General features: G+C 57.0%; 48 protein-coding genes (1 of these 48 only partly in view). 23 read left to right on the forward strand and 25 right to left on the reverse strand.

Features of this window, described 5'->3' with window-relative positions; genetic code table 11:
• Positions 1–71: 71 nt before the first annotated feature.
• From H4317_RS07165 to H4317_RS07185, 5 genes are all read right to left on the reverse strand, one after another.
• The gene (locus tag H4317_RS07165; protein ID WP_185889441.1) at positions 72–449 is read right to left on the reverse strand and encodes a DUF423 domain-containing protein; all 378 of its coding nucleotides are present in this window, start codon (positions 447–449) and stop codon (positions 72–74) included.
• Positions 450–490: 41 nt separating this feature from the next.
• Positions 491–1,174 (reverse strand): YggS family pyridoxal phosphate-dependent enzyme, encoded by a 684-nt coding sequence (locus H4317_RS07170; protein WP_185889442.1) that lies wholly within the window; start codon positions 1,172–1,174, stop codon positions 491–493.
• Between the two features lie 142 nt (positions 1,175–1,316).
• On the reverse strand, positions 1,317–2,366 hold the full coding sequence (locus H4317_RS07175; protein WP_185889443.1) for a vWA domain-containing protein: 1,050 nt from the start codon (positions 2,364–2,366) through the stop codon (positions 1,317–1,319).
• 62 nt (positions 2,367–2,428) lie between these two features.
• Positions 2,429–3,322 carry a hypothetical protein gene (locus H4317_RS07180; protein ID WP_185889444.1) on the reverse strand — a complete coding sequence of 298 codons (894 nt, stop codon included), beginning with the start codon at positions 3,320–3,322 and terminating at the stop codon, positions 2,429–2,431.
• A gap of 79 nt (positions 3,323–3,401) precedes the next feature.
• Complete coding sequence (locus H4317_RS07185; RefSeq protein ID WP_185889445.1) at positions 3,402–4,304, reverse strand: DUF58 domain-containing protein; 903 nt, start codon at positions 4,302–4,304, stop codon at positions 3,402–3,404.
• 68 nt (positions 4,305–4,372) lie between these two features.
• On the opposite strand from H4317_RS07185, the gene H4317_RS07190 reads away from it, so the two are divergent.
• The gene (locus H4317_RS07190; protein ID WP_185889446.1) at positions 4,373–4,744 is read left to right on the forward strand and encodes a DUF4296 domain-containing protein; all 372 of its coding nucleotides are present in this window, start codon (positions 4,373–4,375) and stop codon (positions 4,742–4,744) included.
• Between the two features lie 31 nt (positions 4,745–4,775).
• On the opposite strand, the gene H4317_RS07195 is transcribed toward H4317_RS07190, so the two are convergent.
• From H4317_RS07195 to egtB, 6 genes are all read right to left on the reverse strand, one after another.
• Positions 4,776–5,114 carry a tRNA-binding protein gene (locus H4317_RS07195; RefSeq protein ID WP_185889447.1) on the reverse strand — a complete coding sequence of 113 codons (339 nt, stop codon included), beginning with the start codon at positions 5,112–5,114 and terminating at the stop codon, positions 4,776–4,778.
• A 28-nt stretch (positions 5,115–5,142) separates the two neighbouring features.
• A complete protein-coding gene (locus tag H4317_RS07200; RefSeq protein ID WP_185889448.1) occupies positions 5,143–5,700 on the reverse strand; it encodes a DUF922 domain-containing protein in 558 nt (185 codons plus the stop codon).
• 92 nt (positions 5,701–5,792) lie between these two features.
• The gene (locus H4317_RS07205; protein ID WP_185889449.1) at positions 5,793–7,166 is read right to left on the reverse strand and encodes an MATE family efflux transporter; all 1,374 of its coding nucleotides are present in this window, start codon (positions 7,164–7,166) and stop codon (positions 5,793–5,795) included.
• 88 nt (positions 7,167–7,254) lie between these two features.
• Positions 7,255–8,337 (reverse strand): aminotransferase class I/II-fold pyridoxal phosphate-dependent enzyme, encoded by a 1,083-nt coding sequence (locus tag H4317_RS07210; RefSeq protein ID WP_185889450.1) that lies wholly within the window; start codon positions 8,335–8,337, stop codon positions 7,255–7,257.
• A gap of 2 nt (positions 8,338–8,339) precedes the next feature.
• The gene (gene egtD / locus H4317_RS07215; protein WP_185889451.1) at positions 8,340–9,371 is read right to left on the reverse strand and encodes an L-histidine N(alpha)-methyltransferase; all 1,032 of its coding nucleotides are present in this window, start codon (positions 9,369–9,371) and stop codon (positions 8,340–8,342) included.
• A gap of 68 nt (positions 9,372–9,439) precedes the next feature.
• Positions 9,440–10,765 carry an ergothioneine biosynthesis protein EgtB gene (egtB, locus tag H4317_RS07220; protein WP_185889452.1) on the reverse strand — a complete coding sequence of 442 codons (1,326 nt, stop codon included), beginning with the start codon at positions 10,763–10,765 and terminating at the stop codon, positions 9,440–9,442.
• Positions 10,766–11,023: 258 nt separating this feature from the next.
• On the opposite strand from egtB, the gene H4317_RS07225 reads away from it, so the two are divergent.
• From H4317_RS07225 to H4317_RS07255, 7 genes are all read left to right on the forward strand, one after another.
• Positions 11,024–11,272 carry a KGG domain-containing protein gene (locus H4317_RS07225; RefSeq protein WP_185889453.1) on the forward strand — a complete coding sequence of 83 codons (249 nt, stop codon included), beginning with the start codon at positions 11,024–11,026 and terminating at the stop codon, positions 11,270–11,272.
• A 142-nt stretch (positions 11,273–11,414) separates the two neighbouring features.
• The gene (locus tag H4317_RS07230; protein ID WP_185889454.1) at positions 11,415–12,503 is read left to right on the forward strand and encodes an o-succinylbenzoate synthase; all 1,089 of its coding nucleotides are present in this window, start codon (positions 11,415–11,417) and stop codon (positions 12,501–12,503) included.
• Between the two features lie 69 nt (positions 12,504–12,572).
• Entirely contained in the window at positions 12,573–13,868 is a 1,296-nt protein-coding gene (locus H4317_RS07235; protein WP_185889455.1) for an aspartyl protease family protein, read from the forward strand.
• A 113-nt stretch (positions 13,869–13,981) separates the two neighbouring features.
• A complete protein-coding gene (locus H4317_RS07240; protein WP_185889456.1) occupies positions 13,982–15,145 on the forward strand; it encodes a lysophospholipid acyltransferase family protein in 1,164 nt (387 codons plus the stop codon).
• A gap of 133 nt (positions 15,146–15,278) precedes the next feature.
• Positions 15,279–16,265: an alpha/beta hydrolase gene (locus tag H4317_RS07245; RefSeq protein ID WP_185889457.1), complete on the forward strand. Its 987-nt coding sequence runs from the start codon at positions 15,279–15,281 to the stop codon at positions 16,263–16,265.
• Between the two features lie 201 nt (positions 16,266–16,466).
• Positions 16,467–16,976: a phasin family protein gene (locus H4317_RS07250; protein ID WP_185889458.1), complete on the forward strand. Its 510-nt coding sequence runs from the start codon at positions 16,467–16,469 to the stop codon at positions 16,974–16,976.
• 187 nt (positions 16,977–17,163) lie between these two features.
• The gene (locus H4317_RS07255; RefSeq protein WP_185889459.1) at positions 17,164–18,852 is read left to right on the forward strand and encodes an ABC1 kinase family protein; all 1,689 of its coding nucleotides are present in this window, start codon (positions 17,164–17,166) and stop codon (positions 18,850–18,852) included.
• Positions 18,853–18,903: 51 nt separating this feature from the next.
• On the opposite strand, the gene H4317_RS07260 is transcribed toward H4317_RS07255, so the two are convergent.
• From H4317_RS07260 to hppD, 12 genes are all read right to left on the reverse strand, one after another.
• Positions 18,904–19,416, reverse strand: coding sequence for a hypothetical protein (locus H4317_RS07260; RefSeq protein WP_185889460.1), 513 nt, complete (start codon positions 19,414–19,416; stop codon positions 18,904–18,906).
• Positions 19,417–19,529: 113 nt separating this feature from the next.
• Positions 19,530–20,030: a helix-turn-helix domain-containing protein gene (locus H4317_RS07265; RefSeq protein ID WP_185889461.1), complete on the reverse strand. Its 501-nt coding sequence runs from the start codon at positions 20,028–20,030 to the stop codon at positions 19,530–19,532.
• Positions 20,031–20,131: 101 nt separating this feature from the next.
• Positions 20,132–20,995 (reverse strand): glycoside hydrolase family 16 protein, encoded by an 864-nt coding sequence (locus tag H4317_RS07270; protein WP_185889462.1) that lies wholly within the window; start codon positions 20,993–20,995, stop codon positions 20,132–20,134.
• Between the two features lie 77 nt (positions 20,996–21,072).
• Complete coding sequence (locus tag H4317_RS07275) at positions 21,073–21,957, reverse strand: glycoside hydrolase family 16 protein (protein WP_185889463.1); 885 nt, start codon at positions 21,955–21,957, stop codon at positions 21,073–21,075.
• Positions 21,958–22,006: 49 nt separating this feature from the next.
• Positions 22,007–23,266, reverse strand: coding sequence for a PKD domain-containing protein (locus H4317_RS07280; protein WP_185889464.1), 1,260 nt, complete (start codon positions 23,264–23,266; stop codon positions 22,007–22,009).
• A gap of 103 nt (positions 23,267–23,369) precedes the next feature.
• On the reverse strand, positions 23,370–24,860 hold the full coding sequence (locus tag H4317_RS07285; RefSeq protein WP_185889465.1) for a RagB/SusD family nutrient uptake outer membrane protein: 1,491 nt from the start codon (positions 24,858–24,860) through the stop codon (positions 23,370–23,372).
• Positions 24,861–24,883: 23 nt separating this feature from the next.
• Positions 24,884–28,051 (reverse strand): SusC/RagA family TonB-linked outer membrane protein, encoded by a 3,168-nt coding sequence (locus H4317_RS07290; protein ID WP_185889466.1) that lies wholly within the window; start codon positions 28,049–28,051, stop codon positions 24,884–24,886.
• A 563-nt stretch (positions 28,052–28,614) separates the two neighbouring features.
• Positions 28,615–30,690, reverse strand: a complete 2,076-nt coding sequence (locus H4317_RS07295; RefSeq protein ID WP_185889467.1) for a 7TM diverse intracellular signaling domain-containing protein — start codon at positions 30,688–30,690, stop codon at positions 28,615–28,617.
• A 40-nt stretch (positions 30,691–30,730) separates the two neighbouring features.
• Entirely contained in the window at positions 30,731–32,599 is a 1,869-nt protein-coding gene (locus H4317_RS07300; RefSeq protein ID WP_185889468.1) for a cellulase family glycosylhydrolase, read from the reverse strand.
• 403 nt (positions 32,600–33,002) lie between these two features.
• Positions 33,003–33,548, reverse strand: coding sequence for a hypothetical protein (locus tag H4317_RS07305; protein WP_185889469.1), 546 nt, complete (start codon positions 33,546–33,548; stop codon positions 33,003–33,005).
• Positions 33,549–33,628: 80 nt separating this feature from the next.
• Positions 33,629–35,365 (reverse strand): phospho-sugar mutase, encoded by a 1,737-nt coding sequence (locus H4317_RS07310; RefSeq protein WP_185889470.1) that lies wholly within the window; start codon positions 35,363–35,365, stop codon positions 33,629–33,631.
• 154 nt (positions 35,366–35,519) lie between these two features.
• Positions 35,520–36,653, reverse strand: a complete 1,134-nt coding sequence (gene hppD / locus H4317_RS07315; protein WP_185889471.1) for a 4-hydroxyphenylpyruvate dioxygenase — start codon at positions 36,651–36,653, stop codon at positions 35,520–35,522.
• Positions 36,654–36,892: 239 nt separating this feature from the next.
• Between hppD and H4317_RS07320 the strand changes: the two genes are divergently transcribed.
• The 3 genes from H4317_RS07320 (at position 36,893) to H4317_RS07330 (ending at position 38,581) form a co-directional block, all read left to right on the forward strand.
• A complete protein-coding gene (locus tag H4317_RS07320; protein WP_260625853.1) occupies positions 36,893–37,294 on the forward strand; it encodes a hypothetical protein in 402 nt (133 codons plus the stop codon).
• An 88-nt stretch (positions 37,295–37,382) separates the two neighbouring features.
• Complete coding sequence (locus tag H4317_RS07325) at positions 37,383–37,730, forward strand: DUF952 domain-containing protein (protein ID WP_185889472.1); 348 nt, start codon at positions 37,383–37,385, stop codon at positions 37,728–37,730.
• A 158-nt stretch (positions 37,731–37,888) separates the two neighbouring features.
• Entirely contained in the window at positions 37,889–38,581 is a 693-nt protein-coding gene (locus H4317_RS07330; RefSeq protein WP_185889473.1) for a hypothetical protein, read from the forward strand.
• A gap of 73 nt (positions 38,582–38,654) precedes the next feature.
• Here the strand turns inward: H4317_RS07330 and H4317_RS07335 are convergent, their stop codons facing one another.
• On the reverse strand, positions 38,655–40,553 hold the full coding sequence (locus H4317_RS07335; protein ID WP_185889474.1) for an ABC-F family ATP-binding cassette domain-containing protein: 1,899 nt from the start codon (positions 40,551–40,553) through the stop codon (positions 38,655–38,657).
• Positions 40,554–40,640: 87 nt separating this feature from the next.
• The gene (locus H4317_RS07340) at positions 40,641–40,874 is read right to left on the reverse strand and encodes a hypothetical protein (RefSeq protein ID WP_185889475.1); all 234 of its coding nucleotides are present in this window, start codon (positions 40,872–40,874) and stop codon (positions 40,641–40,643) included.
• A gap of 136 nt (positions 40,875–41,010) precedes the next feature.
• On the opposite strand from H4317_RS07340, the gene murI reads away from it, so the two are divergent.
• From murI to H4317_RS07400, 12 genes are all read left to right on the forward strand, one after another.
• Positions 41,011–41,832: a glutamate racemase gene (gene murI, locus H4317_RS07345; RefSeq protein WP_185889476.1), complete on the forward strand. Its 822-nt coding sequence runs from the start codon at positions 41,011–41,013 to the stop codon at positions 41,830–41,832.
• Between the two features lie 82 nt (positions 41,833–41,914).
• Complete coding sequence (locus tag H4317_RS07350) at positions 41,915–42,598, forward strand: Cj0371 family chemotaxis-regulating polar lipoprotein (protein WP_185889477.1); 684 nt, start codon at positions 41,915–41,917, stop codon at positions 42,596–42,598.
• Between the two features lie 91 nt (positions 42,599–42,689).
• Positions 42,690–43,865, forward strand: coding sequence for a glutathionylspermidine synthase family protein (locus H4317_RS07355; RefSeq protein ID WP_185889478.1), 1,176 nt, complete (start codon positions 42,690–42,692; stop codon positions 43,863–43,865).
• Positions 43,866–44,446: 581 nt separating this feature from the next.
• Positions 44,447–44,986 (forward strand): CsgE family curli-type amyloid fiber assembly protein, encoded by a 540-nt coding sequence (locus H4317_RS07360; protein WP_185889479.1) that lies wholly within the window; start codon positions 44,447–44,449, stop codon positions 44,984–44,986.
• A gap of 50 nt (positions 44,987–45,036) precedes the next feature.
• The gene (locus tag H4317_RS07365; RefSeq protein ID WP_185889480.1) at positions 45,037–45,462 is read left to right on the forward strand and encodes a curli production assembly/transport component CsgF; all 426 of its coding nucleotides are present in this window, start codon (positions 45,037–45,039) and stop codon (positions 45,460–45,462) included.
• Between the two features lie 57 nt (positions 45,463–45,519).
• Positions 45,520–46,908 carry a CsgG/HfaB family protein gene (locus tag H4317_RS07370; protein ID WP_185889481.1) on the forward strand — a complete coding sequence of 463 codons (1,389 nt, stop codon included), beginning with the start codon at positions 45,520–45,522 and terminating at the stop codon, positions 46,906–46,908.
• 240 nt (positions 46,909–47,148) lie between these two features.
• Positions 47,149–47,901 carry a hypothetical protein gene (locus H4317_RS07375; protein WP_185889482.1) on the forward strand — a complete coding sequence of 251 codons (753 nt, stop codon included), beginning with the start codon at positions 47,149–47,151 and terminating at the stop codon, positions 47,899–47,901.
• 128 nt (positions 47,902–48,029) lie between these two features.
• On the forward strand, positions 48,030–48,617 hold the full coding sequence (locus tag H4317_RS07380; RefSeq protein ID WP_185889483.1) for a hypothetical protein: 588 nt from the start codon (positions 48,030–48,032) through the stop codon (positions 48,615–48,617).
• Between the two features lie 233 nt (positions 48,618–48,850).
• Positions 48,851–49,180 carry a curli-like amyloid fiber formation chaperone CsgH gene (gene csgH / locus H4317_RS07385; protein ID WP_185889484.1) on the forward strand — a complete coding sequence of 110 codons (330 nt, stop codon included), beginning with the start codon at positions 48,851–48,853 and terminating at the stop codon, positions 49,178–49,180.
• 242 nt (positions 49,181–49,422) lie between these two features.
• The gene (locus H4317_RS07390; protein WP_185889485.1) at positions 49,423–50,874 is read left to right on the forward strand and encodes a carboxypeptidase regulatory-like domain-containing protein; all 1,452 of its coding nucleotides are present in this window, start codon (positions 49,423–49,425) and stop codon (positions 50,872–50,874) included.
• 618 nt (positions 50,875–51,492) lie between these two features.
• Positions 51,493–55,017, forward strand: coding sequence for a T9SS type A sorting domain-containing protein (locus tag H4317_RS07395; RefSeq protein ID WP_185889486.1), 3,525 nt, complete (start codon positions 51,493–51,495; stop codon positions 55,015–55,017).
• A 633-nt stretch (positions 55,018–55,650) separates the two neighbouring features.
• Positions 55,651–57,671, forward strand: the 5' end (the start) of a protein-coding gene (locus H4317_RS07400) for a T9SS type A sorting domain-containing protein (RefSeq protein ID WP_185889487.1). Its footprint extends 2,488 nt past the window's final position; only the first 2,021 of its 4,509 coding nucleotides appear in the window; its start codon is at positions 55,651–55,653; the stop codon falls past the right edge of the window.

Below are 57,671 nucleotides of genomic sequence, written 5' to 3' on the forward strand. Positions count from 1 at the left end.
CCGGCTTCTGAAAGCGAAAAGGCGACCCGTAGCATGCGGGTCGCCTTTTTCATGTTCGTTGCAGCGAAAAGCTAGAGCTGCCGGGCAGCCAGCAGCACGCTGATCCAACCGGCAATCAACAGAAGCCCACCGATAGGAGCTACAGCGCCCAGCTTGGTGATGCCCGTGAAGCAGAGTGTGTAGAGCGAGCCGCTGAACAACAGCACCCCGCCCAGCCATAGCCAAGCCGTGGTGCTGAGCAGGCGCAGCTCCGGCCGAACCTGTAGCAGTATTCCCACCGCCAGCAGTGCCAGAGCGTGGTAAAACTGGTAGCGTACAGCGGTTTCGAAGGTGTCGAAGCGGCCGGAAGCTTCCAGCATAGGCCGCAGCCCGTGCGCACCAAACGCGCCGATAGCCACGCCCAGGGCACCCAGCAGGGCCGCCAGTTGCAGAATGATTTTTGCAGTCATGGAATTGATTGGAGTTAAATCGGCTGGTTCGTTCCGGACTATTAAGAGGCCGATTGGTAGTTCCGGGCCCCAAAAATAGCACTGCCCACCCGGATAAGCGTGCTGCCTTCCTCAATAGCAAGCCGGTAGTCAGAACTCATGCCCATACTGATTTCGCAGAAGTCGGCAGCGTCAGAGAAGTACCGGGCTTTCAGGTGCTCGAAATGCCCGCGCAACTCACGAAATTCCTGGCGCAGTCGGGCTTCATCGGTGGTATTGGTGGCAATGCCCATTACGCCGGTAAGGCGCACGTGGCGTAAGTCCCGGAAAGCGCCGGACTGCAGTATTTCCTCCGCTTCGGGCAGCGAGAGGCCGGTCTTGGTTTCCTCGGCGGCAATATGGAACTGTAGCAGCCCCTTGATGATGCGGTTGTGCTTGGCAGCTTGCTTTTCTATTTCCAGCAGCAGCTTTAAGCTGTCCACACTCTGAATCGTGTGCACAAATGGTGCAATGTATTTCACTTTGTTGGTCTGCAGGTGCCCGATGAGGTGCCACTCAATATCTGCGGGTAGCTCCGGCTGCTTGGCCGCCATTTCCTGCACCTTGTTTTCGCCAAACAGCCGCGCACCGGCATCATAGGCTTCCTGCAGCTTCTCTACCGGATGCGTTTTCGTGACGGTAACGAGTCGGCAATTGGTGCCCTCAAGCTGCTGCTGAAAAAAACGAAGATTGTCAGAAATGGACATTGCGAAAGGAGAGAGAAGCGGATGATTTACCGTTGATGATTCAAGTGTTGGCGACTGATTTTAGCGGTTATTACCTGCCCATATTCCAGTGTTTACACAACTGGCAGAGGCAATCAACTACTACCGAATAAAAATCGACAGCTCAATCTTCCAAGGCATTGGTAAGGAACGTGTTCTTGAGGGCCAGCCACAGCAGCCACAGGCCCACGCTCCAGAACAGGTAAATGCGGTAATAGTCCTTGGTGTTGCGGAAGCGGGTCTGCTTGATTTCGGATTTCTCGTAGCGGTTGATGCGCTGGAAAATCTGGCGAAGGGCCGCATTGTCGGTAGCCCGGAAGAACTGGCCTTCGCCGGCTGCCGCAATCTGGCGCATGGTGGTTTCGTCGAGGCGGGTTTCTACGTAGCGCGTGCGGCCCAGTTCGTCGCGGCCGAACGGTACGGTGCCATCCTGTCCCAGCCCAATCGTGTAGATTTTGAGGCCGTAGGCGTGGGCTAAGCGCGCAGCCGTAAGCGGGTCGAGGCTGCCAGCTGTGTTTTCGCCATCGGAGAGAAGAATGCACACGCGGCTGCGGCTGCGGGAGCCACGCAGGCGGTTGGTGGCCACACCCAGCGCCGTGCCAATGGCCGTGCCGTCGTTGGGAATCATACCTAATTTCAGGCTTTCGATACTTTCCCGCAAAAGCTCATAATCGGTAGTAAGCGGGGCCAGCGAATAGGCGTCGCCGGCAAAGACCACAAGGCCCAGCCGGTCGCCCTGGCGGCCGTCCACAAACTCCTGAGCCACGCGCTTAGCGGCCTCCAGGCGGTTGGGGCGCAGGTCGCCTAGCTCCATCGAACCCGACACGTCCAATACCAACAGCACATCAATACCCTCACCGGTCTGTACCACCCGCTCATCGGTACGCTGGGGGCGGGCCAGGGCCACCACGGCAAAGGCCAAACTCAAGGCCAGCACCAGATCGGGCAAGAAGCGCAGCCAAGCACTCCAGTCGCGCCGCACCTCACCCTGCACAAAGGCTACCCCCAGTTTGCTTCGCCGCCGATACACCAGCAGCCAGCGCCCCAGAAACAGCAGCGGAATTCCCGCAATCAGCAGCAGCAGGCGCGGCTTTTCCCAGGCGTAGCTGGCCAGCGTGGCATAGCGCAGGCTATCCACGAGCGGGCCAAAAACCTGTTGCCAAAGTTGCTGCATGCAGAGAAAAAAGTAGGAGCGGGGTAAAAGTAGCCGATCTGGTGGTGCTTAGTGCGCCAAGCTCAATTCTCAAGCCGCTGCCGCACCAACTCGAAGCGCCGCTCGGCAAAGCTGCGGAGCAGGTCAAACGCCAAGTCGGTTTCCGTATCGTCTTCCGAAAACTGATTGCCATAAATCACCCGGTCAGCAAGGCGCAGAGCCAGTCGTACATCGGCATCGTTCTGGTAGTGAGCTACTATCTCGCGGGTAGTAAGGCTGCTGATGGTGTTGTTTTCTAAATTGGTGAGGTAGTTCTTCCAGAGCGTGATGGCGCGCTCCATGTTGGTGAGGGAACGGCTAAGCGTGAATCGCTCCACGTGGCGGGCATACTGGGCCAGAAAATAAACGTGGTTTTTGCGCACCTTATAAAGCTGATATCGTTGCCGCCAGCGCCGCCCGAACACCAACGCTGCGCCGCCCAGCACCAGCAGCAGCAGAGTTGCTCCGGCCAGCCAATATGGGTAGTTGAAGGCAGGCTTCACCGGCAGCAGCACCGTGTTTTGGCGCAACGTAGGCGTAGCACCGTCTGCTAGCTGCGGTACCGCCCGTTTCAGCGTCACGTTAGCTACGGTGCTAGGCACTAGCAGCGTGTCGCGGCCGCGCAGGATGGTAACGGGCAGCTGCAGGCGCTGCACCGAGTCCAGCGAGAAGGTGCGTAGCTGGTAAACGGTTCGGTCGAGACTGATGCCTTGCCGGGTACGGGTGGGTTGATACTTTTTGCCTACGTACTCGAAAGGAGCATAAGTGGCCGTCGAATCAGGAAAAATGACATTCAAACCCGGCTCGTGGCGGTAGCTCAGCTCATATTCAATGATTTCGCCGATACGGGTAGTAGGTCGCAGAAACCGGCCTTTGGGCGTTTCTGCATCCATCTGCGCACTAGCCAGGAAAGGCAGCAGCATTGCTGCAAGCACCATTCCCTGCCGTAGGAAGACCGAAATACGTCCGCTATACGGCTCGGTAAAGCACCATTTAAATCTGCTCTTCACCCCTTGGTTATCCACGGCCCGCGCGAAGGTTGCGCCGCCGAAACAGCCGGATAAGCTGCGGCACATAATCGGCGTCGGTGGCAATAGAAAGATACTCAGTGCGGTGGCGCCGGCAGATTTGGCCTATCTGGTCGCGGTTCTGCTCGTAAGTAGCGCGGTAGCGGACCCGGAATGCCGCCGAGGAAGTATTGGTCCAGAGGGTGCGGCCCGATTCCTGGTCGTAGAGCGGTACGATTCCCAGAGGCGGAAATTCCCGCTCACGCTGGTCCAACAGTTGAATAACAACTAAATCGTGCTTACGGGCCAGCATGGTCAGTTCCCGCTCGTAGCTGCTGTCAATAAAATCGGAGATAAGCAGCACAATACTGCGGCGCTTGAGCAGACCCAGCGCTTGTTTGATGCCAGCCGCCACTCCCGTCTGCTTGGATTTAGGCGTCAGCTCAAACAGCCGCTTGATGAGGGAGTAAGCGTGCCGAATGCCTTTGCCCGCAGCCAAATACATTTCCTTCTGGTCGGAGAAGGCTAGAATGCCCAGTTGTGCATCTTGGCGGGCCGCAGCCAATGCCAGAATGCCACATATTTCGCGGCCAATATCCAGCTTGCGGCGGCCAGCGGCCCCTACCTGTTGGGAGGCACTCACATCGAAGAGCAGCAACACTTGCTGTTCCCGCTCTTCCTTGTAGGTTTTGATAAAAGTGCCGTGGCCCTTGCTCGATACGGCCCAGTCAATGGCCCGCACCTCGTCGCCGTACTGGTACAGGCGCACATCGTCGAATTCGAGGCCAGTGCCCTTGAATACGGAATGGAAATTGCCCTGCAGTTGCGCGTCCACTGCCTTCAGCATCCGGATTTCTACCTGCCGAAGCTTACGCACGAGCTGTTGAAACGGAGTAGGCGTGGGCACGTTCATAGTGGCTAAACTACATGAATCACGGCAGTATTGCGGCCGGGACGAAACGGAACCCTTACTTTTGCATCGTGAAACCCCTGCTACCTCGTGCTTTCCCGTTGGTACTCAGTCTGCTGCTGAGTGGCTTGTTTTCTGGCTGCCAGACTTCCGAGGAAGTGGTGCCACCCCAGCCGCTTATGCCTCGGCAGCAACTTGTAAGCCTGCTCGCCGACCTGCACACGCTCGAAGCCCGCGTAGAAGCTGCCGGCCTGACGCCTGATTCAGCGCGGGCCCTGTACCTGCAGCAGCAGAAAGCAATTCTGTGGCGCCGTGAAGTCAGTGACTCATTATTTCAGCAGAGCTACCGCTACTACGCCAGCCACGGCAAGGACCTGGATGAGATTTACAGCGTGGTGATTGACACGCTGGCCATGCGGCAGGTGCAACTGGGCGCAAAATAAGAAGCCCGCGCCGGCGGAGGTGCGCAGCCGGTTATATCAACCGGCTGCCGTTGGGAACGGGGCCAGCCAACGCCGCCAGTACAATGTCGCCGTGCGCGTCGGCGGCCCCCGTCACCAGCACTTCCGACATGAATTTGCCGATTTGCTTGGGTGGAAAGTTGACTACGCACAGCACTTGCCGGCCCACCAGCTCGTGTGGCTGATAGTGGCGCGTAATCTGGGCGCTGGACCTCTTTGTGCCAATTTCGGGGCCTAAGTCGATGAGCAACTGATAGGCCGGGCGGCGGGCTTCCGGAAACTCACGGGCTTCCAGAATGGTGCCAACCCGTACATCAACCCGCTCAAAATCGACCCAGGTGATATGTGGCATATGTAGCGGCTAGGTGTGTGATGAACTACTATTTGGACGCAAACGACTGCAGCAGAGCCATACGCTGCTGCACCTGGGTTTCCCAGAACTTCTGCTTGGCTTCATTGAGGCCGTGGTTCGTTTCCTGGTCGTAGCGGCCTTCCTCGCGCTGCCATGCTGTGAAGGCTAGTTTGGTGAAGTTGTTGAACGCCGGATTCAGCTTCTGGCAATCGAACTTCACTGTGGTGAGTTTCTGGCGCAGCATCCGCGCATGCAGTTCCGTTATGTCGAAGTGCAGCTGCTCGTGGCGTAGTAGCGCTGGTGAAGCTCGCTTGGCGTCGCGCACCCACGATTCCTGTGGCAGAAAAACTGCCTTAACAGTAGAGCTAAACACAAAATCCGTGCAGCCTACTTGCACATCAATATTGCCGGCTGTGAGAGCCTCCAAGTGCTCAGACGGCATCGGTCGGCTCTTGAAATCGGCCCAAGCCAAGGGCCGGTTAGCCGACCACGTTATCATTTCGGGTTGGGGCTTGGGAGAAGTCTGGGAAGGCGCGGGCGTCTGAAATGACAGCAGCAGTGGCAGAAGAAAGGAGCAGAAAGCCATGTTCAAATATAGGTGAGCCGGCCAATAAAAAGCCCTGGCTTAGCATGTACACCAATTCCTAGCGGCTCGTTCCCCTCGCATGAGTGCTAGGTTCAGTGGGCTACCAGAGAAGCCGGGTGGTCCTGCGCAACCGGTACCATGCTATGCTGGCGGAAACGCCACAGCAGCAGGCCCGCTACCAGCGAAAGGCCCGTCAGCAGGCCCAGCCACACGCCCAGGCTTCCCATGTTCAGTGTAAAGCCCAGCCAGTACCCCAGCGGCAATGCTACCACCCAATAGGACAGCAGTGCCACCACCGAGGGCAGCTTTACATCTTCAAGGCCCCGCAGTGCGCCTAGCCCCACTACCTGCAGGCCATCGGAAATCTGGAAGGCCGCGGCCACCAGCAGCAGAGTGGCGGCCTGAGCTACCACGGCAGCATCGTGGTTATAGAAGTGCGGGATAAAGTGCCGGAAAGCAACCAGCAGCAGGCCCATGGAACTCATAAACAGGAACGTGAGCAGATACGCCGCGAAACCCGCCTGCCGTGCGCCATGCGCGTCGCCGAGACCTCGCATATTGCCTACCCGGATGGTAGCTGCCGCCGCAATACCGCTAGCCGCCATATATGTTACCGAGGCCACGTTTATGGCAATCTGATGCGCAGCCAGCGAGGTGGCTCCCAGCCAGCCAATCATGATGGCCGAAAAGCTGAACGCGCCCATTTCGAACATCATCTGTACCCCGATTGGTGCGCCCAACCCCAGAAGGCGGCGCAGGGTAGCCCCGTCAGGCCGAAGCCAGTGGGTAGCAGCTTCGCGGTAGGGGCGTAGTCGTGCTGCCCGCAACACATAGGTGCCCATGAGCAGTGCCATTAGCACGCGGGCAATGAGCGTGGCCCAAGCGGCTCCCATCATCCCCAGCTTCGGGGCGCCAAGGTGGCCGAAAATGAAGGCATAGCACAGCACGGCATTTACCACGTTGGCCAATACCGAAAGGTACATGGCTTGTCGGGTAAGGCCCAGCCCTTCAGCAAACTGCTTAAACCCTTGAAACACCATGAGCGGTAGCAGCGACAGAAACAGCACCCGAACCCAGGGCGCGGCCAGCGCTACTACTTCGGCGGGCTGATGCAGGTGGTTGAGCAGCGGCGCAATAAGCAGACCGGCTGCCGCCAGCACCAGGCCGGCTACCGTGCTCATCCAGACTCCCGCCACCAGCAGCCGGCCCAGTTGCGGCACGTCGCGCTTGCCATCGGCGGCAGCCACCAGCGGCGTAATTCCCATCGAGAGGCCCATGCCCAGCACCATTACTACCGTGCCCACGCTCACGCCCAGGCTCACGGCAGCCAGCGGTACCTTGCCGGTCTGGCCTACCATCACGGAGTCGCAAACGTTTACCAGCACGTGGCCCAGCTGGCTAAGCACAACCGGAAAAGCGAGCTGAATGGTGGGTTTGAGGTGGGGACGAAGGGCAGTGAAAGGCATAGCAATAGGGCAAAACGAGCCGCAAAGGTACGGCAGTTATGCCGGGAGCCGGATCAACCAATCAAAAACACAACGGTACTTCGCTGCCTCAGCGCAATACCGTTGCTAGCCGCCTCAGGGCCTCCTGCAACTCACTTGAGGCAACGGCATACGACATGCGCACGAAGCCGGGGGCTCCACAACTGGTACCATCCACCACTTCTACACCAGCCGCCAGCAGCCGTGCCACTAAGTCGGCGGAGGCTTCAGGTAGCGGCAGGTGTGGCAGCAGATAAGCCCGCAGGTCAGGAAAGGCGTAGTAAGTGCCCAAGGGTGGGTGTGACAGCGCACCGGGGAGGGCAGCCAGAAAATTGAGCATCAACTGGCGGTTGAGCCAGAGCTGCTGGCACAGAGCGGCACTAATGGCAGGATTTTCAACCGTCTCCAGCGCCGCTAGTTGGCTAAGGACTGCCACCGCGCCCCCAGTGGTAAACAGACGAGCGGTGCAGGCATCAGCTATCCAGCGCGCCGCCGCCAGATAGCCGATGTTCCAGCCCACCAACGCGTGCGACTTGGAAAAGCCATTCACAACGACGCTCCTGGGTGCAGTAGAGCAAGATAACAGCGACGGTACCGCTTCCTCCCCAAACCGGATACCGTCGTATATCTCATCAGCCAGTACGAACAGCTCCGGAAACTGCGCAGTTACGGCCAGCAGCGCCTCCAGTTCCGGCCGCGTGTAGATGCGGCCGGTTGGGTTGTTTGGGTTCGAAAACAACAGCACCCGGGTACGTGGCGTGAGAGCCGCTCGCACGGCTTCGGGCCGGAGCGCATAGTTGTCGGTGGGGCTGAGGGGAAGCTCACGTAAGAAGCCACCTGCGGCCTTCACCAGCTCCGCAAAGCCAAACCAGTTGGGCGTAAGCAGCAATACCTCGTCGCCGGGGCGCAGCACGGCCGACAAGGCCAGGAACAGCGCCGCCTTGGTACCTGGTGTAACAACTAGTTCGTGCGTTGAATTTTCATCGGTCTGGAGGCCGGAATAGCGTAAGCGCAACGCATTACGCAATTCTGGCAGGCCGGCGGTAGCACTATGGGGCAGCGGCTGATTTGCTAGGTGCTGCTGTATTCGCGCCAGAACAGTTGGGGGAGTTGAAAAATTGCCGTAGCCGGAAGCAAGGCTGATGGGTTTCATAGCTAGGCTGGGCGCAACACTACATCAGCAAAATAGTCCCGCTCGTCGGTGAAGAACTCAGCCACGGCCAGACCGGCGTCGGCGGCGAGGCCTTCAATCTGAGGCCGCGTGAATTTGTAAGAGTTTTCGGTATGAATTGGCTCCCAGGCCGCAAAGTGGAACGTCTGGTCCAGGGCTGCAATGTGTACTTGTTGCGCCTGCGTGGGCATCAGAAAAGAGCGCACAGCCCCGGAAAGCGGGTCGTAATCGGTGTAATGCTGCCAAGCGGCCAAAGTGAAGTCAGCGCCCAGCTCCCGGTTGAGGCGCGTGAGCAGGTTCAGGTTGAAAGCTGCCGTCACGCCCTGCGCATCATCATACGCGGCCCGGATAAAACGCGGGTCTTTTTGCAAATCAAACCCAATCAGCAGCCGGTCGTCGGCAGAAAGGGGCGCTGCTAACTCACGCAGGAAGGCCTGCCGGTCGGCGGGCAGGAAGTTACCAATGTTGGAGCCCAGAAACAGGACGGCTTTGCGACCGGGCCGGTCAGCCATCAGGCGCAGCGCTGTGCCGTAGTCGGCCACTATCGGTTCCACCCGTAGCTCCGGTAGTTCTTGGCGCAGGCTGCCGGCCAGTCCTTCTACCGCCGCCGCCGAAATGTCAACGGGTACATAAGTAAAGTTGGCGCCGGTATTCAGCAAATGACGCAGCAGGATCTTGGTTTTGAGTCCGTCGCCGGCACCTAGCTCCAGCAGAAAAAAGGGCTCCTCTGCTACCGTAGGCCGCAAGGCTGCTCCTAAGGCTGCCTGATGATGGGTCAGCAGCGAAAATTCGGTGCGCGTAGGGTAGTACTCCGGCAGCGCCATTATTTTCTGAAACAGCCGGCTGCCCTCATCGTCGTAGAAATACATCGACGAAAGAGTTTTGGGGGAGCGGCTAAGGCCCGTTGCCACGTGCTGTTTCAGCTTTTCCAGTTCCTCGTGGCGGAGCACCGATTGGGATGAGGCGGACTGGGGAGAAGTAGCGGTAGAAGACACAGGGGAGAGAGGAGAAGACATAATCAACAGGAATTCGGAACAAGCCGGTGGTACTCAGGCGCAGAATGCAAATGGCAGAGGCCGTAAGCTCAACGCGCCAACCGGATGCCGGTGAATTGCCAGCGTTTGTCGGCGTGGAAGAAATTGCGGTAGGTAAGTCGGATATGGCTGACCGGGGTGGCGCAGGAGCCACCGCGCAGCACCATTTGGTTGATCATGAATTTGCCGTTGTACTCGCCTAATGCTCCGGCCGCCCGCACATAGCCAGGGTACGGATGATACGCCGAATACGTCCATTCCCAGGCGTCGCCGAGCAACTGGTGGCAGTGCGTTGGGTCGGCGTTGGCAGGCAGCGGCTGCGGGTCCAATAGGTTGCTCTCCAAGAAGGTGCCGGTAGTCGGGTTGGCCCCAAAATATCTGGCGGCCACTTCCCATTCCGGTTCGGTTGGCAGGCGGGCCCCAGCCCAGTGCGCATACGCATCAGCTTCATAAAAACTGATGTGCGTGACGGGTGCTGTTAGGTTCACAGGCTGCAGGCCATGGTGCGTAAAACGATGCCAGCGGCCATCGTGCAGCATCCAGTAGAGCGGCGCCTCCCATTGCTGGGTTTGTACCAGGTCCCAGCCCTCGCCCAGCCAGTAGCGAAAATCCTGGTAGCCGCCGGCCTCTATAAATTGCAGATACTCGCCATTGGTCACTAGCCGGTTCTGCAGCTCAAAATCTGCTGTCAGCACTTCATGTGGCGCCTGCTCATTGTCGAAGCAAAACCCGGTTCCCTCATAGCCGATCCGCGAAATGCCGCCCGGCACCGGTAGCCAGGACACTTCCGGCAGGGAAGCTGCTTCCGCTTCTGCAGAGTTAGTGCCCGTTGGTGCTGATGTGGCTGGCTTCAGGTAAGCTGGGGCCAAGGGGCTGGTACTGAGTATGTATTTGATATCGGTAGCCAGCAATTCCTGATGCTGCTGCTCGTGCTGCAGGCCCAGCTCCATCAACTCATAGAAATCAGATGGTAGCTCATCGGCCAAGGCTAGCAGCTTCTCCATCTGCTCATCAACATGGGCGCGGTAGCGGTATACGTCGGCCAAAGCCGGACGGGAAAGGGTGCCCCGGTCGGCGCGATTTACACGGGAGCCTAGCGAGTTGTAGTAGGAGTTAAACAGAAAGGCATAATCCGGATGGTACACTGTGTAGCCGGGCAGATATTCTTTCAGCAGAAACGTCTCGAAAAACCATGTGACGTGGGCCAGATGCCATTTCGGCGGGCTCACATCAATCATTGGCTGCACCACCGTATCTTCTGGGAGTAGCGGCTGGCACAGAGTTACGGTGCGCTGGCGCACCATGTGGTAGCGCTGGGCCAGCACGGCAGCGGCGGCCGGAGCTGCTGTAGCAAGAGCGGAGAGAGGAGAAGACATAGCGTAGAAGTGGAGAGAGATACAAGTAACTAGATTTTTCGCCCCGAGGTTTTTACTCCCCTAGGCTCGGCCCTAAGTAAGCCGGTATAACTCCTCCGTATTTGCCGCAGAAAAGTGGGGTAAACTACGCGGAGCTCCTCCGTAAAAAGTGGTATTTTGAGCAAATAAGCCACATTTTGACGTGCAGACATCAGCCATTGTGTAACGGGTTGCGTTTCTTCCATCACTCTCCGTTCTACAGTTCATACCCCCTCTGCTATGCAAACCAGCTCACCCACAACCAAACGCCCAGCCAACCGCACCAACGCTGCCGAGGCCAAGCCCAAGCGGGCCCGCGGCTTCGCCGCTATGGACCCCGAAACTCAGCGCCGCATTGCCAGCGAAGGCGGCAAGGCCTCACACCAGAGCGGCCGTGGCCACCGCTTCACTTCGGAGGAAGCGCGGGCTGCAGGCCGCAAAGGAGGACAGGCCACGCGTCGGCCTCTGCAGAGCAGCCAAGCAGCTTAGCCCGTTTTTCCCACACGCTACGTACCTGCCCCACTCGTTCACGCATCTGTCTGCTAGCAGCAGGTAGCGTCCGGGTGGGGCAGCAGTGTGTCTGGGTGGCAGGTTTGCCCGATATTGCGGCCTCTATTCTGCTTCAGTTTCCATGCTCCAGCTACACTACTCGCGCCGTACACTACGCTTCAACTTTCCGGCCCGCACGTCGCGCGGGGCACTTACGGAGCACGTTGCCTGGTACCTGCACCTCACCGATACGCAGCGCCCTGGCCTTGTAGGACTAGGGGAAGCAGCGCCGTTGGCCGGCCTCAGCCCTGACCATCGGCCAGACTTCGAACCTCAACTTGTAGCCCTCTGTGCTGCCTTCAACCGAGCTGCGCTGCCAGCGGAGGTAGCTGCCGAAACTGCGCTGGAACTGGTGACCTCAGAATGGCCCGCCCTGCGTTTTGGGCTGGAAACCGCCTTGCTTGACCTGCACCACGGGGGGGAGCGGGTGCTGTTTGATAATGCCTTCAGCCGAGGTGAGGCTGGTGTACCCATCAACGGCCTGATTTGGATGGGAGATGCCGCCTTCATGCGGGCCCAGATTCGCAAAAAGCTCACTGAAGGCTATTCCTGTCTCAAGCTGAAAATAGGTAGTCTGGATTTTGCCACGGAGCTACAGCTGCTGGCCGAAATCAGGGCCGAAGCTGGGCCCGAGGAACTGACCCTACGGGTAGATGCCAATGGGGCTTTTTCGCCGGCTGAGGCCCTAGGCAAGCTGGAGCAGCTGGCACGGTTTGATCTGCATTCTATTGAGCAGCCTATCCGGGCCGGGCAGTGGGCTGCTATGGCCGACATATGCCGCCACTCGCCGGTGTCGGTAGCGCTGGATGAAGAACTGATTGGCGTAACGGACCCTACGCAGCAGGTAGCGCTGCTCGGTGAAACGCAGCCGGCCTACATCATTCTCAAACCAACGTTGGTGGGGGGTATGGCGGCGGCGCTGGAGTGGTGGCAGCTGGCCGAAGAGCACGGAATCAGCTGGTGGCTTACGTCGGCGCTGGAGTCCAATATCGGCCTGAACGCCATCAGCCAGCTGGCGGGCGAGTATGCGCTGCCGGACTTTCCGCAGGGCCTAGGTACGGGGCAGCTATACCACAACAATCTGGCGGCGCCGCTGCAAATCCGGCAGGGCCACTTGCATTTCGACCCGCTGGGGGCCTGGCAGCTGCCTGCGCCCGGCCAGCTACAGTAAGGAGGGCGGCCGGAGAAGTGGCGGAAAGGTAGTTTTTTGGCTATATTTCCCAGCTCGCCTGTTCTCCCTATGCCCGCCCGCTGGTTTTGTGTTTTTAGTCTGTTTCTGCGCTTCCGGCCAGTAGCCTGGCTGCTGCTTTGGGCCGCAGCCACAGGGTGGCCAGCTACCATTCAGGCGCAGGAGGTACAGCCACCGCTGCCATTTCGTTTCGAAAGCCCGCGCCAGAAGCGGGCCCGACTTCCGTTTGAGTTCCAGCGTAACCTCATTATCGTACAGGCTTCGTTGAACGGAAAGGGGCCTTTCAATTTCCTGCTTGATACAGGCGTCAGCATTTCCCTCATCACTGATCCGACCCTGGTAGTGCCCCTGAAGCTGCGCCGGGGCGAAATGTACCGGGTGGCAGGGGTCGGAGAGGAGGGTGCGCTGGAAGCATTTATGTCGGATAGTGTGCGCGTAGAAATGCCCGGTATTGTAGCCCCAGCGCTGTCGTTTCTGGTGCTGTCGGCTGATGTGCTCAACCTTTCGGGCTATGTAGGCATGCCCGTGCACGGCATTCTGGGCTATGACGTGTTTCGGAGCTTTGCAGTGGAAATAGAGCCTGACGCAACGTCGCTGCTGCTCCACACGCCACTTTCCTACCGCCCCCCTAAGGGTCGCCGCTGGACTTCGGTTCCGCTCGAGATAGAAGCTCGCAAGCCGTATATCCGGGTGCCAGTCGGCCTCTCCGATTCGCTGCTGCTCCCCCTGAAACTGGTGCTGGATACTGGCGCCGGCCATGCCCTGTCCATCGAAACCGGCTCTGACCCTCGCCTGAGCCTGCCTCCAAACCGGCTGCGGGCGCAGCTCGGGCAGGGCCTGAGCGGCACTATCAATGGCTACATAGGCCGCGTGCAGAACATGCAGCTGGGCCGCTACCAGCTCAATAGCCTGCTAACCTCCTTCCCCGATGCCGACAACGGCGCCCAACGGGCCGAAGTACCGCGCAATGGCAATGTGGGCCTGGAGCTGCTCAAACGGTTCGATATGGTAGTGGACTACACGCACAACAAGCTGTGGCTGAAACCGAATAGCTTGTTTCAAGACCCTTTTGAGCATGATATGTGCGGCATGGAGCTACTTGCCACAGGCCGCGACTACCGGCGCTACATTGTACTGAAAGTGCAACCCAACTCACCGGCCTCCACCGCCGGCCTGACGCCCGGCGACGAGCTGATGTCCATTAATCTGCTACCCGTGTCCTCCTTCAGTCTCACCGAAATCAGCCGGATTTTTCACTCTGAAGATGGGAAGGTGTTATTTCTGCTATTTCAGCGGCCTGATGGGGAACTGTACCCGACACGTATCAAGCTAAAACGGCAGATTTAAGGTTGTTCTGGAGCAACGCAAACTTGCCCCAGAGGGTAAAATGTCTACATTAGAAGCCCGTCGGTACCCGGCGCATCTAGTTGCTCTCCCATTCCTGCCCACCCGCCTGCCCGATGTCCACGGCTTCCACGCCTCCTGCGCTGCCCCAGCCGCCGCCCGCCATTCGGGCCAATCAGCACATCTACTCCGACTACTTCGAGGAAGATTTCGTGCAAACCCTCGACAACAATATTCTGCAGTTGCTTGACCGGGTGTGGTTTCGGTCACGCTTAGTTGGGTTCGAGAATTTTCCGGAACGCAACAACCCCGAGCGGCCGCTCATTTTTGCCTCCAACCACTCGGGTATGGCTTTTCCCTGGGATGCCATTGTGGCCTTGGCGCACATGTGGCGTACGTTGCCCAATCAGGAGGGGCTACCTCGGCCGTTGTCGGCACCGTTGCTTTCCCAATCTACTCTCATGAATCCGTTTCAGGTGAAGGAGTTCTGGAAGAAATGCGGCTGTGTGGATGCCACCACACTCAACTTTGAAACGATGATGTATTATCAGGACCACAACCTGATGCTATATCCGGAGGGGGTGCCTGGCATCGGAAAAGGGTTCAACAAGAAGTATGAGTTGCAGCGGCTGGCCAGCAGCATGGTGCGCCACAGCATTGCGCACCGCACCGATGTGGTGCCGTTCTACACCATCAACGGCGAGTATCTCAACCCCTACGCTTACAGTTGGGAGTGGCTGAACAACTGGAGCAAGAAAATCGGCATTCCGTTTATCCCACTCGGGCCCATTGTGCTGCTTGTGTTGTTGCAGCCTTGGTCGTTCTACATGGCGTATCCGGCTCAGCTCACGTTTGTGCTCGGGTCTCGCATCCGGCCCTACGAAATGACCGACAAAACGCCTGCTGAGCTTACCCGCGAAGACTACACGGCGCTTTCAGAGCAGGTGCGCCAACTCATGCAGACGGAAATGGACGCTACGGTGGCCAAATATGGGCAGCAGCCCTACCGCTGGCGCGAACTGTGGCAGCGGATGAAGGAAAACTGGCGCTATTTTCCGTTTTTCTTGCCTGTCGCGTGGCCGGCCTTGTTTCAGGAGTTCGAGCGCCAATATGTGCGCCATGGTCGCCGCAACTTCAAAATGCAGCTCGACAAGCCCGGTGCGTGGCTGAGGATGGTGTGGAACAACCCTTTCACGCTGGCTTTCTTCATCCCGATTCTGGGCTGGATTCCCATTGCTATCCGAGGCTACAAAGGCCACCGCATTGGAAAAAAGGTCTGAATTCGCCGTTCATCCGTTTCTTAGGTCGGCATCTTTTCCGCTCGAATACGTTATAAGCTAGTCCAGTGGGCTTCTGCCGTACTGGGGTAGTGCCTGCCCTGCTCTCATTCTGCCTTCCCACCCGTTCCTGTCCATGCCTTCTGCTCAGCATTTGCTGCTCAAGCAGCTCCTAACCGCCGCCACCGGCCCACTTGCCCGTCGGCGCCCTCAGTTGGCGGCCATGCGGCTGGCTGCCGAAGCGGCCTCCGTTTTTCAGTTTGTGCCCTGGAACGTGTTTCTGGAAGATGCCAGCGTAGAGGGCATGCCCGCCGAGTGGTTACGCCCGGCTGGGGCACCTGCCCACCGAGTGCTGCTCTATCTGCACGGCGGTGGCTATGTGCTGGGCTCCCTGAACACACACCGCGCCCTTGTTGGGGCGCTGGCCCAAAGCTGCCAGCTGAATGCGCTGGCCATCAACTACCGCAAAGCACCCGAGTACCCGTTCCCAGCTGCTCTCGATGATGCCCGCTTGGCGTATGACTGGCTGCTACAAAACGGCTACAAACCACAGGATGTCATGATTGCCGGCGATTCGGCCGGTGGGGGGTTGGCGCTGGCTTTGCTCATCAGCCTGCGCGATGCCGGACAGCCCTTACCCGCCGCCGCCATCTGCCTCTCTCCCTGGACCGATTTGGCCCTGCCAGTAGCTATGCTTCGCCAGATATGCCGCGAAGAAAGCCAGATTCTGGAAGCCCTTGAAATTAGAGGCTGGGGCCCGTTGTACGCTCAGGATACCCCTCTTCGCCATCCACTATTGTCGCCGGTGCAGGCAGCGCTCCACGGGTTGCCGCCGCTACTCATCCAGATTTCCGACGCAGAAGTGCTACACGATGATGTGCTGCAGTTCAGCCGGAAGGCGTACGCTGCCGGAGTGCCGCTCACACTGCAGGTGTTTGAAGGGCTAGTGCATTGGTGGCACCTGTTCTGGCGCTTTGTGCCGGAGGCCCGGCAAGCATTGGACCAAGCTGGAAGCTTCAGCCGTGGTGTTTGGGCAGCACAAGCGTCGGCAAAGCTGGCCGTACAGGCGGCAAGCCACCGGGCTCGGCCGGCTTCCAGCAGTCCGTTGCGAGCCAGGCACTAAGCCGATTCGTCTATCACGGAGCGTCCTTCTGAAACCCCGGCAATGGTCCAACGTAAAATTTCTATCCTCAGAGCCAACTATATAGCTGTCTTTTCGTAGGTTTGTGTCAAGTAGTCGGCTTGCATACTACTTTTCCCGGCGGGCGGGTCCGCAATGCCGGTTTTGCTTACTCCACCTTCTTTTCCCAAACTCCACAGTCTCATGGAAGATCTATTTAAAAAGTTCGTCAACGCCGGTGTTGGCTTTGTTTCGCTCACTACTGATCGGATGCAGAAAACCATCGACTCGCTGGTGAAGGAGAGCAAGCTGTCGGAGAAAGAAGGCGCCAAGATTATGGATGAGCTGAAGAAAAACGGTGAAACCAAGCGCAAGGAGCTGGAAAAGCAGTTCCAAGGTCTTGCTTCGAAGATGATGAAGTCGGTAGGAGTAGCACCCAATTCGGAAGTGGAAGAACTAAAGCGCAGCGTGAAGGGCGGCTCAAATTCGTCAGCCTCTTCTGCTTCGGCGGCCAAGAGCAGTGCTAAGCCAGCCGCCAAAACCACGGCTGCTGCCAAAGGCGCAGCGGCCAGTGCAACCAGCAAAGCGGCCTCCACTGTGAAAAAAGCAGCTGACAAAACCAGCGCTACGGCTGCCAAAACGCAGAAGTCGGCTGCCGGCTCGGCTGGTGCTGCCAAAAAAGAAGAGAACAAAGCGGCCGGTTCAGCGGCCTAATACAGCCGCCGCTGCCCTTTCGCAGTTGTTAGACTGATAAAACCCCCGCCCGTGTTTTTCGGGCGGGGGTTTTTACTCTTAGATTGTACGGATTTTGCTGAGCCCGGTGGCTCTTACCTCTACTTCAGTGCGGCGCGCTACAATAGCTGCTCGTTAAAATCCTTTCGGCAGCGCAAACCAGTAGTTCATGTTCAAGAATACGATTTCCAACCTGACCCGTATCCGACAAGTGGCGGAAGTGCTGATCCGCTACGGTTTTGAGGATGCCGTAACGACCACGCCGCTCCGGCGACTGGTACCTCGCAGCCGGCGGGTGTCGTGGCAGGAAGGGGAGCAGGCCGTGTTTGAAACGACACGTTGGCAGCGTATTCGGATGATAATTGAGGAACTGGGCCCCACTTTCATCAAGCTGGCGCAGGCCATGAGCAACCGTGCTGACCTGTTGCCCCAGCCCCTCATCGACGAGTTTGAGAAGCTGCAGAGTAATGTGCCGCCCTTTGATGTACAGGTAGCCAAGGCCATTATTGAGCGGGAACTTGGCCAACCTATTGATGAGGTGTTTTCTGAGTTTGATGACGTGCCGCTGGGCTCGGCCAGCATTGGGCAGGTACACCGGGCGCGGCTGCTGAGCGGTGAGGAGGTAGTAGTGAAGGTGCAGCGCCCCGATGTGCAGGAGAAAGTGCGCTCCGACTTGGCTTTGCTGCACGAGCTGGTGCGCCTTACGGCCGGTTTTCTGCGCAAACAGGGCCTTGCCAATCCCCAGGACGTGGTAGATGCTTTCGAGCGGAGCATGACTAAGGAGCTGGACTATACCTCAGAAGCACGCTCTATGGAACAGTTTCGCAAGCTCTACGAGAGCTACGAAACCTTCTACATCCCGAAGCCTTATCGGGAAATGAGCACCGCCAAAATCCTGGTGATTGAATTTGTAAGCGGCTGCAAAATCACGGATAAGCCGCAGTTGCTGGCCTGGGGCCTGAGTCCGGAACAGGTAGCCGAAACCGGCATGGATATCTACCTAACCCAGATATTCGAGTTTGGTATTTTCCACGCCGACCCGCACCCCGGCAACGTACTGGTACGCCCCGATGGCACGCTGGTACTCATCGACTTCGGGATGGTAGGCAAGCTGACCAAGCAGCAGAAATATGCCTTTGCGGGCGTGTTTATTGGCATGGCGCGGCAGGACCCGCGCAGCATGGCCCTGAGTTTCCGCCGGCTGGCCCTCACATCGGATATTCCGGATATGCGGGCCTTCGAAACGTCGCTGAGTGAGCTGATAGAGGACTTTGCCACCCTCGACGTGAAAGACATGAGCATGTCGGATCTGGCCGATGCGCTGCAAAATGTTATCTATACCTATAAGCTGCAGGTGCCGGGCGCTGTGTTCCTGATTTTGCGGGCCCTCGTGATTCTGGAAGGCATCGGCAAGGTGCTGCACCCGCGCTTCAATACCTTTGAGTTTGTGCGCCCCTATGGCGCGCGCATCATAGCAGAGCAGTATTCGGCGGATAATATCCTTAGCGAAGCGCAGTATACCGGCACGCAGCTGCTCGCCCTCATCCAGACGCTGCCCGCCGATATCCGGCAGATTATGCGCAAAGTTTCGCGCGGCGACTTGCGGGTACGTGTGGAGCTAAGTGGTTATCAGCTGCTGCTGCGCAAAGCCGACCAACTGGTAAGCCGAGGCATTCTGGCGGCTATTTCGGTAGCTCTGATTCTGTTCGCGGGCATGAGCCTGCTGGGCCGCTACCCCACTGGCCAGATGCCCTACTTCCGGGGGCTACCCGTCGTGACGTGGTATAGCCTCGGGCTGGCCGCGTTCCTGCTGCTCATTCTCTTTATTCTAGGTACCAAGCGGGAGCGTCGGGAGTAGCTACCACATACCTAGTGCCTACGGTTTCGACGAGTGGTCCACCTGTTTGGGCTAAATCTGACCGTACACTTTAGCTTCCACCTGAAGTGCAGCAGCTAACGCATTGGTAAGGCCCAGAGCAGCTTCGTATTCCTCGCCCTGCTGAATCACAACTCCTTGGGGAGAGTTGGGGATTGAAAACATGACAACGTAGCGCTTCGCTTGGTCAGTACGAATACGACCGGGCCTGCCAGAAGTAACGAGGTCTGAAAAGTACTTCATTGTGACGTGTTGAACCTCGGGCAACGGCTCCCAGTCACCCATCCTCAAGCCGAGGATAGATGTGTATAAGCGGTATTGGCGAGTCTTCAGGTCTAGCTCAATGCCCTTGTGTTCAGTAGCAGCAAGTATGGCGAGAATCAGTCCTCCACCTCCAGAAATAATGGCGCCTGCATAGAGTAGATATGCTCCTCCTGATGCCAGAACGAGAGCTAACAAGGAGTTAGCAGTACGACGTAGGATAAATCTTGCTGAAGTAGGGGCCAGCGTAATACTGGCTTTGGCTACCACAAGTGACTCTGACATAGAAGTAGAGAAATAAGAACAGCCCATCCTGATTAGCTAGGATGGGCTGTGTAAAGTAAATAGGAAAGCGTAGATCTTCTCACTAAGTAGGTGAGAGGACAACATCTATCACTCTAGAGCATAGAACCGGACACAACCTGTGAACGGGTGCTAGCGCTAGGTTCTGCCGTAAGAGACAGCAGCACCTGCAGCCGCTGCAGCGCTTTGCCCACCGTGACCGGGCAAATAGATTTGGCGTGGCCCTTGTCAACTAAGTAAGTAGCTAGCTGGCGCAGGGTCCAGCGGCGGACAGGAGCAGCGGGGCGGCGAGATAGGAGTGCCAGCAGAGCGGCTTCAACAGCAGGCGTAAGCTTGGTGGGGGCGCCACCCTGGGGCTGCGTGTTCAGATAAAACGTGAGACCCTGGCGTTGAAATGCCCGGCGTAGGGCATATACGCGGCCCTCCGTCATGGCCAGTCTTTGGGCCGTTTCGGCTGCTGAGTAGCCCGCGTGCCAGTCCAGAATCGTTTGGGCACGGTTTATTTGGCGGCGCACTAACTGCTCCTGACGCAGATAGTGCTGCAGTTCCTGCTGCTCCGCCGCCGACAATCGGAAAAACTGTTTTTGACGGCCCATGATATGAGTTGATGAAGTGCAATACTCCCCAAGCGTGCTCCGTTGCCGGAGCCGTGGTAGAGTGTGCAACGTGTACAAGTAAGGGTATGACGCGGGCTGCGCTACTGCTGTTTCAGCTTGTAAAACCGTACGTAGTCAACCAGCATCTGCTGTGGAAAAGCGGCTTCGTCAATGCCCTTTTTGCCGCCCCAGTCGCCGCCTACGGCCACATTTAGCAGTAGATGAAACGGATGGTCCCAGGGCCAGGCTTCCCAGCCACTATGCTCGTTGCGGCTCGTGAAATAGAGTTTGTTGTCGACGAAGACTGAAATGGTTTCCGGCGTCCATTCCATGGCATACACGTGGTAGGCTGTAGTGGCAGTGGGCACACTGATGGAGTCAGTTTTCTGGTTGTTGGTCCGGAAGTAGTACTTCTTGCAATGAGTAGACGCCTGCACAATGGCGGGCCGGTAGCCCACGTACTCCATTATGTCGATTTCTCCATTGGCGGGCCAGCTTTTGTCGCCGTATTTCCACTCGTCGGGTAGCATCCAGATGGCGGGCCAGATGCCACGGGCGCCGGGCAGCTGCGCCCGTACCTCTACCCGGCCGTACGTAAGGCTGCCGCCGCCCTTTGCCCGGGAAACTAGTCGGGTAGACGTGTAGGGGTTCTTTTCGTTCAGTGCTTCTTTGCGCGCTTCAATCACCAAATGACCATTCTCGACGCGGGCATTTTCGCGCCGGGCTTTGGTATAGAGTTGCAGTTCGTTGTTGCCCCAGCCCGTACCACCGACATCGTAGGTCCACTTCACCGAGTCGGGCAGGCCAGTGTAGTTGAACTCGTCGCTCCAGAGCAGTTCCTTGAATGTGTATCGGGGAGCCTTAGGCTGGCCCTGCCTGACCGGGCCAAGGGAACTGGCCATCAGGCAGGGCATTAGAAGCAGGCCGGTTGCGGCAGAGAAGCGCCGCTTTAGAGGGTGTTTCATGGCGGGAGAGAGGCGGGAGAGGCAAGGCAGCATGTCCCTAGCTGGGACATGCCAGGAGCGGGACTAGTGGGCAGAAGCTACCGGTATTGGTAGTACCGCACATAGTCCACCTGCATTGATTGGGGGAAAAGCGTCGTGGCATCGGGGTTGCCGTCGAAGTCGCCGCCTACTGCCACGTTCAGGATAAGAAAGAACGGATTGTTGAACGGATACGGGCTGGCATCGGCACCCGTGAAGGTGTAGTACGGCTGCGGATTCTCATCCAAATAGAAGCGGATGAGGTCTTTGCTGCGCACTGCCGAGAAGACATGGAAGTCGTCAGAGAGGTCGTCGGTAAGCGTTTTTGTAATGCCTTTGTAGCGGTGCTCGGCTGTAGTATTGCCGTAGTGCATGGTCGAAAGAAACTCTTTCGGACGGCTGCCACGCAGTTCCATAATGTCGATTTCGCCGCATTTGGGCCAGTTGTTCTGGTCGATGTCGGCTCCCAGCATCCAGATAGCCGGCCACACGCCCTTTCCCTTGGGCACCTTCGCCCGCACATCTATGCGCCCATACTGGAAGTTTTGCTTACCCTTCGTGACAAGGCGGCCCGAGGTGTAGGAATTGTTGCCGGACTGCTGCCGGCGGGCCTGAATAACTAAGCTGCCGCTACTACTCACGAAGACGTTGTCGCCGGAGTTGGTGTAGGCCTGCAGTTCGTTGTTGCCCCAGCCGCCGCCACCCAGCTCATACGCCCATTTGCTCTGGTCGAGTGGGCCGTTGGTGAACTCGTCGCTCCACTTCAGCTCCGTGTACTGGCCATAGTCGCGCGGGTCCTCGTTCACTACCGGAGTAGTAGGCGTGGGCGTAGGAGTCGGGACGTTCTTTTCTTTGGTTTCGGTGCAGGAACTTATGCTCAGGGCTAGCATCAGGCCAGCCCCAAGCAGTGCGTTTCGCCGTACCGGTACGGGTTGACTTTTCATGATATTAAATTACTGATAAGCAGCAGAGAAATTTCTGACTGCGTCAGCTCTACCGAACCACCATTTTGATAGTGAATACGGTGCCGCCGTTCTGGCCGCTGCCAGCGCGCAGTACCATCTTTTGGTTGTCGATGCTCAGGATACGGTAGACGCGCTCCGTAGGCGACGCATCGGTGGCCGCAATGAAGGCACCAGCCCGCGTGAGCGTAAACTGAGCCAGCCCCGCTCCGGCAGCCGGACCAAACACGTAGGGCGACGTGCCGGACTGCGGCGTGGTGCAGATGTAGCCTGCTGCGGCCGAGAAGGTTTCAGCCTTGGCATCGTAGGTAAAGGTGTCGTTGGTTGAGAACGTATACTCGTCATCGGACTGGCAGGCGGGAAGCGCGCCAGCCAGCACGCCCGCGAAGTAGGAGGTAGGAGCGGCCTCAGTGCCCACCACAATCGGCGCATCGGCCGTGTTGTCAATCATCCAGGTGCGCGACGAGCCACCTGTTAGTAGTAGTTTGATAGGCGCCGTCGCATCGTAGGGTGCAAACGTAACAACGGTGCGGGTGCCGTCAGGATTGGTGCCACGCAGGCGCAGGCGGGTATCAGTAGCTTCCAGAATCTCATACGTTTTGTTGGCTACTGAGTCGGGCAGACCCAGAAAACCGCCTTTGCCTTTCAGGACAATCTGGGGGTTGCCGGTGGCATTTGGCCGAAATACGAAACTGCCGGAGTGGTTGCGTGAGCTGCCACAAGCGCCATTCTGGTAGGTTTGGCCGGCGCTTTCGTAGTTGATGGTAAACTCTTTGCCGAACGAGAATTGGTCGTCGAGCTGGCAGGCCGGCAGGGTGGTAGAGCTGGATAGCACGGTGCCCGTCGCCGACTCCCGCACAATGGCGCCCGGCGCATTAGAGAAAGCCCAGACCCGGATGCCGCTACCGGCGCAGTCTACCAGCTTGCTGAACGAAGCATTGCTGCAGGCATCGGCTATGTTCACGGTTTGCTTAGCCGAAATGCCAGTGCCGCCGCGCCCGGCCGTAATCAACTCTACCTGGTAAGCACCTGGGCGGACGTATGTGTGCTGCACCGGACTGCCGGAGGCCAAGGAATTGTCGCCGAAATTCCACTGCGACAGGAACCCATCCTGCGCGGTGCTAGTGAAGGTCACGACCGTTGGAAACTCGGTGGTATTGGCCTGGAACGTGAACGTAGACTGGGGCACCGGGCCTTCCAGCTGAGAGTCGTCGCCTACCTTTTCACAGGAGGCCAGCAGCAATGGCGCCATCAGGAGGCCCAGCGCAGCTATACGTGCTATGTGTTTCATGGGAATTCAGTGGGAATAAAGGAGAGGATAAATAGCCGGCAGGCAGCTGCGAATGGCCGGTACCGGTTGTTGCAGCAACCCGTATCGGCCATTCGAAACCAACTCAATAGCCAGGGTTTTGCGAGAGGCCAGGATTCACGTCGCGCTCCGCCTGCGGAATGGGCAGCAGCACGTTGAAGGGTTTCACGCCTTTGGCAATCAATTGAGGAGAGGTAAGTAGCTCACCGGTCCGCTTCATGTCAAACCACCGGTCGTTTTCAAACGCCAACTCATATTTCCGCTCGCGCCATACCGCCGTTTTGAACGCCGTGGCACTAATGCCCGCCGCAATGTCGCGGGCGCTGGCCGTTCCGATGGGGAGTCCGAAGGAACGACGGCGCACTTTGTTGATGGCCTCCAGACCCTCGGCATTCGGCCCTGCGGCCTCCGCCAGAATCAGGTACACCTCCGCCAGGCGCAGCACCGGAATGTTGAGCTCCGAATCCCAGATGTTGGTATTGACCTTGCCGACAAACCATTTTTTCAGGCCATAGCCGTTCGGTGAACCGGGCAAGAAAGCGGGCTGAGTGCGGCCATCTGGATACACGTCGCCGGGCTTCCAGATAGTCACGTCGCGGCGGGTGTCGCCGTTTTCGTATCCCGCCACAAAGTCAGCTTCCGGAATGTTGAACCCGTAGCCACCCTGTGGCACGATGCCTTGGCCGCGGGGACCGAAGAACTCGTTGCCGACAAAGCCCAGACCGTCAAAAATGTACTGGTTGCGGCCCGAAATGTACTGCACCTCAAACAGCGACTCCTGCCCGTTTTCAGTCGACACCTTGAAGTTGTCGGCGTAGTTGGGCCACAGACTCTTGCCACTGGAGTTTATCACGGTCCGGGCCTGCTGGGCGGCTTCTGCCAGTTTTCCCTCCGTGAGATACACTTTGGCCAGCAGCGCCGCCGCCGACCATTTAGTAGCCCGACCGATGTCGTCGCCGCTGTACGACACGGGCAGCTTGGTAATGGCATCCAGCAAATCGGCCTCAATCTGGGCGTACACCTGCGCCTGCGCCGTGCGCGGAATATTTACTTCGTCCAGTGTCTGAGGCGGTTTGGTGAGCAGCGGCACGTCGCCGTAAGCCCGCACCAGGTCGAAATAGTACTTGGCGCGCAGGAACTCGGCCTCGCCGATGCAGCGGGTCTGAATGGCCGGATCAATCTGCATGGCGGGCACTTTCTGCAGCACAATGTTGGCCCGCCCGATGCCGATGTAGCAGCCGCCCCACAGCCGCGTCGTGAGAGGGTTCGTGGATGGAATGTTGAAGTTGTCGAGCTGCTGCTGCTCAATTCCGTCGCCCCCGCCCCCACCGCCGGTGGTGGAGAGGTCAGAGCCAATGTCGCCGATGCCCCACAGGGCATAGTTGTACTGGCCGCCTTTGCCCAGCTCGCTGTAGATGGCGTTGGTTGCCTGGATGGCATCGGTGGCGGTTTTGTAGAAGTTGGCGTCGGTTACCTGGTCGGTGGGCGTTTCTTCCAGAAACTTCTCTCCGCAGCCAGAGAGCAGGCCCAGCGTCAGCAGGAAGGCGCCACAAGTGTATGTAGTGATGCGTGACATCGTGTAGAGTAGTTAGGAGGGGATTAGAAACCGATGTTGAGGCCAGCCAGGAACACGCGGGGCTGAGGGTATACCCCCAGGTCCACACCACGGGAGCCAACTTCCGGGTCGTAGCCGGTGTATTCGGTCAGGGTCAGCAGGTTTTGGGCACTCACATATACGCGCAGCTGCTTGGCGGCCAGACGCTCCTGCACCGATTTGGGCAGGGTGTAGCCCAGGGTCAGGGTTTTGATGCGCAGGTAGGAGCCATCTTCGAGGTAGTAGCTGCTCACGCGCAGGTTGGTGTTAGGGTCGCCGGCAATGGCGCGGGGCACGTCGTTGCTGGTGCCGGGGCCAGTCCAGCGGCCCAGTACCCGGGTGCTGCCGTTGCTGTTGCCATACAGGGCGCTTTCCAGAATGTAACGGTTCTGGTTGTAGATGTCGTTGCCCTGCGAGCCCTGCACAAACACGTTCAGGTCGAATCCCTGCCAGCTCAGCGTGTTGTTCACGCCGTAAGTAAAGTCGGGGTTGGGGTTGCCGATGTAGGTACGGTCAGCGGCGTTGATAATGCCGTCTGGCACGCCATCGGGGCCGCTGAGGTCCTTGAAGCGGATGTCGCCGGGGGCTGCGCCATTCTGCGTTGCGTGGGCATCCACGTCCGCCTGGGTCTGGAACAGGCCGTCGGCCACGAAGCCGTAGAACGAGCCAAATGCCTGCCCCTCATCATAGCGGACAATTACGCCGCTCAAACCACTCACTCCATCGTAGGGCTGCCCCACACCCAGCGACTCCAGCTGGGTCTTAAAGGCCGACACGTTCAGGGTAGTCGTCCAGTTCAGGCCCCGTTCGGCGCCCTGAATGTTGCGCGAAGTGAAGGAAAAATCGATGCCACGGTTGTAGGCAGAAGCCGCATTGCGGTTCACCGCCTCGTAGGTGCCTGATACCAACGACACCGGCACCGGCGCAATCAGGTTCGGCGACTTCCGCTCATAAAGGTCGATGGTAGCCTCAAAGCGGTTGTCGAGGAAGCCCATGTCAAGACCAATGTTCGTTTGGTTGTTGGTTTCCCAGCGCAGCAGCGGGTTGGCCAGTCGGGTTGGGGCTGCGCCCGTCTGAATGGTTCCGTTTGGCCCGAATGGATACTGGATACCCGAATTGATGGCAAACAGGTAAGCAAAGCGGCCCGCATTGTTGGGGTTGCCTACTTTGCCATAGCCTACCCGAAGCTTCAGGTTGCTGATGACGCTGTTGTCCTTCATGAAATCCTCCTCTGAAATGCGCCAGCCAGCGGAGGCACCAGGGAAGAAGCCGAATTTCTCGCCGGGCGGGAAGGCACTCACGCCGTCGTAGCGGGCAATCAACTGGAGCAGGTACTTACCGGCAAACTCGTAGTTGAGACGCCCGAAGTAGCTGGCCAGCGTTTGGCGCGGCTGAATGTTGCCGGCATTGGCGAGCTGCGTGTTTACGGGCCCGGAGTTGATAACCTGCAGGTCGTTGCGCAGGTAGCCAGTCCGGTAGGCCTCCACATTCTGCGCATCAATGATCTGGCCCGACTGACCAAGCAGCAGCGTTACCTGGTGCTTGTCGGCAAACAGGTGGTCGTAGGTAGCCGTGTTTTCAATCAGGTAGCTGGAATTGTAGTTCGAGGTAGCCGACGCTCCGGCCAGGCTATAGCGGGTCGAATACGTTTCGCTACCTACTTTTAGCTCCGGTACGAAAGGCCGGAACGAGTTGAAATTGTCGAAAATCAGGTCGGCTCCCACGTTGGTACGCAGGCGCAGGCCTTTCACCGGCTCCAACTCCGCAAACAGGGTCGTCAGGGCGCGGTTGCGAACGAACTTCTGATTGTTGAGCGTTGCGGCGGCCACCGGATTTTCCTCCACAAAGTTGTCCTGCTGGCCGCGGGGCTCATAGTAGTAGCCGTCTGGGCGGTAGAGCGGAATGATGGCCGGAATCCGGATGGCCTGGTGTACCGTGCCATACTCGTTGTTGCGGGCTCCATCGTTGCCGCCGCCGGAGTTAATCTGCCGGTCGGAGAGGTGGGTAAGGGAAATGCTGTTGCCCAGCTTCAGAATCTTGTTTACCTGCACGTCGCCATTGGCCCGCAGCGTAAACCGCTCAAAATTGGAGCCTACAATGGTGCCGTCCTGCTGGAAGTAGCTACCCGATACGGCATAGCGCGCCTTCTCGCTGCCGCCCGTTGCCGACAGGCTATAGTTCTGAATGGCCGCCCGGCGGAATACAGCGTCCTGCCAGTCGGTGCCTTCGCCCAGCGCCTGTGGGTTGCGGAGCCGGTCTACTACTATCGGCTGGCCGGCTGCCAGGCGGTTTTCGTTGTTGATGACAGCATATTCTTCCGCGTTCAGCAGGTTGAGCTTGCGCCATACCTGCTGAACGCCGCGGTACATGTCCAGGTTGATAGAGGACACGCCAGCCTTGCCTCGCTTGGTTGTGATGATGACTACTCCATTGGCGGCCCGCACCCCATAAATGGCAGTGGCCGAAGCGTCTTTCAGAATGTCAATAGTTTCAATGTCGTTGGGGCTGATGGCGTTCAGCTGGTTCTCACCACCTTCCGGCAGCGGAAAGCCATCCACAACATACAGCGGGTTGTTGTTGCCAGCCGATGTGATACCGCGCACCCGGATAGAGGTGCCCGCCGCGCCGCCTGGTGCCCCACCATTCGAGGTGACCGTAACGCCTGCTGCCCGGCCCTGTAGTGCCTGGGCCGCATCGGCTACCGGCTGCGAAGCAATTTCCCGCGCCGATACCGATGATACTGCCCCGGTTACGCTGGTGCGCTCCTGGGTGCCGTAACCTACCACCACCACTTCGCTGAGTGCCCGCAGGTCCTCAACCATTACTACGGTCAGGGAAGAGGACGCTCCGTTGATGCGTAACTCCTGGCGCTGAAAACCAATAGAGCTAATGACAAGCGTGCTGCCATCGGGCACCGTGAGCGAGAAAACGCCGTCGGAATTGGTGCTAGTGCCTAGCGTAGTGCCCTGTACAATAACCGTGACTCCTGGTAGCGGCTCGCCGTTGCGCTGTGTGATGCGCCCTGAAACTGGTACATCGGCCAGAGCAGCCAAGCTAGGTGCCGGAGCCGCGCTTCGCGCCTCAGCTAGTGGCGCAGCAAGGGTTAGCAGCCCGCAGGCCGCCAGCGGCACCGCGCGCCGGAATCTCAAAAACGAGTAATGGTTGCGGTTCATGTGTGGGAATGGGGAAGAGTGTGGGAAGTAGAAAATAGCTAATCCGGCATCCGCCTGAAGCGGCAAGGACTAGGAGCAAAGCACAGGCGAGACCAAAAAGCAGGACTGGTTTGAGCCTACTGCCACAAGTCGTAGCTGACAGGTAGGCAGGAATTTGGCGGTGGCATTTAGTAGGAGCAACGCCAAAACACTAGGAACGAGTAGTTGCGGACTATTTCGTGAGTAGCATCGGACAAGTAGTACCCGTTGTGCACGCTCCCGTGTAGGAGTAGTTAGTACCCGGATGATCTTGTAGTGTGTATTCACTCACCAATGAAGGTGAATGCAGCGAGAAAGCTGAATCTGTAAGTATCGGAGTGGCCAAATATACCCGCCATTTTTTCGAAAAATCAAGTGCTAATCCTTGTTTACAAGGCTGTAGAGGTTGTTTTTCGCTTAGGTAGCACGTTGTGCTGTACGCTTACATCACCCACTATGCAGGGGCATTTCCCGGCTGTTTGAGCGCAGTGCTTTGTTTGGCTACAAAGCGCAGTCGGGTAAAAAACAAGCAAAAAAAATGGGCCTCAGCCCACTTTTTTTTCGGTATTTTTTTCTTTGCTCTGCCACGTATCCGTTTTGCGGTTGGCCTGTGGGGATATGGCTACTTCCTCCTCCCCAGAGTCATCAGCATCGGTACCGGTATCATCCAGCAGCAAATGGGTCCAGCTGTCGTCGGTGGGGTGTTCAGCAGCTTGGCGCCGCATAGCATCTACTACTTTCTGGCTGAAGCTCCAGCAGGTAGCACGCCGCAGATCCAGCACTCGGGAAAGCTCCTGCGCAGAATAGCTGCCTTTGTGCGTGTGCAACAGAAACACCGCATAAAATGCTTTGACAATGGAGAATTTGCACTTCTGCAGCAGCGTGTAGGCAGTGGCCGACTCGACGTAGCGGCAGCGAGTGCAGCGGCGCGAATGAGGTTCGCGCCCTTCGCAGAAATTGTCGTGGCCGCATTTGCGGCACTGATAGCCATTGGCCCATTTCAAGTCAGCGAGGTAGGTCAGGCAGGCGTCTTTGTCGGGATAGATCTGGCTGAACTCGCCAAAATCCACTTCCTGCGACAGCACCCGGGCGGTCTGGGCTTTCTGCAGGTCCTGCTGCAGGTCGGTATTCAGCTTCTCAATGGCTGCCGACTGCAGCGCCAGTAGGCCATTAGCCTGTAGTAGCTCCCGGTTCTGAACCACGATGGTTTCGCTCTGGCGCCGCAGCTCTTCAGTGCGTTGAGCCACCAGATTTTCCAATTCAGAATTAAGCTGGTCTTTCAGCTCCTCGTTTTGGCGCAGCTGCTCTACCAACTGACCCTGCACGTCGTGTTTCTTGCGCAATTGCTTTACCAGCCGGTGCTGCGCTTTAAGCGTGGCATCCTGAATAGCCTTCATCTTGCTGCCCAGCGCATAAGAAAGCACTACCACTTCCACCACAAAGGCAGCATTCATGCTATACACAGTATATGTGTTCGTGAAAGTGTTGATGCCCAGCTTGCGCAGAATCAGGAACAGAACGCTCACCGCTACCAGTGAGTGGGCCAGTAGGATGAACCGAGCCGGTCGGAAGCCATGCTGCCATACGCGTAGCGCGGCAAAAAACAGCATCCCATACGGCAGCAAATACAAGCCCATGCCCATACCGGTTTTCCACCACAAGGCATCCAGCAGGAGTGCTGCCACACTTAGCAGCACCACGGCCCACAACCAACGGTCGAAGCGCGGCAGGCGCTGGGGTGTATCCAGAAACTGCCGGACGTAGTAGCCAAACGTGAGCAAAAGCAGCGGCGCCGAGCCGATTTCCACTACCCGGTTGAGCCACGGGTGGCTTGGCCACAGGTATTGGAACCCAAGCCCGTCTTCCGATAAAAACACTAGGCTGCAGCTGAATACATACAGCACATAGCGCAGATAGGTCTGCTCACCTGTGAAAAAGAACAGGCAGAAATTGTAGACCAGCATGATGAGCAGCATGCCGTAGAATGCGCCCAAGAGCCCGTACTCGGTCTGAAAGTGCTCCGCCATGCCTTGCTCGGTGCGCAGCTTTGACAAGAAGCTCGTCCGGGAGTTGGATTGGAGTCGCAGGTAGTAGGTCCGCGCTTCGCCGGTGCTTACCGGCAGGCGGAGCAGGTAGTTCTTATAGCTATACGGCCGGGTGGTAAAGGGCCAGTCGGCACCAGTATGAATGCGTCCCTCTTCCGTAGAGGTAGAAGGAAAAAAATGAATGTTATTTATGTGAGAATCAAATAGTTCAAGATACCAGTGCTGGGGCTGCGGACCGGAAGCCTCGACGGTAAGGCGTAGCCAGTAGGCCGAGCCAGGATGTTCCATGTTGGTTGCTATCCGGGAGCCGGGAATAAATCGGTCTGCATAGCGTGGCTGCTGCACATCCTGCAGAGTAAGCGTGCCAGATAGGTCCTCTAGTACGCTGTAGTTGAATGGATTGACGAATATTTCAGGCTGGCGGGTATCAAGCTGGAGGTGATGTTCCTGCAGCGGATCAAATGGGGCAGCAGAAGCCGTTGTTGCCTGCAAAGCAGTGAGCAGCAGCCCGAGGAGCCAGATGCGGGTCCAGAGTGATGACAAAGTGCGGTGGGAGGGGGAAGTGAGGTGGCGCATGGCAGTTTCCAATATAAAGAAACTCCCGGTGCTCTAGGGCCTACTGGCCACTTGGCATGGCCGGCCCGGGAGGAGCGAGCCGCAGCCAGTGAACTACGGCCCCTGGCTGCTCCACATAGAGTTGTAGCGTATGCGTACCGGCCGGCAGCGTGGCCGTACCCGCCGACACCGTCTGCCAGCCTGGAGTGGGCTCCGCCGTGATGGTGCCGACGACCGACTTGCTATTCAGCCGGAGCAAAAGCTTTGTGGGAGTTGTAGTCGTGTTCAGGAGCCGGGCCTGTAGCAGGAAGGTACCGTTCTGGGGTATGGTTACGGTGTAGTTTAGCCACTCGCCGGCCGCCATGTGGCTCACTGCAAAGCTCTTCGAAGAGGCCTCTGTTACTTCCTGAATATCTACGCCGTCGTTGCGGTAGGCATCTCCTAGGTTAGTAGGCGTATGATTCGCAAAGTCGGTGCGAGCCGCGTACGTGTCGTAATAGGCGCTGCCGTTGCGGCCCAGGTCGTAGTCAGAAGCCTGAATGGTGCCGGGCAGCGTGTGGGCAGCAAATGGCCGGGGCGGACCAGTAGGCTGCATTAGAGCGGCTATCACGTCTTTGTTGACCGTGCAGTTGCGGAATTCACTGTTGCGCAACAAGGCAGCGCGGCCCTGCGGTGTCAGGAGGCTGCCGTACGCCGGGACGCGCAGCAGGCTGGTGGCTCCTTCTATGCGCTTGTGTGTCCAGTGGCACCAGCCAATACTGCGGGCGTTGAGTTCTTGCACTGCCGCCGAAAACCATTCGTTGGAATTTTCCCCGGTCTCTCCTACCCATACAGGCACCTGCCATTGGTCACGAAAGGCAGCCAGGTTACGGATAAGATTGATTTGGTTAGGATTCGGGTCGGTTGCCGTAGAAGTGTTCGGGCACCAGTAGCGGTGGGCATTGTAGACTAAGTTGCGTTTGTCTTTGCTACGGAGCTTATCAGGGGTGAGGTTGGTGTATTCGTTGCCGTAGCCGTTGCCTTCTAGTAACAGTAAATGCTGGTCGTCCTGCGCCCGCACTGCATCTATCAGGCGGCTGTACAGCACATTTAGCTCCGAGTTGTCGCCTGCGAGGCCATTGGCTGCCGTCATGCCGTTGGGCTCGTTGATAAAGTCGTACATAGCTACCCGCGCGTCGTTTTTGTAGCGCGCCGACAGCTTCTCCCACAGCCGCACCGTGATATCCTGATAAATCAGGCGGCCCTTGGCGTCGCGGCGCTTCCATAGGTCCAGCGGCACGAGACAGTCACTGATGTTGCGGTCGGTGCCTTGGCCGCCAGGGGCTGCATGTAGGTCCAGAATTACATAGAGGTTATTCGCCGCGCACCAGTTCAGCACGTCATCCGTGATGCGAAACCCCTCCAGGTTTTTGGAGTCTGTGAACAACTGTTTCTGGTCGTACCAGGTGCTGAGCGCCTGCACGTAAGCATTGAGATTGACAGGGTTTTGCATCGCCCTGGTACGGATGCGGCGTTGGGCGGCCGTCAGAAATAGATCGTAGTGAAAGGGCAGCCGTACGCAGTTAAAGCCCTGCTTTGCAATGAAATCGATATCCGCTTTCGTAATGAAGCCCGCCCGAAACTGACGGTAAAACTCTTCTACAGCCGTCTCAGGCATGGTGCGCAGAAGCGCCTGCTGAATACGAGCCTGCGAGTCGAGCGAATCGGTCTTGAGGATGTAGCTTTCCTGCAGTAGCCATCCCCCCACATTGATGCCCCGCAGCACCACCGGACGGTTGCTGGCATCGACTATGGTTGGGCCCTGAGCATGTAACATGCTTAGCTTCTGCGCCGCAGCTTCTGTCGGTTGGCCATCCACGTAGCAGAGCACTACACAGAGTATGCGCAAAAACCGCCACGCACTGGTACCGGAAACGGGAAGCTTACTCATGGGTGGGAGGGTAGGGCCGGGAAGCAGCGAGAAACAGGACGGGGAGGCCCCATCCTGTTTGCCTCACTTTCTCACTCAAAAACCGAGGCGGGATATCCGCAAACCTCAAAGAAGGCCCGATAACCGGGCATGCTTATTCGAAGGGACGAGGGAAGGCACGTAGGCCTGAAGGGGCACCGAATCCAAGCCGGAATTCGGCTGCTGATGTGCCCAAATCTAGACGGCTATAGTATGATATGCAAGCGTACAACCTGTGTCCAGAAGCCGGAAACAGGGTTATGAGGCGTTAGGTGTACGCTTATTGCACACTGCTGAGTAGGGGTTTCATAGCAGTAAGCTGCAGAAAAGCGTGAGGCATTAGTGTGCCCCAACGGCTAACAAACACTAAATAAATTTTGAATAATTACGCGTGAGCGGTTGCCACCTCTAAACCAGTTACGGTAGCGAGCTTGGTAGCAATACATACTGCGTCTTCGTAGTCGGTATATGCGGTAATGATTCCGATAGGGGAATCTTTGACCTGCAGTAGCCCCTGCCATTTATACTCTCTTGTTACCAAGCCCATTTGAGTAGTGGGCGCGGGGGTATTTAATCGAGTAATATTGGATTTGCCGGCGGTGGTAGGTAAGAAATGAGTAGTGGTATAAGGCCTCAGCAAAAGGCCAGATACTGGTGGTAGCGGCTGCCATTTTCCGAAGCGCAAGCCAGCCACCCAGATATAGCTTCGGTATTGCTGAGTGGTAGTGTTCAAGGAGAATCCTTCCCGGTATGTAAGAACAGATAGTACTACTACACAACTGACGCCTGATGCAACCCATACAGCGGCTTCAGTTCCCAATTCAGCCCACGTAGCAACTGAAAATGCCGGCAGCCAAATGGCTAATGCAGCGACAAAACCTTTGTGCCAATGCTCAAATAGGAAAGGCCTGCGTAAAATTCCGTCATACATGTTCATTTTGGGGGAGCTATTCAACCAAACAGCCCGGCAGATCCTGCCGGGCTGTTTGGTTTGCTGTCTGAAACAACGTTCTATTTCAATTGCATATCCTCAATGATAGCCTGAATCTTTTCGTTGGCCAAGCGCGAGGCCAAGTCGAAATCTACTACAGACTTCAGCGGCTGCTTCACGCTGAAATAGAACTTGATTTTGGGCTCGGTGCCGGAAGGACGAGCCGAGATTTTGCTACCATCTTCCGTAATAAACTGCAGCACATTGCTGCTTTCCAGCCCGGTGGGCAGCTCCAGCCCAGTGCGCAGGTTTTTGATAATGCCGGTTTTATAGTCACGCAACTCTACCACCGGCGAACCGGCAATAGTAGCAGGTGGCGTGGCCCGCAGGTCGCGCATCATTTCTTGTATTTCCTCAGCGCCACGTTGCCCTTTCTTCGTGAGCGAAATCAGGTGCTCTTGGTAGAGGCCGAATTGCGCATACATCTGGGTCATTTCCTGGTAGAGCGTGCGGCCGTTGTCTTTCGCCACGGCGGCCATTTCGGCCAGTAGCGCGCAGGCTGATACGGCATCTTTGTCGCGCACGAAGTCCCCTATCATGAAGCCGTAGCTTTCCTCGCCACCCCCGATGTAAGTCGCGTCGCCTTCCAGCTCCCGAATCAGACCCGCTATGTACTTGAAGCCGGTCAAAGTCTGGTAGCTTTTCACGCCGTAGGAGCGGGCAATGTCGCCGAGCACCTCGCTGGTTACGATGGTATACACAATGAAGTCCCGGTCAGTCATCTTGCCGGCCTGCTGGCGCGCCGACAGCAGGTAGTAGGTGAGCAGCGCGGCCGTTTGGTTGCCGTTCACGAGTACCCACTCGCCCTGCATGTTCTTCACCGCAATGCCCACCCGGTCGGAGTCAGGGTCGGTAGCCAGCACGATGTCAGCGTCGAGGGCCTTGGCTTGGTCTAGCGCCATCTGCATGGCTACTTTCTCCTCCGGGTTCGGCGAGAGTACGGTGGGGAAATTGCCGTCGGGCGTGGCCTGGGCCTCTACCACAGACACATTGGTGAAGCCCAGCTGCGCCAGTGCCTTCGGTACCAGCGTAATACCCGTGCCGTGGATGGGCGTGAACACAATCTTCAGGTCGTGCTGGCGCTGGATAGCGGCCGGGTTGATGCTCAACTCCTTCACCTTGGCCAGGTAAGCGGCATCAACATCGGCCCCAATGAGATGAATGCGCGAGGCGTCGGCCTGGAATTTCACTTCCTGCACTGACTGTATGGCTTCCACTTCGCGGATGATGTTCTGGTCGTGCGGGGCCACCACTTGGGCGCCGTCGTTCCAGTACACCTTAAAGCCGTTGTACTCCTTGGGGTTATGCGAGGCCGTGATAACGCAGCCGCTCTGGCAGCCCAGGTGGCGGATGGTGAACGATAGCTCCGGCGTGGGGCGCAAGTCCTCAAACAGATACACCGTCAGGCCGTTAGCCGAGAAAATATCGGACACCAGTTGGGCAAAGGCCCGGCTGTTGTTGCGCGAGTCGTGCGCCACAGCCACCTTAATTTCCTGGCCGGGAAACTGCTGGAGCAGGTAGTTGCTCAGGCCCTGCGCCGCCATGCCCAGCGTGTAGCGGTTCATGCGGTTGGAGCCCGCACCCATAATGCCACGCAGCCCGCCCGTCCCGAATTCGAGGTTGCGGTAGAAGGCATCCGACAGAAAATCGTCCTGGTTCTGCGTCTGCAGCTCCCGGATTTCGGCCTGAGTCTGTGCGTCGTAGTCGCTGCCGAGCCACGTATTGATTTTCTGCTGAATGTCGGGAGTGAGGGCCATGCAAGAGAGGAATAGAGTCTAAGTGGTAGAAGAACGGGCGGCAAAGAAAACAGGTTTTCCCGGAAACAGCAGTGGTCCTGCGAATTGCCAGCCGGGCTTCGCAGGACCACATAGGTGTATGACAATGGGCCGGCAGCCGCCGACCGTAGTAAGGCTACAGGTTGCCGCGCAGACCCTGTTCCCGCTCAATGGCCTCGAACAACGCCTTAAAGTTGCCTTTGCCGAAGCTCTTGGCCCCTTTGCGCTGAATGATTTCGAAGAATACGGTGGGGCGGTCTTCCACGGGCTTCGTGAAAATCTGGAGCAGGTAGCCTTCCTCGTCGCGGTCTACGAGCAGGTTCAGGCTCTTCACCGATTCCAGGTCTTCGTCGATGTGGCCGATGCGCTCCAGCAGGTCGTCGTAGTAGGTGCCGGGCACCGACAGGAACTCCACGCCGCGGCGACGCAGCTCCGTGACGGTTGTGCGAATGTCGTTGGTGATGAGGGCCATATGCTGCACACCAGGCGAGTGGTAGAAGTCGAGGTACTCTTCAATCTGGCTCTTCTTCTTGCCTTCGGCGGGCTCGTTGATGGGAAATTTCACAAAGCCGTTGCCGTTGCTCACCACTTTGCTCATGAGGGCCGAATACTCGGTGCTGATGTCATCATCATCGAAGGTGATAAGCAGCTTGAACCCCAGTACGTCCTCGTAGAACTTCACCCACTGGTTCATTTCGCCCCAGCCCACGTTGCCTACGCAGTGGTCTACCACCTGCAGACCCACTGGGCTGCCCTGAGGCACGCCGCTGGTTTTGGCCACGAAGCCCGGCATGAACGGACCGTTGTAGTTGCTGCGCTCCACGAAGGTGTGGATGGTTTCGCCGTAAGTATAGATGCCGGCCATCGTGACGGAGCCGTTTTCGTCTTCAATGGTGTAGGGCTCGAAGGCCACTTTGGCGCCGCGCTTGGTGGTTTCCTCGAAGGATTTGCGGGCATCATCCACCCACAGCGCCATCACCTTCACGCCGTCGCCGTGCTGGGCCACGTGCCGCGTGATGTCGGAATCGGGCAGCAAAGACGTGGTGAGTACGAAGCGGATTTTGTTCTGCTGCAACACGTAGCTGGCCCGGTCGCGCACGCCGGTTTCGGGGCCAGCATAGGCTACCAGCTCGAAGCCAAACGCCGCCTGATAATAGTAAGCTGACTGCTTGGCATTGCCGACATAAAACTCAATGTAATCGGTGCCGTTGAGGGGCAAGAAATCCTGAGCGGGCTGGGCCTGCACGGCCGGCGAGGTCATGGTTTGCATGGGCGAAGAGGATAGGGGTGGTACGTGTGGATGTGTGGGTAAAAATACTGTTTTGAGGGAAATGATTCCGATGTGGCGCTAGATGTCTGTATTTACCGCCACGCCCATGCTTCCGTTGCAGGCCACACTACAGTCGCAGAACGCAGACCGGGAGTGCAGCATTCTTCGTAAAATTGGGACGGAAGCAGAAACCGCGCACGAAACTGCCGAATCCTCTCCACCTTTGCAGCCTAACCCCAATGCTTACCCTTATGAATCTGGAAGAGCTAAACCGCGCCCTCGTTACCCTGATTGAGAAAAAGCAGATCCTGCATGATATGTCGTACGATGATACCCGCTACGACGACGTGGAGGAAGAACTGCACGACCTGGAAGACGACTTCAACGAAGAGTACGGCTCGTTCCTGGAGGCCGCCCTCGACAAAGTGCATACCGAGCTCAACTCCGATACCGATGTGCTGCTGCCCACGGCTTATCTGCCCTCCAGCACCGGCGGCGCCCCTTCACCTAAGGAAGGTGTATGGGTAGACTCGGAAAAATATCCTGGCAAAGAAGCCCGTATCACGCTCATACCCAATCCTACACGCATCATGCTGACGGTAGGCAAAGCTGTGCAGCAGGAGCTCTGGAAGGCCGAGTAGCAGCTATATCCAGCAAGTGCCAAACCCCGTGTCAGGTCGAGCGTTGCTCAGCTTGGTACGGGGTTTTTACTGCCTTATTTCTATCTGTATGCTCTACCGCATTTCTGAAGCTGCCGACTGGCAGCAGGCACAGCAAACCGGCTTTTTCGCCAGTTCTGACTTGGCGGCTGAAGGATTTATTCATTGCTCAGAACTACATCAGGTGCTGGAAACGGCGCGGCTTTACTATGTGGGCCGCACTGAATTGCAGTTGCTAGAACTGGATGAAGAGGCGCTGGCTAAGGCTGGCGTGCGGGTAGTGCGGGAATGGGTAGAGCGCCGGCAGCAGCATTTCGCGCACGTGTTAGGGGCGGTGCCCGTGGCGGCAGTGCGGAGTGTATGGGCTTTTGGCACAAAAGCTGTAGATGGAAAATTTACCTTGCCCGATGGGCTTTAGACAGGAGTGTTTCTTCTGTCAGAGCTGATATCCGGCCCCTGAAATCCATTGTAAGAATTCACTATCCATTACCACGTATGCGTCAATCTATACTTGCGGTTTCAGTACTTGCACTAAGTGGTCTGCTGGCCGGCTGTGGCCCTTCTTATTTGCTGACAATGGCACCCAGCCACCCCAACGGCCCCACCATAAATGGTCACCCCACCAGCCTCAGCACCCGCCCCGAAGACAGCGTGGAAGTGCTGCTGGGCTTTGTTCGCTACGAAGAAAAAGAGCTAGTATTCGAGGTGGAAGTGAACAACAATTCTAGTAAGCCTGTGCTGCTAGCGCCCGAAACGTTCTACTACACGCCGCTCTACACCGATACTCCGGACACTCTGATGGCATCGGCTACGGCCGCTGTGCTGGAGCCGGCCCGTGTGGCTGCCCTCGACCCGGAAGCCCGCCTGCAGCAACTAGCCCAGCGCCTCGATAAGCAGGCCAACAAGGCACAGGGCGGCGGCTGGCTGGAGCTCGTGACCAGCGCCACCCACATTGCGGAAAACGTGTCCAGCATCAGCAAAAAGGAAACCGACCAGCAGAGTGCGGAGCGCGAGCAGCGCCATGCCGATGATGAGGCTTTTCTGGCAGAGCAGCGCGAAGAGCACGCCCAGAAAGCCGATATGCTCTACGACCAGAAGCGCAACATGGAATCGGTGGCGCTGCGCAAAACCATGCTGCCGCCGCGCCAGTACGTGACAGGCCAAGTACATTTTCCCCGCTCCGATGGCGCGCATCAGCTACGGATGGTTCTGTTCTTCAATGAGCGGCCCGTGACGTTCAATTTCACGCAACGGCCGGGCGTGTTATAAGCAGGCATTGACTGTAAGCCAAAGCGGCCACCCGGATTTCGGGTGGCCGCTTTGGCTTAGGATATGTAACAACTTACACTAGCTCGGCCAGCTCCAGCCACCTTTCTCCTTTGGTATCGAGGTCGGCGTCGGTGCGCTTGAGTTGGGCGGCCCAGTCAGCCAACTCAGTGTGCGAGCCAGTGCCGGCATTCAGCTTCCCGATGAGGTCCTGCTTGAGGGTTTCCAGCCGTTCCAGCTCTTTTTCCAACTGCTCGTACTCCTTTTTCTCCGCGAAGCTGGCCTTGCGCTTGGCCGCCGCCGGTGCGGCCGGGGCCGTAGTAGCAGAAGCCTGGTTCACCGATTTCAGGGCCTTTTCTGCGTCGCGGGCGCCGTTGTCGGCGGGTTGCTCCTGCAGCCACTCGCGGTAGTCGGTGTAGTTGCCGGGGAACTGTCGGATTTTGCCGCCTGGCTCCAGCGCAAACACCTGCTCTACCAACGCATCCATGAAGTACCGGTCGTGGCTCACGATGATCAGGCAGCCCGTAAACTGGAGCAGAAATTCCTCCAGAATGTTGAGTGTGATGATGTCGAGGTCGTTGGTCGGCTCGTCAAGAATCAGGAAGTTAGGATTCTTGATCAGCACGCGCAGCAACTGCAGGCGGCGCTTTTCGCCGCCGCTCAGCTTGCTGACCAGCGTGTACTGCTGAGCCGGCGGAAACTGGAAGTGCTGCAGAAACTGCGACGCCGTCACGACGCTGCCATCGGCCAGCTCAATTACCTCGGCCACTTCCTTCACAATGTCAATCACGCGTTGCGAAGGGTCGAACTGCAGCTCGGTCTGAGTGTAGTAGCCGAACACAGTGGTCTGACCTGCATCTACGGTGCCGGAATCGGGGGCGAGCTGCTTGGTGAGCATGTTGAGCAGCGTGGACTTGCCCGCGCCGTTGGGACCCACCAGGCCAATCCGGTCCTTTTTCTTGAACACATAGCTGAAATCGTCGAGCACTACTTTGTCGCCGAACCGCTTGCTCAGATGCTCTACTTCGATGATTTTGCCGCCCTGGCGGGTGGTTTTCACCGACAGCTCCATGTCCGGGCCTTTGATTTTGGTACGGGCCTTTTCCTGGGTTTCGTAAAACGCGTCGATGCGGGCTTTCTGCTTGGTGCCACGGGCTTGGGGCTGGCGGCGCATCCATTCTAGCTCCTTGCGCAGCAAGTTGCGCGCCTTTTCCACCTCGGCGGTTTCCATCTGCTCCCGCTCGGCCTTCTTCTCCACGAAGTAAGCGTAGTTGCCCTGGTAGCGGTGCACACGGCCGCCATCCAGCTCCACAATTTCATTGGCTACCCGGTCCAGGAAGTACCGGTCGTGGGTCACCATGAGCAGCGTGAGGGAAGGAGAGGCCAGCCGGTTTTCCAGCCACTCAATAGTGGCCAGGTCCAAGTGGTTGGTAGGTTCGTCGAGAATGAGCACGTCGGGCTCCTCAATCAGCACGCGGGCCAGGGCCACACGCTTGCGCTGCCCGCCCGAAAGCTTGCTCACATTGCGCTGCAGCAGCTCGCCCAGAATCCCCAGCTTGCCCAAGATCTGCTGCACTTGCGACTCGTAGTCCCAGGCATTATAGGAGTCCATCAGTTCCATCACGCGCTGCAGGTCGGCAGGCTTGTGGTCGGGGTCATTCACTACATGCTCGTAGTCGCGGATGGCGGCCAGCGTGTCGTTCTGGCTGGCGAAGATGGTTTCCTCTACCGTCAGCGACTCATCAAATACCGGCTGCTGGCCCAGGAAGGCCACACGCGTGTCTTTGCGGGTGCTGACGCTGCCGGTATCCGGCGGCTCCAGTCCGGCCAGTATCTTAAGCAGCGTGGTTTTGCCAGAGCCGTTGATGCCTACCAGGCCCACGCGCTGGCCCTGGAGCAGGCCAAAGTTCAGTTCCCGGAAAAGCCACCGGTCGGCATAGTTCTTCGAAAGATTCTCAGCAGACAGCAAATTCATACCTGCAAAGGTACGCCACAGGAGTCAGCAGACAGAAGCCACTGGCAAGTAGTTGAGATAAAATCCGGTGTGCGGCACCTAGTGGCCCTATATCACCCGGATTCGGTCTACATGCAGGTCGTCGCGCAGTATTTCGAGGCCTTTGTAAGCTAGGGGGCGGCCGGTGTTGTGGGTCAGCTCGCCGCCATCTGCATGCAGATGAGCGACATCGAGGATGAGCTGCGTGTATTTTCGTTCGCCCAGCTCGATGGCAATAGGGCGGCCCTGGGAGGAATCGAAGGACGCCAGTGCGCGGTCAATTTCGGCCAGAATGTTACTCATAGCGGTGGGCAAAGGGGGCGGTGTAATAGCGGAAGATAGGAATTCGGGGGAATTGTAAAATTTTGGCCGGGTTTTTTGCGCAGAAACCCAGCATTGCAAGGCAGTTCCGTTGGTTCCTCGTTACTTGCCTCCTGATATGACTCCAGACCTCACTACTCGCCCCATTGGCGTATTCGACAGCGGCATTGGCGGCCTTACTGTAGCCCGTGCCGTAGCCCGTGTGCTTCCGCACGAGCGGCTCGTGTATTTCGGCGACACCGCCCATTTGCCCTACGGCGACAAGAGCACCGCTGCCATCCAGGCCTACTCAGTCAAGATATGTGACCTGCTACTCAAGCAACACTGCAAAGTCATTCTTATTGCCTGCAATTCAGCTTCGGCGGCGGCGTATGAGCTGGTGCGCGAATATGTCGGCTCCAAAGCCCGCGTCCTGAACGTCATCGACCCAATTGTGGCGCATGTGGGGCAGGTATATGCCGGCCGTACGGTCGGGCTCATCGGTACCAAGCAAACGGTGAACAGCAACGTCTACCGCAAAAAAATAGACGACCTCGACGCCGGTGTGCAGCTGCAAAGCCTGGCCACGCCGCTGCTGGCCCCCATGATTGAGGAAGGCTTTTTCGATAATTCCATTGCCGGCAACATCATCGAAACGTACCTCTCCAATCCGCTCTTGGACGGCATAGAGGCGCTGGTACTGGCCTGCACGCATTACCCCCTCATCAAGAAGCAGATTGCCGAGTACTACAAGGAGCGGGTGAAGGTGCTGGATGCTTCTGACGTAGTAGCTGCCCATGTGCAACACTACCTACAGGACAACCAGCTGGCTGCCAAACCAGGCAAAATAGCTCCCGTTCACCAGTTTTACGTTTCCGATTTCACCCGGTCGTTTGAGGAAAGTACTCGTATCTTTTTCGAGCAGGAAGTGCATCTGGAGCACTACCCGCTCTGGGAGTAATGTTTTGCGTCTGTTCGCTGTTCACCCTGAAAACAGTGGCAGAAAACCCCACTAATACCCCACCTACACGCTACTAGCTGCTATGAACAAACCGTATTACCGCTTCGGCGACTGGCGCCGCAATGTGCTGCTGGTAGCCGCCGCTACCAGCCTGGGTCTGATGCTGCCCGCCTGTTCCGGTGGTAGTTCCGACTCTGAGAATACTGCTGCCGAAGGCGACTGGAGCAGCGGCAATTCGTACTCGGAAGGTGTTGTCACGGAGATGACCGAAGTGCAGCCCGGCGAGTGGAAAATCACGGCTGAGCGGCCGGCCGGCAAAGAGGAAGTGGCCGCCGTGCTCAAGCACTTCGATGGCAAGGTTGACACACTGCAAGGAGAAGCCCTGCAACGCCAAATGCAGGACTACACCCGCGCCAACCCCGAAAACCACGCGGGCCGCTCCGGTATGATGGACGTGCTTATGTGGGGTGGTATCGGGTACATGGCTGGGCGGTTTCTCACACCCAATGTGGGGGCCTATGCCAACCCTGGCCTGGTGCAGCAAAACAATGGCTGGCGCAGCCGGGTAGCGCAGGAGCGAGGCCAGGGCCGTAGCTTTTTCGGCCGGGGCTTTTCGGGAACCCGCAGCAGCACGGGCATCCGGCCCAGCACTACCGTCACGCGCAGCACCGGCTATGGAAGTCGTAGCAGCATCCGGAGCAGTGCCCCCAGTTCGGGGCGCAGCAGCGGTTTCGGCAGCCGTGGCGGCCGTGGCTTTGGCGGCTAACTATTCGCCTGTATCAAGCACTCAGCTAGTCTGCACCTGTTGTGGGTGGGCTGCCTGAGTGCTTCTTCGTTTCGTCTTCAGCATATAGTATATGATTACGCTGCTTCCGCTTTCCGGTGATATGGCGCCCGCATTACGCGGGTTGGGTTGGGACTGGGCCTTGGAAGATGCCTGCCAGAACTACGCGGCCCGTGAGGCCGTGCAATTGCCAGAAGCAGAAGCAGATGCTTTGCTACAGGCTGCCGATACGCTCTATGAGCTGCTGGTGCAGTCTATTCCCGATCCTATTCCTGATTCGCTCCTCAGCCAGCTTGCTATTCCGCCGCTGCTCTGGCCCGCCGTGCGCCACTCCTGGAACGACGACCGGCACTGGCACCTCTATGGCCGCTTCGACTTGGCCCAGACGCCCGAAGGCCCCAAGCTTCTCGAATTCAATGCCGACACGGCCACAAGCATTCCAGAAACCGCCGTGGTACAGTGGGCTAGCCTGATGGCAGCCGGGCAAGCTGAGGAAGAGCTGCAAGCCAATGGTCTGTTTGAAGGTATCCAAAACCAGCTAGCGGAATGGCTACAACGCAACGACGACCTGGAGCCTACATTGCTGCTGCTACATCTGCCCGGTAGCGCCGAGGACGCTGCCAACTGTGCCGTAGTAGCCGAAGCAGCCCGTGAGGCCGGATTTTCTACTGTCCATGTCTGTTCTGCTGATGCCATGCAGGTGGCGGTGGTAGGCGAGGAGCGAGGCGTCTGGGCCGAGGTGGAACCAGGGCAGTGGCAACGTTTTGGCTTCTTGTTCAAGCTGGTGCCCTGGGAAATTATGGCGGACGAGGAGCCAGCCCTGACGGCTGACCTCATTCAGCTGCTCCAAAGCCGTGATGTAATCATTGCTAATCCTGCCTACACGCTGCTCTTTCAGAGCAAAGCCATCTTGGCGTGGCTCTGGCTGTGTTTCCCGCAGCACCCGATGCTACTCGAAACTTCCTTCCAGGACCTCAGTGGCCACTATGTGCGCAAACCGTTGCTGGGCCGTGAGGGACAGAACGTAACGGAAGTGACGAATGGCCAGCTTGGGCAACAGGTGGAAGGTGAGTTTGCACGCCAGCCACACATCAGCCAGCGCTACGCGCAACTGCCGCAGGATGCGCAGGGCCGCTTATATCAGGCGGGTGTGTTCTGGGCCGGAGCTGGATGTGCTATTGGCTATCGGCGCGCTACTGGTTTCATCACCAATCTGTCGGAGTTTGTGCCGCACGTGCTAGTAGAGTAGGCTGTCTTCTTTTCGAGCATTGCTCTGCGAAGCACCTATTAGCTATATACTATAGAGCATATAACGGATAAGTCACCCGGCTAGGCTCCCAAGTCTGGCCATGCCGTGTTGTATACACCGCTCAGCGAAGCGGTAAATAAGGCCACGGCCAGTTCAGCAAGACACACAGGCGCTTTCATCCAACTAGCTTCGACATATACCAGCAGTAATAAGCTAGAAGACCCTCGAATTTGTCAACTGTAGCAACGTCGGCCGATGCTGGCAATACCTATGCGGCTAAGCTGTGCAGTAGTTCACTTCTAAGGGGTAAACACAGAATTATTTTAAGATCCTCTTCGTCAAGTGTATAGTCAGATAAGAGCAATCTGTTAGCAATATAGATTTGTATTATTTCACTTTATATTTAAATTTATGGTCTAAAACAGTAAAATCATCCTTGAACGGATGCAGATGGATGTTTTGGATTTGTTTAGTTCATTATTAGCAGAGTTATGTTTGGTCTCCTCCCATTTTCTGCCCAGCCCTCACTGGCATCGTGTATAGGCTCTGTCACCAAGGCTTGTAGCGCTATTCTGCTTGTAGTGCTGTGTCTGTCAGCTACCTCGGCCGCCGGCCAAGGTGAGCGGCGCCGGCCAACCCGCGAAAACACAAAGGCTACTGATTCACAACAAGCGCCAGTTCGGGAGTCAAAAGCCGCACCCTTGCCCGCCAACAAGCTGGAAGAAGCATTGAGGCTGCTGCTCAAGGTAACGTCTGATTCTGCCACCACTACTGCTCAGCGCCAGAAGGCAGTAGAAATAGAAGGCCTTATTGTGGATCAGACCATAACCAAAGTAGGGCACGATTTCTACGACATCTTTTACACGCAGTTTGAAGCACCGGCGGGTAGCGGTGAGTATGTGGTAACCATCACAGAAAAACCAGCCCGTGGCACCAGTACGCTCATCTCAGTAAACGTCAACGATACGGATTTGCTTGAAATGCCTCTGCAGCCCAAACCCGAATATATCGAGGCTGCTGCGGCCGAAGCTGTTGGTACTGCCATCGGTCATTTGCAGCAATCCAACAGCCTGAGCCGACAACTGGAAAAAGGCGCAAAACAGCCTCTGGAAACGTTCTGACGGCCTATAGTTTCTTCTCGACTCTCTTCTCATTCCATATTCCACCACGCATGAAACATCTTTTTACACTAAGCCTGCTGCTGTTGCTGGCCGGATTCAGCCATACTGTTGCCGCTCAGGATATGGTATACGAACCCAAAAACCCCAGCTTTGGTGGCGGCAACTCTTTTAACTACTCGTGGCTGCTGAGTAGTGCTACTTCCCAGGATACGTTCAAAGATCCGGCAACGCTGGTGCCGCGGGCCGCAGAGGACCCGCTAGCAAGCTTTGCTACCAACCTCAACCGGCAACTGCTTAGCGAACTGACAAACCGCTTTATAAGTGAGCAGTTTGGCACCGGCACAGTCAAGGCCGGTACCTACGCGGTGGGTGGCTATCAGATTCAGGTTACGCCCGGTAGCGCTGGGGTAGTCATTGTTATTGCTGATCCGGTTACCGGAAACCAAACTACCGTGACTATTCCAAATCTGCCCTAGTCGGCTTCCCCTCTGCCTGCTTCTCGTTCCAGCTCTTCACCCACCACGGTTCACTATATGCGCATTACCTCTTTACTATGTAGTACACTAATCGGCTTGTTTTTGGCGGGATGCTCTCCCTATTTTCATCAGCCCTTCAAAACCGAATCGGCGCGCTTGGGAACGGAAGTAAATGCCAATGCTATACTGCGGGACTTACCGGCGCCCAGTGCCAAGACAGTAGTGGCCGTGTACAAATTCCGGGACCAGACCGGGCAGTACAAGCCACAAGCCAACGGGTCTAGCTTCTCAACAGCTGTTACGCAGGGCACTACCACTATTCTGCTGCGTGCCTTGGAAGAATCCGGCTGGTTTGATCCTATTGAGCGGGAAAACTTGGGCAACCTGCTTAACGAGCGGAAGATTGTGCGCTCAACCCGGTCGGAATTCACGGAGCAAACCGGCGTAAAACAGCCAACGCTACCACCTCTGCTTTTTGCCGGCGTGATTTTGGAAGGTGGTATCATCTCCTACGATGCCAATATCCTGACCGGTGGAGCGGGTATCCGGTACTTCGGTACGGGCGCGTCCGGGCAATACCGCCAAGACCGGGTAACTGTTTATCTGCGGGCTATCAGCACCAATAACGGGCGAATCCTGAAAACGGTCTACACGTCCAAAACTATCCTCTCGCAGCAGGTGGATGCCAGCCTGTTTCGCTTCGTGAGCTTTAAGCGCTTGCTCGAAACGGAAACAGGGTTTACCTATAATGAGCCCAGCGAAATGGCAGTGAAGGAGGCCATTGAGAAGGCAGTACAGGCCCTGATATTTGAGGGAATGCGCGAAAATCTCTGGCAGCCAAAAGAAATAGCTGAGCTGACGGGTGAGAAGATGCTGAACTATGTGCGGGAGCGGGAGTATGGGAAACAGTACGATGTACTGGGCCGGCAAGTACTGAACCGTCCGGATGCTCTGACCTTCACTGCAACGGCTGGCTTTCAGCGCTACGGCGGCGACTTCGCGGCCCCGCGTACTATGCCACTGGCTTATGGCACCTTGTCCTATCAGTTTAGGGGCGGCCGATGGGCTCCCTTCGTAGGAGTGGGGAGGGGCCGCCTGGCCGCGCAGCAGTATTTCGACCAGACTATTTCCCTGGCCGAAGCCGGCCTGCAAATGAGAATTTTGCCTACCGACCGTTTTACCCCTTATATAAGAGCAGGTGGCGGTATTCTGAAGCATGGCGAAGGAAACGAGCCTGGCTTCCGCGGTACTATCCCCAGTATAGTAGCCGGAACAGGGCTTGAGTACCAAGCCAGCGTGAAATGGAGCCTCACGGCTGGGGTCGACGCCCGGTTCCTGCTGGAAGATAATCTGGATGGAGCGGTAGTGGGCAAGTACAACGACAATTCTTTTGCCCTACGAGCTGGTTTCGTGTATCAGTTGATGAGTCGCCCTAAAAGAAAGTAAATCAGCACGATATAAAGCAACCAACGAGGAGCTGGACCTAGTCCGGTTCCTCGGTTTCGTTTATATTTAATTATTCTAATATTTTTTTTGAAAAAAAATGATGACTGCTCTTGACACATAAATATTTTCATTTATATTTGTACAGTTCTTCCGGAGAGAGCAAATGAATAAGTGACAAGTACCTTAAAATTGTAGTACCCCCTTCCCCTTTCTAACCACCAACTTACCTTTCCCCACATCATGAAAAAATTACACATCCTCGTTGCTGCACTGCTCGTTTCTGGATCGGCTTTCGCTCAGGCTCCTCAGGCTTTCACCGCCGTTAACGCCTGTGTAGGTTGCCCCGCAGTTACTCTGACGGAACTGACTCCTACTGCAATTGCGAACCTACAGCTCAATCCAAACAGCATGCCTACTGGCAGCATCGACAACTGTTCGATAGTACAACAGGGTGATGGCCGCGCTATGGATGATAACAACCGTGCGGTAGTAGATCAGTCAGGTACCGGCAACATGGCTATCCTGCGTCAGCAGGAGGGTGGCACTAACTACGGCCGTCAGGACCAGAGTGGTACTGCTAACCGTGCTGCTGCTCAGGTTTATGGCAGCAACAACACTACTCTTCAACTGCAGACTGGTACTGGCAACGTAGCTACTATCAACGTAGACGACGTAGTAGGTGCAGGTCCAGCTGCTGCCGACAACGGCGATGGCAACTGGGCTCAGCAGCGTCAGAATGGCTCGGCTAACCGTGCCAAGATTGACCAGTACGGTGATTTCAACGTTGCTTCGCAGGACCAGAATGGTGCTGGCAACTATGGCCAGATCCGTCAGGAGTCTGACCGCAGCCAGGCTGAGCAACTGCAGGTTGGCGACAGCAACGTAGCCTTCACCGACCAGGGCCGTGGCCGTGCTCTTGACAATGGCCAGCGCAGCTGCATCGAGCAGCGTGGCGACGGCAACTCGGCTATCGTTCGTCAGGACGTACGCTAAGTTGAGCGGGCCAGTAGGCCTCTGTTAGCTAAACACCCTCGCCGGGTACCCGCCTCCGCATGCGAGAGCAGGTACCCGGTTTTGGGCTTATTTTTCCATCTATTAAGAGGCATACTCCTCAGGATGCAATGAAACGAAACCTGTTTTTTATGCTGCTCAGCCTCTTGCTAATTGGCGGAAATCCGGCCTTCGCCCAGCAACTGGGGCGGAGCGAGGCAGCTACCGCAGAGCAGCGGCTGCTAGAGGACATCGGGCCAGGATGGGTGGATACCAATCCTGCGCTAGTACCCAACGCTCAGAACGCAGCGACGATAGTGCAGCAGGGCAGCGCAAACCGTGCTACCAGCACCCAGAACAACCCGGGTACCAACCCGAACCTGACATCCATTATGCAAGTAGGCGACCTTAACCAGGCATACGTGGCGCAGCGGGGGAGTGGTAATAACACTTCCGTAAAGCAAAACGGCGATAGAAATCTGGTCAACAGTGCTGTAACTGGTGATAACAACACGACCAAGCTAGTGCAGAACGGCGACGGCAACGAGTTCATTCGCGACGCAATTACCAACAATACGAATGTGACCATAACCCAGGACGGGGTGAATAACCGGCTGGTACAACAAGGGTCACAGACCCAGACTCCGCCGCGCTACGAAGTTGAGATGCGCGGCAACGGAATCAACCTGACTATTGAGCAGGGGCGTATCGGGCAGTAGTAGCCACAATACTTACGGAAAGCAGGACTGGCCTATCTAAGGGCTGGTCCTGCTTTTTGTTTATCCGCGAAGTTTATGATGTTGTTTTCTTTATAAACTTGCATTTGTAAATGTTTAAGGCAAAAAAAATTATTGGTATAATTAAATAAATGTAACTACTTTTAGTCCTCCCGAAACCTTTCTTAACTATACTGATGATGAAAATTCTCTTAATCAGTTTGTTAGCCCTTGCTATGTCACCTCCTCAGGATAAGGCCCTAGGCACCCCACCATGCACGGCGGAGCTAGTAGTGACCAAAGCCGATGGCTACATTACCGTAACAGGCTATTGTCATAGCACAGGCTCCCAGACGCAACGCTATACGTACACGCTGGAACTGGCGAAGCAAAGCGCAGGCGGCCAGTCGTCCAATCGGCAGCAGGGAGCCTTTGAAGTAGCTCCAAGCCAGACTGTACGCCTATCACAAATCAGTATCGGCGCCGATGCCAGCACCCGCTTCAATGGCTGGTTGCGCATCCTCGATACCGCCGGGCACCTTGTTGCCCAAGACTCCATACACTAGCTTCCCACGTTGTTTCCGACTAGTACTGCCAGCTCAATAAGCTGGTACGACAAGGCTGGGGAGAAGAAAAGGTAGACTATAGCCTGTCGTTGGTTGTCTTGCCCATTGCCGCTTCTTTCACGTTCCTCTACTTACTCTCTCTTATGAATCCCGCCCATCTGCCAGCTCGAAAGCGCAACTGGCTGTTTCGCTGTTTGTGGTTGCTGTTGCTGCCTTTAGCAGCTTGCGAAGACACGGCAGTTATGCCGATTTTTTATGGCAACGTACAGGGAATCCTGCGGGATGCTCGTACCAATCAGCCGCTGGCCAACGTATCTATTAGTACCACGCCCGCTACCATGGCTCTCACGACCGATGCGCAGGGCATGTTTGAGCTCAATGATGTGCCCACCGGCCGGCTCACTATCACGGCTACAAAAGCCGATTATCAGCAAACATCCACCGCAGTAACCGTTGAAGATGGCAAAACCACGACCGTTGCCATACAGCTGACACCGGCAGTAGCCGCTACTGCTCCCAACCCGCCTAACCGACCATCCCCCGCTGATCAGGCCGTGAACGTTCCTGTGCTACCGAAGCTGGAGTGGCATCCGGTAGGAGCGTTCCGCTCCGACTCGTTGCGCTATGATGTGATGCTGTATGAAGGCAATTCCACTACCAACCGTCGGCAACTGCTCACGAACTCCCGCGACACGGTCTACCAGTTCACTTCTCAGGATGTGCCGCTACTCTACAATACGGTATACTACTGGCAGGTGACAGTGTATAATAAGGCCGGCACTTCTGCCCGGTCTAGCCTGTGGTCGTTCCGGACGGCGCCGTTCCCCAACAATCCTTTCGTGTTTGTGCGGCGTACCAATGGATTTCCCGATATATACTCATCCAACGCTGCCGGTACTACTGTGGTGCGTCTCACCAACTCCACTGCTTTTGAGGTGGCCCCGCAAATCAGCCCCGTCTACGATAAAATAGCCTATACCTCCAATGCTGTTACCGGGCAGTATCGTCTTTACACGATGAACCCGGATGGCTCCGACCAGCGCATGATTTCCTCGCTGCCGGTTGAGGGCTACAATAATTTTGGGATAGGCTTCTGCTGGTCACCCTACGGCGACCAACTACTGGTTGCCAGCTATGATAAGCTATATCGAGTGAACCGCGACGGGTTTGGGGCGCCTACCCTGATTGCTACCGCTCCGGCTGGCCGCCACTTCCGGGAGTGCGACTGGAATGGGCAAAACAATAAAATTATCGTGCAGACAGTGGGAACAAGTATTTATGATTCGGAGCTATACATCATGAATGCTGACGGTAGCGGTATGACGCTGGCTGTTGGGAATGTAGCTGGTCGGCTGGATTCTCCCTCATTTAACCTGGGAGGAACGCGCATCATGTATACCATAGACTTAGATGGATACATGGACCTGACCGGCCGTCAGACTAATGCACATATTAGAACCCAAGCCCTGGATGGAAGCGCAATAGTTGATGTTTCTGCTCCGACTTCAACCACGGGCGGAAAGCCTGCGTCAGTCAACGACTTGTACCCGCGCTTTAATGCAAGTGGCTCTAAGATTATATTTACACAGGTAGAAACCACAGGCACGGTGCCGCCGGAAGTGTGGCAAATGGATCTTGATGGTCGTAACAGAACCCTGTTGTTCCAGAACGCCGAGCAAGCAGACGCCATATAGATACCATTACCTGTCCAATATTGCCTGCTATAGCGCATCGGCGAATCGAGCAGCTCCGTGAGCTGAGCAATAGCTGATGGATACATTAGTACTACCTGTCTCGTTTTATAATTTTTATAAATAGCCCCCGCTCATCTGCTTCAAGCAGTTGGGCGGGGGCTATGTTGTTGATGGCAGGCTAGGAGAGGAGAACAGATAAAAATCTGACTACTATATAGAATATGCATCGGATGGCATACTCGGTCTATCTGGTTAAGGCTGGAAAGGCTTTGACGTTTAATGATTATTAATTCAAAAAAACCACGCAAATTTGCATGTCCAAGTATAATATAGTAAAAGATATATATTATTACTGTGGAACTTTTGCCCTATTGAATCGGATAAGTCAAAAAACAAAGACACAGGCAGTAAGCTGGCATGGAATGTGAGAAGCCGGGTTGCACAATGGGCTGTCATTATTTGACGGCTTATGTCAAAAATCACATAATAAATGGAAAATGTAATAATCTTCCTGATTTTTTCTGCGTACTAGCCATCAGTTTCCATTGTAGACCAACAGCCTTCCTTTCCTCGTAATCCAGTTTTTTCCCTTCGTAACTCTTAATTTTTCATAGCACTATGACCAACACTTACCTGCGTACCATGCGCCGGGCCTTCCGACCTCAATCCCAGATGGGGGAGTCGCAAGCAAGGCCTACTAGTCGCCTCTGGGCAATGCTACTCCTGTTGTTGACCGTATCGTTCAACAGTTTTGCCCAGACCTTCTCGGAGGATATGACTGATTCGGGTGTAACTCCTACTTCGCGTGAAGGAGTTGTGTCTTACACTAGCCGCGGTGGTTTCACTTTTGATGCTACCGGCTCGGAAACTGGCACTCTGACCTATAGTGGCAGTGCCCGCCTGGCTACTTCGGCCAGCTCTTCGGGCTACACTGGTGCTTCCGGTGGCGCTTCCATCTTCTTTGGTGGCCCAGCTACCGGAGCTTTGGTTCTGCCCCTGGACTTCCGGATTTCAAACATCAATACAGCTGCCCTGAGCCGGGTACAGCTGACCTTTGGCCTGTACACGCAGCAGGGGGTGGCTCCGGCTACTGGAGACTTCCTGGTGCAGTATTCGACCGACAATTTTGCTACTTCTACTACGGTTGAGTACTCGCGCAACACGAACAACACGGCTGGCGGCACTAGCTTCGCTTGGAACCTGTATTCTGTAGACGCTGCCTTGCCCAACGTTAACTCGCTGGCCGTGCGCTTCGTGCGTACCACCCAGGCTACCGGCACCACTACAACTCCTGGCAACACGACCAAAGACTTCCGTCTGGATGACGTGCGGGTGAACTCGCTGACGCCTACGCTGACGGCTACGATTGATAGCCAGATCTTCCCGGACACGCCTACCAACCAACGCTCGGCTCCGCAGGAACTGACCGTAACGGGTAGCAACCTGACTACTGTAGCTACCGTGACGGCTCCGGCCGGCTTCCTGGTACGCGTTGCAGGTACTACTAACGCTTACACGCAGTCTATTCAGTTGACGCCAAACGTCAACGGTAACGTGTCGGAGCTGGTGGATGTGATTTTCGCTCCTACGCTGGCTACTTCGCCTGGCCCATATCCTGATCCAACCGGCGGTACGCTGACGGTGAGCAGCACGGGTGCCAACACGCGCAACATTGCCATCACCGGCAATGCGCTGGCTCCACAGCCAATCCTGACGGCTAATCCGAACACGCTGGCCTTCGGTGCCCAGACGGTAGGTACCAGCTCGGCACTGCAGTCGTTCCAGCTCACGGGCCAGGACCTGACCGGCAACGTAACGGTAACGGCTCCGAACGGCTTCGAAATCCGGGTAGGTGCAGCACCTTTCTCGCCTAACCCCATTACGCTGACTACGAGTGGTGGTAGCCTCAACCAGCAGGTTGACGTTCGTTTCGTACCTGGCACTACGGGTACCATTACTGGCAATGTAGTGGCTACCGGCAACGCTGGCTCGCAAGCCGTTGTGGCCGTTAGCGGCTCGGGTACGGCAGCTCCGGTTACGCCAACCATCAACTCTTCGACGACGGGCTTGGACTTCCAGACCGTAACGAACAGCGGTTCGGCGCAGACGCAGACCTTCACGGTAAGCGCAACCAACCTGAGCGGTCCTCTGACGCTAACGCCTTCGAACGCTAACATCGAGATTCGCAACATCACGGGTGTTGCGGGTAGCTTCTCAAGCGGTCCGCTTGTTATCAACCCTAACCCATCGGGCAACATCACCAACCAGATTATTGAGGTACGCCTAGTGTCGGCGGTGGCTATAGGTTCGTTTACGGGCAACATTGCGCTGACTAGCCCTAGCGCTACTACGGTGAACGTGGCAGTGACTGCAAACAACCCGAGCGGCGCTATTTCCGACATCTCGCTGACCAACCCTATCCTGACGGAGTTCAGTACCTCACCTGGTGTTCCTTCTACGGTGAAGTCGTACAACGTATCGGCTGATAACCTGCTGCAGGACCTGACCATCACGGCTCCTCAGTTCTTCCAGATTGCGCTGTCGGCTGACCCGAACGCTGCTGGTGGATTCAACTCGCTGGGCTCTACTACCGGCAACTCGCTGGTGCTGCCCCGTATCACGGGCTCTTCTGACCCGACGCTGAACGGCGACGTGGACCTGACCACTATCTATGTTCGTTACTTCCCTCCCGGACCGCAGACCAACCGCGGCCAGGTAGTGTCGAACAGCAGCGCTCCGGCCCGTACGCAGTTCGTAACTGTAAACGGTTCGAGCGAGCCGGAACTTGACGTTATCGGCTCATTCACGCCGGTAGTGAACTTAGTGAAGTTTGAGAAGTCGGCTACGCAAACCCTGCTGTTGCGCGGTGCCCGTTTGGCCAGCCCAGTAGTAGTACGTGTACCACGTGACCCAGAGCCCGGCACTACGGCTTCGCCGCTGAACCCAGCGCGTACGCCTCAGTTCCAGATTTCGAAGTTCGCTGACTTCCGCGACATCAAGCCTGATGATGAGTTCCCCGGTACAAGCCTCATCTTCACGCCTGACGAAAACGACAGCTTGGCCCAAGTGCCCCTGTATGTTCGGTATGCTCCTTCGCGTGTAGGCCAGGCCACCGCCGACCTGCTGTTCCGTACGCCTGACCTGTTCTCGAACGTAGAGTTCACGCGGGTGCCGAATGCTCGTCTGCGTGGTAACTCCATCGACGTAGAGCCTACTCGCCAGTCGTCGGCTACGGTGACTCGCTCGGCTGATGGCCGTAGCGTAACCATCGTGTTCATGCAGGAAGACGGCTCGCCGTTCCCCGGCAACCCAGAAGGCGCTGGCTTCGGTGAAAACCGCCTGATCATTGCCAGCACCAGCAACACGCTGACTCCCGGCTTCTTCCCGCAGGACGCCACCCCGTATGACCCAGGTAACAACGTGTATGGCAACGGCTCACGCATCAACGGTAACTTCGTTGTATTCGCCAGCTCCGCTACTACCGCTATTATCACGGGCCTGACCCCTGGCGTGAACTACTTCTTCTTCGGTTTTGAGTACAACAACGACCAGGTACTGGGTGCTGAGAACTTCAAAACCCCGAACCTGCCCATCACGGTGCAGCTGCCGCTGCCAGTAGAGCTGGTGAGCTTCACGGCTCAGCTCCGCAACGGTAAGGTGAACCTGGAGTGGGTAACTGCTTCGGAGAAAAACAACCGTGGCTTTGAAGTACAGCGCAGCCAGAACGGCCAGCAGTTCTCGACGGTATCGTATAAGGAAGGCCGTGGTACTACCACTGCCCGCACTACCTACACCGACGTGGACAACCAGCCGCTGCCCGGCTTGAGCTACTACCGCCTGAAGCAGATTGACACGGACGGTAAGTTTGTGTACTCGCCTGCAGTGATTGTGAAGAACGCCGGCCTGACCGAGGCTAGCTTCTACCCGAACCCAACGTCGGGCAAGCTCACCATCCTGCTGCCACAGGCTGCCAACGCTGCCGCCCTGCGCGTGCAGATTCTGGACCTGACCGGCCGCCTGGTGCGCGAAGAGACGCTGCCCGTAACGGGTGAGCTGGACCTGAGCGCTCTGCAAGCTGGCACCTACATGGTGACGGTAGGCTCCGGCGACCAGAAAGTGACCCGCAAAGTGGTGAAGAACTAACTGTTCGTCAGCTACTATAGTGAAAAGCCCCCGGCCTTGGCCGGGGGCTTTTTTTGTGCCCGTTTGCTGGCGTAATCATTCGATAATGTGTAGTTTGTTGGACTTGACCCCGAACAACTTGTACCTTTGCGGTCGGACCACCCCTTCGCACATCCATTCATCCCTCGTACCGTTCGTATGCTGCACACCGTTACGCCGCCCCCTGTCTTACGCTCCGGCCCCCTGCTGCGGGTGCTGTTTGCTTTCCTGCTGCTCCTCAGCCCCATAGTAGGGTGGGGGCAGACGACGATATTTAACCTTTCAGGGAATCCAACAACTGCATTCCCTACTGGATGGACAGCCGTAAACGGTGTGACGGCTAACGCAATTGATAGATCTAGCTACTACCTTATTGAGAGAGGCTCGCCTGCGGATATCATCACTACCGATACCTATGACCTGTCATCATATAGTACTGCCACATTTACGGTAGATGTCGCGACGTTTGGTAGTGGAACAGGCAATCCACTGACTGTATCTATATCCACGGATGGAGGAACGACTTATCCAGCCGCACAGACATTCACTACAGCCGCACCATCTGGCACCAATTACATTGCCGGAGGTAACATTAATGTGCCGACTGTCGCGAATGTGAAGCTAAGATTTACCGTCAATGCTGCGTCAGGGGCTTCAGTTAGACTGCGCAACCTGAAGTTAGTTGCTGCATCTACCGCGCCAACACTCACCGTAAATCCTGCCACCCTCACTGGCTTTACCTATGTAGCGGGCAGCGGTCCTTCGGCTTCGCAGTCCTACGACCTGAGCGGCAGCAACCTTACCCCAGCTGCTGGTGATATCACTGTATCAGGCAGCACAAACTACGAAGTGTCGTTGAGCAGTGCCAGTGGCTTTGGTACCAGCGTGACGGTAGCTTATATGGGTGGTGCGTTGGCCGCTACGCCAATCTACGTGCGGCTGAAAGCCGGCCTGGCCCAGGGCAACTACAACACCGAAACCATCACCCACGCCGGCGGCGGCACTACAACTACGCCCACTGTCACGGTAAGCGGCAACGTCACAGCGGCGCCTACGCCCGGCATTGATGTAGGAGGCACCGGTACCCTGGTCTTTTCTACTACACAAGGTACCCCTTCCGGCCAGCAGAGCTTTACCGTGACAGGTACCGCCCTGTCGGCTCCGATTGAGGTAACGGCTCCGGCTGGCTATGAACTGTCGGCGACTTCCGGCAACTTCACGGGCGCGACCAACACCCTAACGCTGGCCGCTACGGGCGGCAACGTGTTTGTGCGTCTGAGCGGCGCGGCTGTTGGCACATTCGACGGTACCATCGACTTCGTTAGCGGTACCAACACTGCCTCTCGGCCAGTGCAGGGCACCGTTACGGCGGCTTCGGTAGCGCCGTTGCTGGAATACACTTTTACATCTGGGGCACTCACACCGGTACAGGCAGCAAACGTAACCGGTTCCAACTTCTCAAATGGCACAGGCGTTAATGGTGTTACTGTAAACGGTGATTACCGGGCGCAGAGCTGGACAACGGCTGCCAGCCGTGACGCGAACGACTACTTTGAATTTACTTTTGCTCCCGCTTCCGGATATGCAGCCGCACTCCAATCTATAGTTCTGGATGAGCGCCGCTCAAATACAGGTATTCGCTTATGGGAAATTCGCTCAAGCTTAGACGGATACACTACGACTATCGATAGAGTAGTATCGGTTCCGGATAACGACTTGGTGCGTACAGACCAAACTATTACGCTAGGTAGTGCTTTTGCTACAGTGCAGTCTCCGATAACATTCCGGATTTACGGATACGACTCTGAGGCAGCAGGAGGAACTTGGTTCGTTGATAATGTGAAGTTGTTCGGCACTTTATCAGCTGCCTCAACTGCTCCCTTCATCAGCAGCATCACGCCTACCAGCGGCCCTACCGGCACGGTTGTAACCATCAATGGTGGTAACCTTACCGGTGTTACGGGTGTCTTTTTCGGTTCTACGGCGGCCACCGCCGTTGCGGTGGTCAGCGCTACCCAGCTCACGGCCACGGTAGACACCAACACCCCAACCGGGGCACAGACGGTGAGCGTGACGGATGGCACCAACACGGCTACCGGCCCCGCCTTCACGGTGGTAGCCACGCCGACCATCACGGCTTCCACGGCCAGCCTGTCGGGTTTTACCACCACGCAGGGCACGCCCTCGGCCACCCAGACCTACACCGTGCGCGGCGACGGCCTCGGCAATGCCGGCATCGTTGTATCGACGCCGGCCGGCTTTGAAGCCGCCACCGCCGTTGGCGGTCCATACACCAACTCGTTTACGCTGCCTACCAACGCCAGCGGCAACGTGGCCACTACCACCATCTACGTGCGCCTGACCGGCGTAAACCAGGGTACCTTCACCGGCAACCTCGACAACAACTCGGCCAGCGTAGCGGCTCCGGTGCAGATAGCCCTCAGCGGAACCGTCAATCCGGCTCCCGGCCTGCAGGCCGCCCCGAACGCCCTGGCCGGCTTCACGGCTACCGTGGGCCAGAACTCGGCTGCCCAGAGCTACCTGCTCACCGGCTCCGGCCTCCTGGCCGATGTGGTGGTAACGGCTCCCAACGGCTACGAGGTAGCCACGGCCGCCGCCGGCACCTACACCTCGTC

The organism is Hymenobacter sediminicola (assembly GCF_014250515.1).
GTDB classification, from domain to species: domain Bacteria; phylum Bacteroidota; class Bacteroidia; order Cytophagales; family Hymenobacteraceae; genus Hymenobacter; species Hymenobacter sediminicola.

Bases quoted from the DNA above. Each gene is read 5' to 3' on its own strand.
- H4317_RS07165 (WP_185889441.1), bottom strand. From the start codon at position 449: ATGACTGCAAAAATCATTCTGCAACTGGCGGCCCTGCTGGGTGCCCTG.
- H4317_RS07170 (WP_185889442.1), bottom strand. From the start codon at position 1,174: ATGTCCATTTCTGACAATCTTCGTTTTTTTCAGCAGCAGCTTGAGGGC.
- H4317_RS07175 (WP_185889443.1), bottom strand. From the start codon at position 2,366: ATGCAGCAACTTTGGCAACAGGTTTTTGGCCCGCTCGTGGATAGCCTG.
- H4317_RS07180 (WP_185889444.1), bottom strand. From the start codon at position 3,322: ATGGTGCTTGCAGCAATGCTGCTGCCTTTCCTGGCTAGTGCGCAGATG.
- H4317_RS07185 (WP_185889445.1), bottom strand. From the start codon at position 4,304: ATGAACGTGCCCACGCCTACTCCGTTTCAACAGCTCGTGCGTAAGCTT.
- H4317_RS07195 (WP_185889447.1), bottom strand. From the start codon at position 5,114: ATGCCACATATCACCTGGGTCGATTTTGAGCGGGTTGATGTACGGGTT.
- H4317_RS07200 (WP_185889448.1), bottom strand. From the start codon at position 5,700: ATGGCTTTCTGCTCCTTTCTTCTGCCACTGCTGCTGTCATTTCAGACG.
- H4317_RS07205 (WP_185889449.1), bottom strand. From the start codon at position 7,166: ATGCCTTTCACTGCCCTTCGTCCCCACCTCAAACCCACCATTCAGCTC.
- H4317_RS07210 (WP_185889450.1), bottom strand. From the start codon at position 8,337: ATGAAACCCATCAGCCTTGCTTCCGGCTACGGCAATTTTTCAACTCCC.
- egtD (WP_185889451.1), bottom strand. From the start codon at position 9,371: ATGTCTTCTCCTCTCTCCCCTGTGTCTTCTACCGCTACTTCTCCCCAG.
- egtB (WP_185889452.1), bottom strand. From the start codon at position 10,765: ATGTCTTCTCCTCTCTCCGCTCTTGCTACAGCAGCTCCGGCCGCCGCT.
- H4317_RS07225 (WP_185889453.1), top strand. From the start codon at position 11,024: ATGCAAACCAGCTCACCCACAACCAAACGCCCAGCCAACCGCACCAAC.
- H4317_RS07230 (WP_185889454.1), top strand. From the start codon at position 11,415: ATGCTCCAGCTACACTACTCGCGCCGTACACTACGCTTCAACTTTCCG.
- H4317_RS07235 (WP_185889455.1), top strand. From the start codon at position 12,573: ATGCCCGCCCGCTGGTTTTGTGTTTTTAGTCTGTTTCTGCGCTTCCGG.
- H4317_RS07240 (WP_185889456.1), top strand. From the start codon at position 13,982: ATGTCCACGGCTTCCACGCCTCCTGCGCTGCCCCAGCCGCCGCCCGCC.
- H4317_RS07245 (WP_185889457.1), top strand. From the start codon at position 15,279: ATGCCTTCTGCTCAGCATTTGCTGCTCAAGCAGCTCCTAACCGCCGCC.
- H4317_RS07250 (WP_185889458.1), top strand. From the start codon at position 16,467: ATGGAAGATCTATTTAAAAAGTTCGTCAACGCCGGTGTTGGCTTTGTT.
- H4317_RS07255 (WP_185889459.1), top strand. From the start codon at position 17,164: ATGTTCAAGAATACGATTTCCAACCTGACCCGTATCCGACAAGTGGCG.
- H4317_RS07260 (WP_185889460.1), bottom strand. From the start codon at position 19,416: ATGTCAGAGTCACTTGTGGTAGCCAAAGCCAGTATTACGCTGGCCCCT.
- H4317_RS07265 (WP_185889461.1), bottom strand. From the start codon at position 20,030: ATGGGCCGTCAAAAACAGTTTTTCCGATTGTCGGCGGCGGAGCAGCAG.
- H4317_RS07270 (WP_185889462.1), bottom strand. From the start codon at position 20,995: ATGAAACACCCTCTAAAGCGGCGCTTCTCTGCCGCAACCGGCCTGCTT.
- H4317_RS07275 (WP_185889463.1), bottom strand. From the start codon at position 21,957: ATGAAAAGTCAACCCGTACCGGTACGGCGAAACGCACTGCTTGGGGCT.
- H4317_RS07280 (WP_185889464.1), bottom strand. From the start codon at position 23,266: ATGAAACACATAGCACGTATAGCTGCGCTGGGCCTCCTGATGGCGCCA.
- H4317_RS07285 (WP_185889465.1), bottom strand. From the start codon at position 24,860: ATGTCACGCATCACTACATACACTTGTGGCGCCTTCCTGCTGACGCTG.
- H4317_RS07290 (WP_185889466.1), bottom strand. From the start codon at position 28,051: ATGAACCGCAACCATTACTCGTTTTTGAGATTCCGGCGCGCGGTGCCG.
- H4317_RS07295 (WP_185889467.1), bottom strand. From the start codon at position 30,690: ATGCGCCACCTCACTTCCCCCTCCCACCGCACTTTGTCATCACTCTGG.
- H4317_RS07300 (WP_185889468.1), bottom strand. From the start codon at position 32,599: ATGAGTAAGCTTCCCGTTTCCGGTACCAGTGCGTGGCGGTTTTTGCGC.
- H4317_RS07305 (WP_185889469.1), bottom strand. From the start codon at position 33,548: ATGTATGACGGAATTTTACGCAGGCCTTTCCTATTTGAGCATTGGCAC.
- H4317_RS07310 (WP_185889470.1), bottom strand. From the start codon at position 35,365: ATGGCCCTCACTCCCGACATTCAGCAGAAAATCAATACGTGGCTCGGC.
- hppD (WP_185889471.1), bottom strand. From the start codon at position 36,653: ATGCAAACCATGACCTCGCCGGCCGTGCAGGCCCAGCCCGCTCAGGAT.
- H4317_RS07320 (WP_260625853.1), top strand. From the start codon at position 36,893: ATGCTTACCCTTATGAATCTGGAAGAGCTAAACCGCGCCCTCGTTACC.
- H4317_RS07325 (WP_185889472.1), top strand. From the start codon at position 37,383: ATGCTCTACCGCATTTCTGAAGCTGCCGACTGGCAGCAGGCACAGCAA.
- H4317_RS07330 (WP_185889473.1), top strand. From the start codon at position 37,889: ATGGCACCCAGCCACCCCAACGGCCCCACCATAAATGGTCACCCCACC.
- H4317_RS07335 (WP_185889474.1), bottom strand. From the start codon at position 40,553: ATGAATTTGCTGTCTGCTGAGAATCTTTCGAAGAACTATGCCGACCGG.
- H4317_RS07340 (WP_185889475.1), bottom strand. From the start codon at position 40,874: ATGAGTAACATTCTGGCCGAAATTGACCGCGCACTGGCGTCCTTCGAT.
- murI (WP_185889476.1), top strand. From the start codon at position 41,011: ATGACTCCAGACCTCACTACTCGCCCCATTGGCGTATTCGACAGCGGC.
- H4317_RS07350 (WP_185889477.1), top strand. From the start codon at position 41,915: ATGAACAAACCGTATTACCGCTTCGGCGACTGGCGCCGCAATGTGCTG.
- H4317_RS07355 (WP_185889478.1), top strand. From the start codon at position 42,690: ATGATTACGCTGCTTCCGCTTTCCGGTGATATGGCGCCCGCATTACGC.
- H4317_RS07365 (WP_185889480.1), top strand. From the start codon at position 45,037: ATGAAACATCTTTTTACACTAAGCCTGCTGCTGTTGCTGGCCGGATTC.
- H4317_RS07370 (WP_185889481.1), top strand. From the start codon at position 45,520: ATGCGCATTACCTCTTTACTATGTAGTACACTAATCGGCTTGTTTTTG.
- H4317_RS07375 (WP_185889482.1), top strand. From the start codon at position 47,149: ATGAAAAAATTACACATCCTCGTTGCTGCACTGCTCGTTTCTGGATCG.
- H4317_RS07380 (WP_185889483.1), top strand. From the start codon at position 48,030: ATGAAACGAAACCTGTTTTTTATGCTGCTCAGCCTCTTGCTAATTGGC.
- csgH (WP_185889484.1), top strand. From the start codon at position 48,851: ATGTCACCTCCTCAGGATAAGGCCCTAGGCACCCCACCATGCACGGCG.
- H4317_RS07390 (WP_185889485.1), top strand. From the start codon at position 49,423: ATGCCGATTTTTTATGGCAACGTACAGGGAATCCTGCGGGATGCTCGT.
- H4317_RS07395 (WP_185889486.1), top strand. From the start codon at position 51,493: ATGACCAACACTTACCTGCGTACCATGCGCCGGGCCTTCCGACCTCAA.